51 protein-coding genes and 1 pseudogene (2 of these 52 running past the window's edge) are annotated in these 56,990 nt (G+C 61.5%); 16 read left to right on the forward strand and 36 right to left on the reverse strand.

What is annotated here, in order from left to right:
- The 4 genes and pseudogenes from GYH29_RS13455 to GYH29_RS13475 form a co-directional block, all read left to right on the forward strand.
- Nucleotides 1-627 carry the 3' portion of a tyrosine-type recombinase/integrase gene (locus tag GYH29_RS13455; RefSeq protein WP_161523961.1) on the forward strand. The gene continues 549 nt to the left of window position 1, outside the view, so 627 of the gene's 1,176 nt are visible here — the last part of the coding sequence; its start codon lies beyond the left edge, outside the window; the stop codon is at nt 625-627.
- A 245-nt stretch (nt 628-872) separates the two neighbouring features.
- Nucleotides 873-1,646, forward strand: coding sequence for a PDC sensor domain-containing protein (locus tag GYH29_RS13460; RefSeq protein WP_161523962.1), 774 nt, complete (start codon nt 873-875; stop codon nt 1,644-1,646).
- Between the two features lie 133 nt (nt 1,647-1,779).
- Nucleotides 1,780-2,573: pseudogene (locus GYH29_RS13465) on the forward strand (GGDEF domain-containing protein).
- A 78-nt stretch (nt 2,574-2,651) separates the two neighbouring features.
- Nucleotides 2,652-2,858 carry a hypothetical protein gene (locus tag GYH29_RS13475; protein ID WP_019104626.1) on the forward strand — a complete coding sequence of 69 codons (207 nt, stop codon included), beginning with the start codon at nt 2,652-2,654 and terminating at the stop codon, nt 2,856-2,858.
- A 68-nt stretch (nt 2,859-2,926) separates the two neighbouring features.
- Here GYH29_RS13475 and argS read toward each other — a convergent pair whose 3' ends face one another.
- The 12 genes from argS to GYH29_RS13535 form a co-directional block, all read right to left on the reverse strand.
- Nucleotides 2,927-4,645 carry an arginine--tRNA ligase gene (gene argS, locus GYH29_RS13480; protein ID WP_019104627.1) on the reverse strand — a complete coding sequence of 573 codons (1,719 nt, stop codon included), beginning with the start codon at nt 4,643-4,645 and terminating at the stop codon, nt 2,927-2,929.
- A 167-nt stretch (nt 4,646-4,812) separates the two neighbouring features.
- Complete coding sequence (locus GYH29_RS13485; RefSeq protein WP_161523963.1) at nt 4,813-5,847, reverse strand: MBL fold metallo-hydrolase; 1,035 nt, start codon at nt 5,845-5,847, stop codon at nt 4,813-4,815.
- Nucleotides 5,848-5,959: 112 nt separating this feature from the next.
- Complete coding sequence (locus tag GYH29_RS13490) at nt 5,960-6,799, reverse strand: ABC transporter permease subunit (protein WP_019104629.1); 840 nt, start codon at nt 6,797-6,799, stop codon at nt 5,960-5,962.
- Nucleotides 6,796-7,704 (reverse strand): ABC transporter permease subunit, encoded by a 909-nt coding sequence (locus GYH29_RS13495; RefSeq protein ID WP_081574983.1) that lies wholly within the window; start codon nt 7,702-7,704, stop codon nt 6,796-6,798. Before GYH29_RS13495 ends, GYH29_RS13490 begins: the two co-directional genes overlap by 4 nt.
- 314 nt (nt 7,705-8,018) lie before the next feature.
- Entirely contained in the window at nt 8,019-9,113 is a 1,095-nt protein-coding gene (locus GYH29_RS13500; RefSeq protein ID WP_043593021.1) for a polyamine ABC transporter substrate-binding protein, read from the reverse strand.
- Nucleotides 9,114-9,788: 675 nt separating this feature from the next.
- The gene (gene trhP, locus GYH29_RS13505) at nt 9,789-11,132 is read right to left on the reverse strand and encodes a prephenate-dependent tRNA uridine(34) hydroxylase TrhP (RefSeq protein WP_019101452.1); all 1,344 of its coding nucleotides are present in this window, start codon (nt 11,130-11,132) and stop codon (nt 9,789-9,791) included.
- Nucleotides 11,133-11,165: 33 nt separating this feature from the next.
- On the reverse strand, nt 11,166-11,585 hold the full coding sequence (locus tag GYH29_RS13510; RefSeq protein ID WP_019101451.1) for a hypothetical protein: 420 nt from the start codon (nt 11,583-11,585) through the stop codon (nt 11,166-11,168).
- A gap of 166 nt (nt 11,586-11,751) precedes the next feature.
- Complete coding sequence (locus GYH29_RS13515; protein ID WP_019101450.1) at nt 11,752-11,967, reverse strand: hypothetical protein; 216 nt, start codon at nt 11,965-11,967, stop codon at nt 11,752-11,754.
- Nucleotides 11,968-11,999: 32 nt separating this feature from the next.
- Nucleotides 12,000-12,833, reverse strand: a complete 834-nt coding sequence (locus tag GYH29_RS13520) for a ferritin-like domain-containing protein (RefSeq protein WP_039754871.1) — start codon at nt 12,831-12,833, stop codon at nt 12,000-12,002.
- Between the two features lie 234 nt (nt 12,834-13,067).
- Nucleotides 13,068-16,922 carry an ATP-binding protein gene (locus GYH29_RS13525; RefSeq protein ID WP_052052180.1) on the reverse strand — a complete coding sequence of 1,285 codons (3,855 nt, stop codon included), beginning with the start codon at nt 16,920-16,922 and terminating at the stop codon, nt 13,068-13,070.
- Nucleotides 16,923-16,932: 10 nt separating this feature from the next.
- Nucleotides 16,933-17,664, reverse strand: coding sequence for a response regulator (locus GYH29_RS13530; RefSeq protein WP_081574981.1), 732 nt, complete (start codon nt 17,662-17,664; stop codon nt 16,933-16,935).
- Entirely contained in the window at nt 17,661-18,875 is a 1,215-nt protein-coding gene (locus GYH29_RS13535) for an EAL domain-containing response regulator (RefSeq protein ID WP_019104180.1), read from the reverse strand. The genes GYH29_RS13530 and GYH29_RS13535 overlap by 4 nt, the downstream gene beginning before the upstream one ends.
- Nucleotides 18,876-19,081: 206 nt before the next feature.
- Between GYH29_RS13535 and fliW the strand changes: the two genes are divergently transcribed.
- On the forward strand, nt 19,082-19,516 hold the full coding sequence (gene fliW, locus GYH29_RS13540) for a flagellar assembly protein FliW (protein ID WP_019104181.1): 435 nt from the start codon (nt 19,082-19,084) through the stop codon (nt 19,514-19,516).
- The gene (locus GYH29_RS13545; protein WP_161523964.1) at nt 19,516-20,082 is read left to right on the forward strand and encodes a DNA-3-methyladenine glycosylase I; all 567 of its coding nucleotides are present in this window, start codon (nt 19,516-19,518) and stop codon (nt 20,080-20,082) included. Before fliW ends, GYH29_RS13545 begins: the two co-directional genes overlap by 1 nt.
- A gap of 57 nt (nt 20,083-20,139) precedes the next feature.
- Here the strand turns inward: GYH29_RS13545 and clpB are convergent, their stop codons facing one another.
- The gene (gene clpB / locus GYH29_RS13550) at nt 20,140-22,719 is read right to left on the reverse strand and encodes an ATP-dependent chaperone ClpB (RefSeq protein ID WP_161523965.1); all 2,580 of its coding nucleotides are present in this window, start codon (nt 22,717-22,719) and stop codon (nt 20,140-20,142) included.
- 243 nt (nt 22,720-22,962) lie between these two features.
- On the opposite strand from clpB, the gene GYH29_RS13555 reads away from it, so the two are divergent.
- The gene (locus GYH29_RS13555; protein ID WP_107732555.1) at nt 22,963-23,445 is read left to right on the forward strand and encodes a hypothetical protein; all 483 of its coding nucleotides are present in this window, start codon (nt 22,963-22,965) and stop codon (nt 23,443-23,445) included.
- 9 nt (nt 23,446-23,454) lie between these two features.
- Here GYH29_RS13555 and GYH29_RS13560 read toward each other — a convergent pair whose 3' ends face one another.
- Together GYH29_RS13560 and selD are read right to left on the reverse strand one after the other, a co-directional pair.
- Entirely contained in the window at nt 23,455-23,952 is a 498-nt protein-coding gene (locus GYH29_RS13560) for a LexA family protein (protein ID WP_107732556.1), read from the reverse strand.
- A 10-nt stretch (nt 23,953-23,962) separates the two neighbouring features.
- Nucleotides 23,963-25,003 (reverse strand): selenide, water dikinase SelD, encoded by a 1,041-nt coding sequence (selD, locus tag GYH29_RS13565; RefSeq protein WP_052052178.1) that lies wholly within the window; start codon nt 25,001-25,003, stop codon nt 23,963-23,965.
- Nucleotides 25,004-25,023: 20 nt separating this feature from the next.
- Between selD and mnmH the strand changes: the two genes are divergently transcribed.
- Together mnmH and mnmC are read left to right on the forward strand one after the other, a co-directional pair.
- Entirely contained in the window at nt 25,024-26,061 is a 1,038-nt protein-coding gene (mnmH, locus tag GYH29_RS13570; RefSeq protein WP_019104187.1) for a tRNA 2-selenouridine(34) synthase MnmH, read from the forward strand.
- 159 nt (nt 26,062-26,220) lie between these two features.
- A complete protein-coding gene (gene mnmC / locus GYH29_RS13575) occupies nt 26,221-28,206 on the forward strand; it encodes a bifunctional tRNA (5-methylaminomethyl-2-thiouridine)(34)-methyltransferase MnmD/FAD-dependent 5-carboxymethylaminomethyl-2-thiouridine(34) oxidoreductase MnmC (protein ID WP_019104188.1) in 1,986 nt (661 codons plus the stop codon).
- Between the two features lie 212 nt (nt 28,207-28,418).
- Here mnmC and GYH29_RS13580 read toward each other — a convergent pair whose 3' ends face one another.
- Nucleotides 28,419-28,847 carry an acyl-CoA thioesterase gene (locus tag GYH29_RS13580; protein WP_019104189.1) on the reverse strand — a complete coding sequence of 143 codons (429 nt, stop codon included), beginning with the start codon at nt 28,845-28,847 and terminating at the stop codon, nt 28,419-28,421.
- A 1,046-nt stretch (nt 28,848-29,893) separates the two neighbouring features.
- On the opposite strand from GYH29_RS13580, the gene GYH29_RS13585 reads away from it, so the two are divergent.
- Nucleotides 29,894-30,622 carry a peptidylprolyl isomerase gene (locus GYH29_RS13585; RefSeq protein WP_019104190.1) on the forward strand — a complete coding sequence of 243 codons (729 nt, stop codon included), beginning with the start codon at nt 29,894-29,896 and terminating at the stop codon, nt 30,620-30,622.
- Between the two features lie 96 nt (nt 30,623-30,718).
- Here the strand turns inward: GYH29_RS13585 and GYH29_RS13590 are convergent, their stop codons facing one another.
- On the reverse strand, nt 30,719-31,969 hold the full coding sequence (locus tag GYH29_RS13590; protein WP_161523966.1) for a chitinase: 1,251 nt from the start codon (nt 31,967-31,969) through the stop codon (nt 30,719-30,721).
- Between the two features lie 234 nt (nt 31,970-32,203).
- Between GYH29_RS13590 and GYH29_RS13595 the strand changes: the two genes are divergently transcribed.
- The gene (locus GYH29_RS13595) at nt 32,204-32,788 is read left to right on the forward strand and encodes a LysE family translocator (RefSeq protein WP_107732559.1); all 585 of its coding nucleotides are present in this window, start codon (nt 32,204-32,206) and stop codon (nt 32,786-32,788) included.
- On the opposite strand, the gene GYH29_RS13600 is transcribed toward GYH29_RS13595, so the two are convergent.
- The 5 genes from GYH29_RS13600 to GYH29_RS13620 form a co-directional block, all read right to left on the reverse strand.
- The gene (locus tag GYH29_RS13600; protein ID WP_081574971.1) at nt 32,762-33,637 is read right to left on the reverse strand and encodes an AraC family transcriptional regulator; all 876 of its coding nucleotides are present in this window, start codon (nt 33,635-33,637) and stop codon (nt 32,762-32,764) included. The genes GYH29_RS13595 and GYH29_RS13600 overlap by 27 nt on opposite strands.
- A gap of 4 nt (nt 33,638-33,641) precedes the next feature.
- The gene (locus GYH29_RS13605) at nt 33,642-34,406 is read right to left on the reverse strand and encodes a YdcF family protein (protein ID WP_019104194.1); all 765 of its coding nucleotides are present in this window, start codon (nt 34,404-34,406) and stop codon (nt 33,642-33,644) included.
- 54 nt (nt 34,407-34,460) lie between these two features.
- Nucleotides 34,461-35,543, reverse strand: a complete 1,083-nt coding sequence (locus GYH29_RS13610) for a substrate-binding domain-containing protein (RefSeq protein ID WP_039756630.1) — start codon at nt 35,541-35,543, stop codon at nt 34,461-34,463.
- Between the two features lie 25 nt (nt 35,544-35,568).
- Nucleotides 35,569-36,423 carry a hypothetical protein gene (locus tag GYH29_RS13615; protein ID WP_081574970.1) on the reverse strand — a complete coding sequence of 285 codons (855 nt, stop codon included), beginning with the start codon at nt 36,421-36,423 and terminating at the stop codon, nt 35,569-35,571.
- 209 nt (nt 36,424-36,632) lie between these two features.
- Nucleotides 36,633-37,664 (reverse strand): flagellin N-terminal helical domain-containing protein, encoded by a 1,032-nt coding sequence (locus GYH29_RS13620; RefSeq protein ID WP_081574969.1) that lies wholly within the window; start codon nt 37,662-37,664, stop codon nt 36,633-36,635.
- Nucleotides 37,665-37,838: 174 nt separating this feature from the next.
- Here GYH29_RS13620 and GYH29_RS13625 point away from each other — a divergent pair, with 174 nt between their 5' ends.
- From GYH29_RS13625 to GYH29_RS13635, 3 genes are all read left to right on the forward strand, one after another.
- Complete coding sequence (locus GYH29_RS13625; RefSeq protein WP_161523967.1) at nt 37,839-39,239, forward strand: CoA transferase; 1,401 nt, start codon at nt 37,839-37,841, stop codon at nt 39,237-39,239.
- A gap of 70 nt (nt 39,240-39,309) precedes the next feature.
- Nucleotides 39,310-40,059, forward strand: a complete 750-nt coding sequence (locus GYH29_RS13630) for an MgtC/SapB family protein (protein WP_043593006.1) — start codon at nt 39,310-39,312, stop codon at nt 40,057-40,059.
- A gap of 106 nt (nt 40,060-40,165) precedes the next feature.
- Nucleotides 40,166-41,185 (forward strand): hypothetical protein, encoded by a 1,020-nt coding sequence (locus GYH29_RS13635; RefSeq protein WP_146176133.1) that lies wholly within the window; start codon nt 40,166-40,168, stop codon nt 41,183-41,185.
- A gap of 63 nt (nt 41,186-41,248) precedes the next feature.
- Here GYH29_RS13635 and flgL read toward each other — a convergent pair whose 3' ends face one another.
- From flgL to flgB, 11 genes are all read right to left on the reverse strand, one after another.
- A complete protein-coding gene (gene flgL / locus GYH29_RS13640; RefSeq protein WP_019101936.1) occupies nt 41,249-42,172 on the reverse strand; it encodes a flagellar hook-associated protein FlgL in 924 nt (307 codons plus the stop codon).
- A gap of 10 nt (nt 42,173-42,182) precedes the next feature.
- The gene (flgK, locus tag GYH29_RS13645) at nt 42,183-43,964 is read right to left on the reverse strand and encodes a flagellar hook-associated protein FlgK (RefSeq protein ID WP_019101935.1); all 1,782 of its coding nucleotides are present in this window, start codon (nt 43,962-43,964) and stop codon (nt 42,183-42,185) included.
- Nucleotides 43,965-44,045: 81 nt separating this feature from the next.
- Nucleotides 44,046-45,032, reverse strand: coding sequence for a flagellar assembly peptidoglycan hydrolase FlgJ (flgJ, locus tag GYH29_RS13650; protein WP_019101934.1), 987 nt, complete (start codon nt 45,030-45,032; stop codon nt 44,046-44,048).
- 91 nt (nt 45,033-45,123) lie between these two features.
- A complete protein-coding gene (locus GYH29_RS13655; RefSeq protein ID WP_081574966.1) occupies nt 45,124-46,221 on the reverse strand; it encodes a flagellar basal body P-ring protein FlgI in 1,098 nt (365 codons plus the stop codon).
- Between the two features lie 59 nt (nt 46,222-46,280).
- Entirely contained in the window at nt 46,281-46,961 is a 681-nt protein-coding gene (locus tag GYH29_RS13660) for a flagellar basal body L-ring protein FlgH (protein WP_019100835.1), read from the reverse strand.
- A 59-nt stretch (nt 46,962-47,020) separates the two neighbouring features.
- Nucleotides 47,021-47,803, reverse strand: a complete 783-nt coding sequence (gene flgG, locus GYH29_RS13665; RefSeq protein WP_043593001.1) for a flagellar basal-body rod protein FlgG — start codon at nt 47,801-47,803, stop codon at nt 47,021-47,023.
- 72 nt (nt 47,804-47,875) lie between these two features.
- Nucleotides 47,876-48,619 carry a flagellar basal body rod protein FlgF gene (locus tag GYH29_RS13670; RefSeq protein WP_039754246.1) on the reverse strand — a complete coding sequence of 248 codons (744 nt, stop codon included), beginning with the start codon at nt 48,617-48,619 and terminating at the stop codon, nt 47,876-47,878.
- A 17-nt stretch (nt 48,620-48,636) separates the two neighbouring features.
- Complete coding sequence (gene flgE, locus GYH29_RS13675) at nt 48,637-49,881, reverse strand: flagellar hook protein FlgE (protein WP_043592998.1); 1,245 nt, start codon at nt 49,879-49,881, stop codon at nt 48,637-48,639.
- Between the two features lie 36 nt (nt 49,882-49,917).
- The gene (locus tag GYH29_RS13680; RefSeq protein ID WP_019102823.1) at nt 49,918-50,628 is read right to left on the reverse strand and encodes a flagellar hook assembly protein FlgD; all 711 of its coding nucleotides are present in this window, start codon (nt 50,626-50,628) and stop codon (nt 49,918-49,920) included.
- A gap of 19 nt (nt 50,629-50,647) precedes the next feature.
- Nucleotides 50,648-51,058, reverse strand: coding sequence for a flagellar basal body rod protein FlgC (gene flgC / locus GYH29_RS13685; protein ID WP_019102824.1), 411 nt, complete (start codon nt 51,056-51,058; stop codon nt 50,648-50,650).
- Entirely contained in the window at nt 51,058-51,471 is a 414-nt protein-coding gene (gene flgB / locus GYH29_RS13690; protein WP_019102825.1) for a flagellar basal body rod protein FlgB, read from the reverse strand. The genes flgC and flgB overlap by 1 nt, the downstream gene beginning before the upstream one ends.
- A 302-nt stretch (nt 51,472-51,773) precedes the next feature.
- Here flgB and GYH29_RS13695 point away from each other — a divergent pair, with 302 nt between their 5' ends.
- Complete coding sequence (locus GYH29_RS13695) at nt 51,774-52,571, forward strand: response regulator (RefSeq protein WP_019102826.1); 798 nt, start codon at nt 51,774-51,776, stop codon at nt 52,569-52,571.
- A 63-nt stretch (nt 52,572-52,634) separates the two neighbouring features.
- On the opposite strand, the gene GYH29_RS13700 is transcribed toward GYH29_RS13695, so the two are convergent.
- Both GYH29_RS13700 and GYH29_RS13705 read right to left on the reverse strand, forming a co-directional pair.
- Entirely contained in the window at nt 52,635-53,462 is an 828-nt protein-coding gene (locus GYH29_RS13700; RefSeq protein WP_043592994.1) for a hypothetical protein, read from the reverse strand.
- Nucleotides 53,463-53,538: 76 nt separating this feature from the next.
- Entirely contained in the window at nt 53,539-55,083 is a 1,545-nt protein-coding gene (locus GYH29_RS13705; RefSeq protein ID WP_052052174.1) for an EAL domain-containing protein, read from the reverse strand.
- A 505-nt stretch (nt 55,084-55,588) separates the two neighbouring features.
- On the opposite strand from GYH29_RS13705, the gene GYH29_RS13710 reads away from it, so the two are divergent.
- Nucleotides 55,589-56,908 carry a DEAD/DEAH box helicase gene (locus tag GYH29_RS13710; RefSeq protein ID WP_019102829.1) on the forward strand — a complete coding sequence of 440 codons (1,320 nt, stop codon included), beginning with the start codon at nt 55,589-55,591 and terminating at the stop codon, nt 56,906-56,908.
- Between the two features lie 71 nt (nt 56,909-56,979).
- Here GYH29_RS13710 and GYH29_RS13715 read toward each other — a convergent pair whose 3' ends face one another.
- A protein-coding gene (locus tag GYH29_RS13715) for a glycoside hydrolase family 9 protein (protein ID WP_043592992.1) crosses the window boundary here: on the reverse strand, nt 56,980-56,990 show its final stretch. It continues 1,672 nt past the right edge of the window; 11 of the gene's 1,683 nt are visible here — the last part of the coding sequence; its start codon lies beyond the right edge, outside the window — the gene reads right to left on this strand; its stop codon occupies nt 56,980-56,982.

Raw genomic sequence — 56,990 nt, forward strand, 5'->3', positions numbered from 1 at the left:
CCGAAATTAAGCGATGATATCGATCCGTTCACCTCAGAAGAACAAAACCGCATCTTGCAAGCATGCGAAGGGCAAGCCCGAAATTTCATTCAGTTTGCTTTCTGGACTGGTCTGCGCACATCTGAAATAGTTGCGCTTGATTGGTCTGATGTCGACTGGACAAGAAAGGTTATCAAGGTCAATAAGGCCATAACCCAAAAGTCCGGAGAAGCTGAGGACACAAAGACCAGGGCGGGACGAAGGGAAGTGAAGCTTCTAGCCCCTGCTCTATCGGCGCTGATAGATCAAAAGCAATTCACTTATCAACAATGGGCGGAGATTTTCCAAAACCCGAACACGGGAGAACGCTGGACCGGAGACCAGCCAATCCGCAAAACGATGTGGACTCATGTTCTGAAGCTCGCCCATGTTCGTTACCGCTACCCCTATCAAACTCGCCACACCTACGCATCCATGATGTTGTCCGCCGGCGAGCATCCGATGTGGGTTGCAAAACAGATGGGGCACGCTGACTGGGGCATGATCAGGAAGACGTATGGACGTTGGATACCCTCTGAAGTTGACGATGCTGGCAGCAGAGCAGTAGCTATGTTTTGCAAGGGCTCCAGTGAGGACGGCGAATCATAAAAATGGCGCGCGGTCTGGTTTTGGTCAGCATTACCGCTATCGCCTTTTATCTGCGCGGCTTTCCGCGGGTTCGATTCCCGCCGCCTCCACCACAACACCATTTCATGACGCGTCATGAAAACTCAGAAACCCCGATAGCCCACGGCTTTCGGGGTTTTTTGTCGTTTTGAGCCACCCTTTTCGCAAGGCGCCCCAAATACGCAGCCAATCTATAATCCAATCGTCCTCACCCCCGCAAAGCGACCATGCCCCGCATGCTCCCAAGCTTGCCCGACAGCTTCCGGCTGCGACTGACCGCGCTGTTCGGCGCGCTGTTTCTCGCCACGGCGCTGCTGGCCGCGCTATCCCTGGACCACATGCTGAGCAGCCGCATCGTGCAAAACCAGGGCGAAGCCATGCATGCGCTGGCGGACAACATCGCCAAGGCTATCGCCGCCAATCTGCAGGAACGTTATCGCGAAGTCGTGCTGCTGGCTCAGACCCCCGCCTACGTTCGCGCGCCGCTGGACAGCGACGATCTGCGCAAAAGCCTGGAACGCACCAAACGCGCTTATCGCTACTATGCATGGATAGGCATTGCCGACCCTGAAGGCAATATTGTTTCCGCCACCAGCGGCATGTTGCAGGGCCAGAGCGCGGCCAAACGCCCCTGGTTCATCCATGGGCGCCATGCCCCTTTGTCGGCGACATACACCAGGCAGTGCTACTGGCCAAGCTCATTCCCTCCGCCTCTCGCAACGGAGAGCCGCTGCGCTTTGTCGACTTCGCCTCCCCGATTTACGACTCCGAGGGCAAGCTTCGCGGCGTTCTGGCCACGCACGCGCTCTGGCCTGGGTGGAAGAAACGTTACGAGAACGGCTGCCTGCCAAAAAATCGCAACAAGTCTTCATCATCGACCAGCACAACAATATGCTGTCGCCGTTCGAAGCAATCGGGAAGGAGCGCGCGTCCGCGCCGCTGACCGCCGGGCGGGACTTCCACCTAGGAGCCTGGCCCGACGGCGAAGACTATTTGTATAGCGAGGCCTGGGTCCGTGAAGCTGGACTCAACTGGCGCGTGGTCGTCCGCCAGCCGCGACAGCAGGCGCTGGCGCCCCTGAGCCAATTGCGCATTAGCCTGATCCTGCTGGGCCTGGCCGCCACCTTGCTGCTGATGGTTGCCGTCTACCGGCTGGCAGCCCTGTTCAGCCGGCCTCTGGAACAATTGGCCGACATTGCCCAACGCATCGGCCAGGGGGACGAACACGCCGACTGGACGCTGGCCAGCGGCGCTCAGGAATTGCGCTTGTTGTCGCAAGCAATGCGGAACATGGCCACAGCCCTGCTCGCCCGCAAGCAGAAACTGACTGACATCAACGCCAAACTGGAGCAACTGGTGGAGGAGCGCACCGACTTCCTGCGCGAGGTCAACCACGAGTTGGTGCGTACGGCCACACGGCTGGCGCAGCAGGCGCGCAGCGACGCGCTTACCGGTTTGAACAACCGCATGGCCTGCAATGAGCAACTGCGGGAAGAACACCTGCGCTACGGACGCAGCGGCATGCCTTATTCAGTGCTGCTACTGGACGTAGACCACTTCAAGCGCGTCAACGACAATTTCGGCCACGACGCCGACGACCGCGTGCTGCGTCACATCGCTCAACTCCTGAAAACCACCGCCGCCTTACGGATTTCACCGCTCGCTACGGTGGAGAAGAATTCTTGCTGCTACTGCCCGATACAGACAACAGGGGCGCCGCGGTGCTGGCTGAGAAAATCCGCGCCGTCGTCGAATGCTCGCAAGCTCCGGATGTCGGCCAGGCCACGATCAGCATCGGCCTTGCCATGGCCAGCCCCGCCGATGCCCAACCCGAAGCGGTGGTGAAACGCGCCGACCAGGCGCTTTACCGCGCCAAGGCCAATGGCCGGAACCAAGTTGCGCTGGACACAAAGAGCGGAGCATCTTGAAGCCCCCCAGTCAATGTCATGACAAAGACATCGCAATCGGCGTAGACTGCCCTCCGCCCCCATTCCAAGGATGTGAACATGAAAAAGCAAACGCTATCCGCCAAATACCGTGTTGAAGTGGGACGCGGCGACACGGCCATGCCGGCCGGCATGGCCAAGGTGCTGGAAATGCTGGGCGCCTCCATCCAGCCACCGGCGAACAAAGCAATGGGCGTAGAAGAGGCCGCCCCGACTGCGGACGCAAACGGAGAAACCAAGGTCGGCAAAGCACCCGCCGCGCCTTGAACTCCCTCCCCATGAAAAATGCCGCTGGCGCGAAGCGCGGGCGGCATGCTTGAGCCGGGGAAACCGGTTTACATCGAATCCAGCACCTTGATGCCCAACAGATCCAGACCGGTTTTCAGCGTCTTGGCTGTCAGCGCCGACAACTGCAGACGGCTGGCGCGGACGTCGCCCTCGCTCTTCAGGATGGGGCAAGCCTCGTAGAAGCGCGAGAACAGCGTGGCGATGTTGTACAGATACTGGGACAAGTAGTGCGGATAGCAGCCGTCCACCACCGCCTGCAAGGTATCCTCAAACTGAGCCAACGCCGCGGCCAAGTGCTTCTCCGCCGGCTCGGTAATGACGATGCCGGCATTGGCGTCGTAGTCGCCTGCCTTGCGGAATACGCTTTGCACTCGGGTGTAAGCGTATTGCAGATAGGGCGCGGTATTGCCCTCGAAGGCCAGCATGGTGTCCCAGTTGAAGATGTAGTCGCTCATGCGGTTCTTGGACAAGTCGGCGTACTTGACCGCGCCGATGCCCACGGCCGCGGCGATCTCGCGGCGCTCGGCTTCCGGCAGATCCGGATTCTTCTCCGACACCAACGCGAACGCGCGCTCTTCGGCCTCCTGCAACAGCTCGATCAACTTGACCGTGCCGCCGGAGCGGGTCTTGAACGGCTTGCCGTCATCGCCCATCATCACGCCGAAACCGACATGTTCCAGCTTCATGCTGTCCGGCGCGAAACCGGCCTTGCGGCAGATGGAGAACATCTGGGCGAAGTGCTGACTCTGACGCGCGTCCACCACGTAGATCACGCGGTCAAGGTTCAGGGTTTTATGGCGGTAGCGCACCGCGCCCAAATCGGTGGTGGTGTACAGATAGCCACCATCCTTTTTCTGGATGATCACGCCCATGGGCTTGTCTTCCTGGGTGCGGAACTCTTCCAGGAACACGACTTGGGCGCCGTCGTCCTCGGTCAGCAGGCTGGCCGCGCGCAACTCCTCGACGATGACCGGCAGATCGTCGTTGTACGAGGATTCGCCGCGCACATGCTCGCGCTTGAGACCGACGTTGAGCTTCTGGTACACCGCTTCGCAATGCTTCAGCGATACGTCGACGAACTGCTCCCACAGCTTGAGCACTTCCTGGTCGCCGCCTTGCAGCTTGACCACGTAGTCGCGGGCGCGGTTGGCGAAATCTTCGCTTTCGTCAAAACGCACTTTGGCGTTGCGATAGAAGGTTTCCAGGTCGGACAGCTGCAGCTCGGCGTCGCCGGCGTGGCTGGTTTCCACCAGGTAGGCGGTCAGCATGCCGAACTGGGTGCCCCAGTCGCCCACGTGATTGGCGCGCACCACGTCGTGGCCGACAAATTCCATCACACGGGCCAGCGCGTCGCCGATGATGCTGGAACGCAGGTGGCCGACGTGCATTTCCTTGGCCAGGTTGGGCGAGGAGTACTCCACCATCACGCGCTGCGGCGCAACGCGACGGATGCCGAGCTTGTCGTCTTTCAGGGCGGCTTCGCTTCGTCGGGCAAGATATTCAGGGGCTAAATGAATATTGATGAAACCCGGACCGGCGATTTCCACCTTGTCGGCGATGCCGGCAAGATCCAGCGCGGCAACCACTTTCTGGGCCAGTTCGCGCGGGTTGGTCTTAAGCTGCTTGGCAGCGCCCATCACGCCGTTGGCTTGATAGTCGCCGAATTCCGGCTTGGACGCCGGCTGCACCACGGCGGGCGCGTCCGGCGCGCCGGCTGCCGCCAGGGCGGCCTGCACCCGTTGATTGATCAGTTGAAGAATAGTCATTAGAGCCCCAAGAATTGCCGCGAAAACGAAAATTAGTCTTCGCTTCTGAAAAAAACTACTTGTTGATTGTATTCCCGCTTGCCATCAGGGGCAATGCTTGCAGCCAAGCCGCATCGGTAAAATAAGCCTCAAACGACGACGTTTGGGATTTACTGCCAAGATCGGACTCAAAACCAGCGTGTTTCGCCCATGGCCGGCCGTTTAAAGACCTCCGGCGAGATATTCCATAGCGCTAGCGCGGCGGCAAGATCGTCCTGCGGGCGATCCAGCGGCTCGTCGGTAAGGATGAAACTGCCCCAATGCACTGCCCAGGCGGCTCGCGCCCCGGTGTCCAGCAAAATTCGCACAGCCTCCTCCGGATTCACGTGCTGCGGACTGAGAAACCAGCGCGGCTCGTAAGCGCCTATCGGCAACAAGGCCAGATCCACCAAGCCGATGCGTTCGCCTATCAGCCGGAACAGCTGGTCCTGATAACCGGTGTCGCCTGGATACCAGAACTGCAGCCCATCGCCGCGCACGGCGAAACCACCCCACAGCGCGCGGTTTTCGTCGCCGAACATCCAGCGCTTGCTCCAATGGTGAGCCGGCGTCAACTCGGCCTCCACGCCGTCCAGCCGGTAACACTGCCACCAGTCCAGCTCATGGATGCGCGACGCCGGCACGCCGGCGTGCCGCAGGATCACTCCCACACCCAGCGGCGCGACGAAGCGCGGGCAAGCAGCCGCTTGGCGCGCCAGCCGGCGCACGGTGTTGAAGTCGAGGTGATCGTAATGATTGTGGGTGATCAGCACCAGATCGATCGCCGGCAGTTCCTGCAAAGCCATCGGAGGAGGCGACTGCCGCTCAGGTCCAGCCCACTGAAACGGCGAGGCGCGTTGCGACCAAACTGGATCAATCAATATGTTCTTGCCGCACAACTGTATGAAGCTAGTGGCGTGAGCCACCCAAGTCAGCGAGGGCCGCTCTCTGTTACCATTCAACGCCGCCAGCTCCGGCACCCGCCGCGGGATGCGTTCCAGCCGGTGCCGCACAGCCGGCATGCGGCGGCGCTGCCATTCCCAGCGCAAGACATCGGCCAGCTTCGGCTGCTGAAAAGGGTACAGATTACGGTAACCGTCCGCTCCATGATGGGGCAGTAGCGGATCGGGCCGATACACCGGCAGCGGCCAGCGATGCCGCAGCCAGGATTTCAATCGCGACATGACGTCACCATACCGAAAAGACTCCGGCATTGTCGCCGATGAAAAGGGAAAACAAAAGACGGCCGGCTCCGTCGTCCTGCCGCTCGATAGCGCCGGCCCGCCCCGCTCTCAATTAGCCTTGAGCGAAGGCCAGCTTCATTTCACGCTCGCGCTTCCGCTCCGCCGCGCGCATATAGAAGTTGGCGGCGATGACGCCGACGGAAACAAAGAGAATGAACAAAGTGGCCAGCGCGTTCATTTCCGGATTCAAACCCAACCTCACCCGCGAAAAGATCACCATCGGCAAGGTGGTCGAGCCAGGACCAGACAGAAAGGCGGTCAGCACCAGATCGTCCAGCGACAACGTGAACGAGAGCAGCCAGCCGGAAATCAACGCCTGCGAAATCAGCGGCAACGTAATCACGAAGAACACCTTCAACGGCCGTGCGCCCAAGTCCATCGCGGCCTCTTCCAGCGAAAGATTGAGTTCCCGCACTCGCGACTGCACCACGATAGCGACATAGGACACACACAACATCACGTGACCTATCCAGATGGTGAACACCCCCCTTCCCTCCGGCCATCCAAAGGCCTGCTCCATGGCGACGAAGAGCAGCAACAGCGAAATGCCCTGGATCACTTCCGGGATCACTAGCGGCGCGTTGATCATGCCGGCAAACAACGGGAACATGCGGAAACGGCCAAAACGCGCCAGCACGAAACCGGCCCACGTGCCTATCACCACCGAGGCGGTGGCGGTCATCAGGGCGATCTTGACGCTAAGCCATGCCGCGTTGATCAGCTCTTCGTCCTCCAGCAAAGCGGCGTACCACTTGGTGGAGAAGCCGGACCACACCGTCACCAACTTGGACTCGTTGAAAGAGAACAGAATCAACAGCACGATGGGCAGATAGAGAAAGGCGTAGCCCAGGCCCAGCACCAGAAAAGACAGCGGCTTGTTCGGCTTGATCATTTCGCGGCCTCCATATTCTTGACTTGGTAGTGCTGGAACAGCGCCATCGGCACCAGCAACAGCAGCACCATCGCGCAGGTCACCGTCGCCGCCATCGGCCAATCCATATTGTTGAAGAACTCGTCCCACATCACCCGGCCTATCATCAGCGTATCGGAGCCGCCCAGCAGTTCCGGAATCACGTACTCGCCCACCGCCGGAATGAACACCAGCAAGCTGCCAGCGATGATACCGTTCTTGGACAACGGCAAAGTGACTTGAACAAAGGCCTTCCATGGCTTGGCGCCCAGATCGTAGGCGGCCTCCAGCAAGCGCAGGTCCATTTTCACTAGATGCGCGTACAAGGGCATGATCATGAACGGCAGATAAGAGAACACCATGCCGATATACACCGCCCAATTGGTGTGGTACAGCCGCAGCGGAGTGTCGACGACGCCCAGCCACAGCAGGAACTGATTGAGGAAGCCGTCGTTCTTCAGAATGCCGATCCAGGCGTAGACCCGGATCAGGTAGGAGGTCCAGAACGGCAGGATCACAAGCATCATCAGGGTATCGCGCGCGCGATCGGAGGCGCGGGCGATGTAGTAGGCCATCGGGTAGCCGATCAACAGACACAGCACCGTGGAGACGAAGGCCATCTTCACCGAACTGATGTAGGTGGCGAAGTACAAGTCATCGCTGAGCATGAACTTGTAGTGGCTGATATTCAGCGCAATGGTGAAGACATCGTCTTCCAGCTTGGTGAGCGGGGTGTAAGGCGGAATGCCCAGTTGCTGCTGCGAGAAGCTGATGCCCACCACCAGCAGGAAGGGCAATAGAAAGAATACGAACAGGAATAGAAACGGAATGCCGATGACGGTAGTTCGTCCGCTGGGCAACCATCGTTTTAATTTGAGACTTTTCATATCAGCACCACGTGGCCGGCGCGTTCCGGCTTGGCTTGCATTGCTTGTTTTACCGACGGCCCGGCCCGTCTGATGCGGGCCGTGGCTCGGCGGCTTCCTCTTGAATTCTCCTAGGAGTCCGGCCGGGCCACTGTTTGCAAGGCCAGGATGCCGGCTCCAGACCACCCACAGCCGGCTGCTGGATGGCCCGGTACATGCTCTCCATTCTGCGCCGGACGCAAGCACCCGAGGGCACCGCGCGGCGCGGTCCCGGGGTATCGAGTCGGCATGAGTTTGTCAGGCCCGGCGCGGCGGAAGCCGTCCGGGCCCGGCGGTCAATGACCGGTCTTCAACTGCGTCCACAAACGGTTTTGCAGGCGCATGATGTCGGTCGGCAAGGGCTTGAGCAGGAACAGCGTCTTCACCACCGCGTCCGGCGGGTACACCGCCGGATCATTGGCGATTTCCGGCTTCACGAATTTGCGCGCGGCGGCGTTAGCGGTGGGATAGAACACTTCATTGGTGATCGCGGCGTTGACTTCCGGCGACTGGATGTAGTTGATCCATTTGTGCGCGGCCTCGGGATGCGGCGCGTCCTTGGGCACCACCATCACGTCGAACCACAGCGGCGCGCCGGTCTTGGGTATCACATAGGCCAGCTGGTAGGGCCGCTTGGCCTCGCGGGCGCGGTGCTTGGCGATGTTGATGTCGCCGGAGAAGCCCAGCGCCAGGCAGATGTCGCCGTTGGCCAGGTCGTTGATGTAGCCCGAGGAGTTGAACTGGGTGATGTAGGGGCGGATTTTCTTCAGCGCTTCGAAAGCGGCCTGGTAGTCGGCGGGGTTCTTGCTGTTCGGATCCTTGCCCAGATGGTGCAAGGCGACGGCGAACACGTCGTTGGCCTGATCCAGCACCGACACGCCGCAGCCTTTCAGCTTGGACACGTATTTGGAATCGAACAGGATATCCCAGCTGTCCAACGGCGCGTCCTTGCCCAGCGCCGCCTTGACCTTGTTCAGGTTGTAACCCAGGCCGTCGGTACCGTAGGCCCAGGGAACGCCGTGCGCGTTGCCGGGGTCCGCGTCGACGATCTTAGCCATCAGCGCCTTGTCCAGATTGGCGAGATTGGGCAGCTTGGACTTGTCCAGCTTCATATAGATGCCGGCCTCGATCTGCTTGGCCATGAAATTGGAAGTGGGCGCCACGACATCGTAGCCGGCGCGGCCGGTCAGCATCTTGGCCTGCAAGGTGTCGTCGCTGTCGTAAACGTCGTACTTGACCTTGATGCCGCTCTGTTTTTCAAATCCGGGGATGGTGGACTTGGCGATGTAGTCCGACCAGTTGTACACATTCAGCGCCTTGTCCTTCGCCTGCGCGCCCATCGCGGGGAGCAGCAGCAGCGAACAAAACAGATTGCGAGCCAGCTTCTTCATGACAGGTTTCCTCAATGGAAGGCCGCGGCCGGCGTAGGCCCGGCCTGACCGACGACAAGTTCAGCGCCGCCCTCTGCGCCCGTTGCCGGGCCATGACGCCGCTCCCTCTCCCCTGGCGGCGAAAGCCGCTCAAGGCCAAACGCGATGTCGGCGCGCCGAAGCGCCGCTGCCGACCGCTGCGGACGACGAGCGCCGCTTTGCCAACTTACACCGCATCGCGCGCGATTCCAGCTGTCCGTTCGCTACGATTTGTAAGAACCGGTCCGCGAAATCGTGGACAGCTTGCAAAGCGTCAAGGTGCCAATATGGCCTGCGCGCCACTGGAACGACGACGCGCGAGCCGGGGAAACCTGTGCGGAAAGCCGGCTGGCTCGCCCTGGACAGGCGGTGGCCGGCATCCATCGTCTCCTCTTTTGTCTCTCATTTCTCCGCGCCAAGCGTGTGTTTAATAAAATTCACACATCTATCTGTAACGCTCTACCTTTTTAACCATGTTTTTAGAACCGTGCAACTTTTATCGATGCTGCCGCGCAAAAAAATAAACACGCCCGCCACAGACTGTGCTCACGTCGTTAACTATGTTCAACATAAGAGCCTGATGAGGCCGGCGCTCCGCCATAAAAAACGGGCGGCCGCAATGGCCGCCCGTCAGGCGCAACTCCGCGTCGGCACGGTTCAGAACAAACGCGCCAGCAAAGCCTTTTCCTTGCCCTGCATGCCCGGGATCTTGACCTGCATGCCGTTGCCGGCCGCCACGCTCACCGGCTGATCGTTGCGGGTCATCTGCGCCAGTTCGATGATCTGGTTGCCGCTGGGATGAATCACTTCGATGCGGTCACCCACCGCGAAGCGGTTTTTCACCTCGATCAGCGCCCAGCCTTCGGCATCCACGGACAGCACGTCGCCAACGTATTGGCTCTGCTTGGCCTTGGAATGGCCGGTGATGTAATTCTGATACTCCTGCGTCTGGTGGCGCTCTAGGAAGCCCGGGGTGTAGCCGCGGTTGGCGAGGCCATCCAGCTCAGCCAGCAAGCCGAGGTCGAACGGGCGGCCGGCCACGGCGTCGTCGATGGCCTTGCGGTATACCTGAGCAGCGCGCGCCACGTAGTACAAACTCTTGGTGCGGCCCTCGATCTTCAGCGAATCCACGCCGATCTTGGCCAGCTTCTCCACCTGCTCCACAGCGCGCAGGTCCTTGGAGTTCATGATGTAGGTGCCGTGCTCGTCTTCGATGATAGGCATCAATTCGCCGGGGCGGCTGCCTTCTTCGATCAGATAGGTCTTGTCCGCCAACGGATGACGCTCGGCGCCGCCGCAGGAGGCGAAGCTCTGGTTGGCCTCTTCCAGGGCCTTGTTGAAGTCGAACTTGATGGTCTGCACATCGCCGGCATCATCGCCCTGGGTATCATGCACCTTGTAGTCCCAGCGACAGGCGTTGGTACAGGTGCCCTGATTCGGGTCGCGATGGTTGAAATAGCCAGACAGCAGACAGCGGCCGGAATAGGCGATGCACAGCGCGCCGTGCACAAACACTTCCAGTTCGATGTCCGGGCATTGCTGACGGATCTCGGCGATTTCGTCCAGGCTCAGCTCGCGCGACAGAATGATGCGCGACACGCCCAGCTTCTGCCAGAACTTGACGCCCATGTAGTTGACGGTATTGGCCTGCACCGACAAATGGATGGGCACTTCCGGCCACTTCTCGCGCACCATCATGATCAGGCCTGGATCGGCCATGATCAGCGCGTCCGGCTTCATCGCGATCACCGGCTCCATATCGGCCATATAGGTCTTGATCTTGCTGTTGTGCGGCAGGATGTTGCTGGCGACGAAGAACAGTTTGCCGCGTGCGTGGGCTTCGTCTATGCCCTGCTTCAGCTCTTCCAGCTTGAAATCGTTGTTGCGGGCGCGCAGGCTGTAGCGCGGCTGGCCGGCGTAGACGGCGTCGGCGCCGAAGTCGTAGGCGGCGCGCATCTTGTCCAGCGTGCCGGCCGGCAGCAGAAGTTCCGGTGCTTTCATTGTTTATTCTGGTGAGGTTCGTTGAGCGAGGGCTCAGTGCAGCAGACAGGACATCGGCAACGGCTCGCGGTCCGGCTCGACAAAGCCTTTGCGCGCCGACTCGTCGTCCAGGCGCTCTGAAGAATAGTGTTGCAGGATCACCGCGCGGGGGTCGGCCAGCATGTCCGGGCAGTGGCTGGCGAACGCTTCCCAATCTTCCAGCAACTGCGGCTGGCTGGCCATCCGGCTGTACAGAATCACCAGGATGGCCATGGTCAGGGTGTGGTGGTACTTCATCGCCGCGCCGTTCACCATGGCGAAACGGGACAGCGCGCGCGCGCAGCGGGCGGCGGCCTCCGGCGCCGGATATTGGCGACGATAGGCCCAGGCGGCGTACAGATGCGCGCGATGGTTGAAGTCGGATGCAGGCAGCGCGTTGGTTTCCAATTGGCGCAGGAATGCCTGATGGTCCATGACTCGGTTTCTCCGAAAATTCCAAAAAGCAAAGGCTCCACCCAATGTGGAGCCCTGACCCTTATCGATACGGGGGCGATTATGCGCGGCCTGCCGGTGCCAGTCAAGTCCGCTCGTCGTCCGCAATCAACACTTTAAGCCGCTGTTTTAAAAATCCTTTTTTGGTTTAAGGTCTTTTCGCCAATGCCAGCAAAGCGCTGAACTGGCAGATAAGGGCCAGCAACATCGCCAGCGGACACAAAATGGCCAGCAACGGGCCGGGACCGCCGTCAAAGCCGCGCCACAGCGCCGAGCTGAGCGCAAAGATCAAGGTGCTGAGCAGCAGCACCGTCATGGCGAAGCGCCGCTGCTTTTGCATCTTCTTAAACAAATTCAATAGCATATTTCGTCGTTCCAGGTAAGGCCGCCGGCAGTTTAGCCGGCTGAAGCGGTGTCGTCTTCGCACAAGGCGCGCAGCGCTTCCAGCTCCCTGACTGAAAACCCCGCCCGCTCGCGGGCTGCCAGATTATAAGCCCCGCGGTAAAGCTGGACATCGTGGCGTCGCAGCAGTTCCTGAAAACACGTCTCCGGCTCTAGGCCGCGCTGTCGGCACAGCCGGCCAAACCAAGCGTTGCCGATGCGCACATGCCCCACTTCCTCGCGCAAGATGATGTCCAGCACCGCTACGCTCGCGTGATCGCCGATGCCGGCCAGCCGACGCTGTATGCCCGGCGTCACGTCCAGACCGCGGGCTTCCAACACTCTGGGCACCAGAGCCATGCGCGCCAGCGGATCGTAATCGGTCTTGCAGCTCATCGCCCACAAACCGTTGTGGGCCGGGAAATCCCCGTAGTCGTGCCCCAGTTCCCGCAGACGCCGCAGCAACAGGGAAAAGTGGCGCGCCTCTTCCGCTGCAACCTGCAGCCAATCGCTGACGAAAGCATCCGGCATCGCGCGGAACCGCCAAGCGGCATCCAGCGCCAAGTTGACAGCGTTGAATTCGATGTGGGCGATGGCGTGGAGCAAGGCAGCATGCCCCTGGCGCGTGGACAGGCTGCGCTTGGGCACCTTGGACGGATGCACCAGCTCCGGCAGCGGAGGACGCCCAGCCTCGGGCAACGGGTATGGCGGCGGCGCATCCGCGCTGCGCGGCAGCGCGTCGACGCGCCAGCCGTGCAAGGCCTCAACCGCCAGCGCCATCTTGCGCTCAACGTCGCGGCACAGCAGCGCCGCTTCCAACTGTGGGTAAAGTGATGTCGGCTCGCTCATGGCTGGACATTCTAGCCGACCTTGGCGCGCCTCTGTATTTGTTCAAAGTCTAGCGAGCAAAGGCGAAGAACGACTGACAGAGCGGAGCGGGTAAAGCAGCTGTTCTCGATCTCGCGAGCTAAAGCGAGACAAGGCGAAAGCGAGTGAAAAAGCGGAATGTACGAGTGGTTGATGAGCATTTCGACACGCTACTCATCGCGCCATATCTGATGAAGCGCAATAAACGACAGACCCTCATGCCAAATTGGTTTCATTCTGCCGGGCCATCCAGGCGTCAAACTCGGCCAGCGCCGCGTCGAAGGCCGGCATTAGAACCATCACCTGCTCCAACGACTGGGCCTTGCCCGCCTTTTCCACCGCTTCGGCGGCGGCGCCCAAAGCATTGACGCCCACCATGCGGCTAGCGCCCTTGACCCGGTGGGCGGCGAAACTGACGCGGTCGCTTGAGCCTTCGGCGATGGCGCTGCGCAGTTCGCCCACGTCCTCGGCGTTGCCCTGCTGGAAGTCTCGCAGGATTTCCAGTTCCACTTGCAGGTCGCCGTTGCTGTACACCTGCAGAACGGAGCGGTCCACCGGCCCGTCCTCCGGCCCCGCCGCGGCAGGCGGCGGAGGCCCGGCTTCCGGAGCGCCCTCCGTCGTCGTCCATTTTTGCAAGGCGGCGGACAGCTCCGCGATCGACAGCGGCTTGGTCAGGAAATCATCCATGCCCGCGTCACGGGTCTTGTCCAACTCCTCCTTGGCGGCGTTGGCGGTGCAGGCGACGATGGGAATATGGCCCCGAGCCGCTTCCTCTTGCTCTTGCGCGCGCACCAGCCGCGCCAGTTGATAACCATCGATGCCAGGCATGTGGCAATCGGTCAGAATCATCGAGTAGCGGCCGGTTTGCCATTTGGCGAAAGCCTGCTCGCCGTCCTCGGCCCATTCTGCCGAATAGCCCAGTTTTTCCAGTTGCTTGAGCGTGAGTTTGCGATTGGTCGGGTTGTCCTCGGCAAACAGAATGGGCAGCACGCGCTGCTCCGGCGAAGGCGCCGCGGTTTCGATCTCCTCCTCGCGCGGCGTCTCCGCTGGCACGTGAACCTGGGGCAGGCTGACCGGCGCCACCACCTGTTCCGACCACTCCGCCTCCAGCAACAGACGCGCGCAACTGCCCTTGCCTAATTCGCTTTCCAGCTCCACATGGCCGCCCATCAAACCGGCCAGCCGCCGGCAGATGGCAAGCCCCAGACCGGTGCCGCCAAAACGCCGGGTGGTGTCGGAATCCGCCTGGGTGAAAGGCTGGAACAACCTGGATAAACTGTCCTCGGTCATACCAATGCCACTATCTTCCACCTCAAAACTGAGCGATTGATAATTGGCCATGGTGCTGAGCACCTTGACGCGAATGATCACCCCGCCCTGAGTGGTGAATTTGATCGCGTTGCTGATGAAGTTTTGAAGAATCTGCCGTACGCGCAAGGGGTCCAGCACCAGCGTCGGCGCCAGTTGTTCATCCACTTCCAGCTGAAAATCCAAGCCTTTCTTGTAGGCGTTTTCCTGGTACAGGCTGCGGATACTCTCCAAAAACGGCCGCATCGCCGTGGGCGCGGTAACGATCTCCAGTTTGTCGGCCTCGATCTTGGAAAAATCCAAAATATCGTCGATCAAACGCAATAGCGTATGCGCGGAGTCGTGTATCGTGGCCACCGCGTCCCGCTGCTCGCCGTCCAGCCGGGTCATGTTCAACAGCTCCAACATGCCCAACACCCCATTCATCGGGGTACGAATCTCATGACTCATGGTGGCCAGGAAGGCGCTCTTGGCGCGGTTGGCGGCATTGGCCTGGTCACGCGCCATGCGAAGCTCGAACTCGGCCATCTTGCGTTCGGTAATGTCCAGGCATGCCAGGATCATCACACCCTCTACCGTTTCCGTCGCCACCATCTGGCCTTCGAACAAGACCCAAATCGGGAGGCCGGCGCCGGTAAAGCACTCCAGTTCACAGTGAACACGCGTGCCTTGCCGCATTTGCTGCAAATGCTCAGTCAGCTCAATCCAGGCTTGATCCGAAGCCATCAACTCCATCAAGTGCATGCCAACCAGGCCATAGACTCCAACATCGAAAATCATTTCCGCCGTCTGATTGGAGCGGGAAATCTGCAATTGCTCGTTCAGGCGCAACAAACCCACGGGGGACGAAGCAAACACCGCCTCCTCTTCCTGAAGTACGGTGCGCAACTGCGCTTCCGACACCTTGCGCCGCGCCTCCTCGTCGTAAAAACCCAGGATATTGGCGTAAGCGCCGATCAGAGGCTGCATGCCTACACCCAACCGGTACACGTCCGGCTGTTGCATGCATACCGCGGCGGCGACATCGCCTCCCAGCATCACCGGCAGGGAAATCCAAGTGGAGCGCTCGCTGAGCAATTGGAACAATTGACTGAGCGGAGCGGCCGCATACGCCACTTCCGACAACGGCGGCAACTCCGGCGGCCATTGGCCAGCCTGCAAGCACAAGGACTGCCCGCCCTCATCCAGCGGTGACCAAGCCACCAGCAGACATTCGCGAGCGCCAGTATGGTGGCAGAACACGCGATGCAGTTCTTCAAACACCTTGTCGCGCGGCTCTCGCGCCAACAACATGCCCTCCACCACAGAAATCGCGGACAACAACTCGACGCTGCGCTCCAGCGAGGTTTCCGCCTGCCGTCTTTGTTGTTCGTTGCGTACCGTGAGCATGCGCCAGCCATGGTCCCGGCTATTGCTGAACTGGCTAAGGGAAATCGCCACATAGAAACGCTCGCCGTTAGCGGACAAGCCCTCCCCGGACAACGCCACCGTTTCTTGATCATTCAAAGCCTGGGTCAGGTGCGCCGCGCCGCCCGGCACCTCCAGCAAGCTGTAGACCGACATGCCGTGCAGCGCCGCCTGAGGATAAACGAACATTTTGCCGGCCCCGGCGTTGGCGATCTCGATCCGCCCGTTGCGATTGACAATCAGCACCGCATCGCCGGAAGCATCCAGCATATGCTTCAAGGCGGACAGCGGCCGCAGCACGCGGCGCACCATGTAGTACAGCAACACCAGCATCAGGCCCAACGCCAACACGCCGAACAGTCCATCGCGCACCATGCGGAACAAATTGACTCGCCGGCTCTCGTCAATGCGATCGGCCGTCATCCGTTCCACCATGTCGAAGATGCGCTGCAGCTCCCCGTCCAGCTCCGCCAAACTGGCGTGAAAATCCGTGGCCTGATCGAAGGGCTGGGCGCCGTCGATCTGCTCGAGCTGCAGCTTAACCACCAATTGCAGCTTCAGCGTCAGGGTAGCCAAATTGGTGAACTCGGCTTTCAACGCATCGTCGTGCACCCCCAGGATCACTGGGCGCAGCTGCTCCACCATCAACATCGCGGAGCTTAGCCGGAAGGCCAGGTCGTCCTCGATGTCGCGGTTCATTCTATGCCCCAACTGCTCCCGCATGATGAGCGCCACCACGTTGCCGCGCAATTGGCCGCCCAACTGCCACAAGCTCTGCTTGATCATCATCAGGCTGTTGAGGGTGGGGTCGCCCTGGCTAGCCAGTTGCGCCATGTCCGCGGCCAGAATGCCGCCGGCCTCGTTGCGCATCCGCGCCGTGGCCAAGTACAGCAAATTGCTCAAAGACTCATTCTGAAAGTCCGGCCGACTCAATGTCGCGGAAGATTCCTCACGCAGCACTTTGAAATCGTGGGCCAGATTGCTCAACCGTGTCTGGCTGGAAGCGTCCATCCCGGTCATCACGGGAATGGAGGCCAACGCCACGTCGAACTTGGCGTCAGTATTGCGGGCGAGCCCGCTTAGCTCCTCGCGTTGTTGCAGCGTCGGCGGAGATTTCGCTGTCAACAGCAGGCGCAGCTTGCTGCTTTCCAGGTTTTCCGAGCTAACCGCCTGATACAAGGCCGAAATATCGCGATTGAGCTCGGCCACGTGCCGGGCCGTGCGATAAGAGTCCCAGGACTCGTTCAACAACCGCAGAATGGCCATTGCCTGCAACACGCCGAGCAACAGCACGATCAGGATGACCGCTCGGCGGATGGATTTGATATGGTCCTGACGCGACCTGGCAAACTTCATTGACGGCCACTCAATGTTCGCGAGACGATTCGGCTTCGGCCTCGGAAATCTCCTCGACGAAAAGCCTCAATACGCCGTAGCGATCGCTGAAATCACGCAATACCGTGATCTGGTTGGCGGAGATGGCCGCACCGCGCGGCAGCAACAAATGGCCGTTTTTACTGAACAGGTCCTGAGCCAGCACCGCTCCGGCCTTGACCGTCAGCAAGCTCACCGCAGTGCCCGACGGTGCCTCTGGCAGAGCGGGAGCGTCGAACAGCCGGCCAAAGACCTTGCGATCATATTCGGTGCCGGTGGCAACGCCGTAGTAGCTGAACGGATCGATTTCCGGCCGCTTGCGCTGCATCGCCGCCACAATCGCCTTCTCGACATCGGCCGGTTTCGGCGGCTTGACCACAAAGCCGTCGGCGTGGAGCTGACTGGCCAGCACCACATTGCTGCGATCCGCATGGCCGGACAAAAACACGAACGGCAGGTTGGAAGGATTCATGGTATGCCCGCAGCGCAATTCCTTGAGCAGGTCCATGCCGTTCATCGGCGCCATCTGCACATCGCACAGCACCAGGTCCACCATGCGGATGTCCAACAACCGCATCGACGCGGTGCCGTCCGCGGTTTGAAAAATGGCGTCCGAACGCATGCCCATGGTCTGCAAAGCTTGGCTGATCAAGGAACGCACCAGGGTTTGATCGTCCACGACCAATATCCGCATCCGCGAAAAATCCACTGTCGCAACGCTCATCCCGCGCCTCCTTCCGCCGCCGCGGTTTCTTGGCTCCGCCGCAAATAGTCGCTTAACTCGTTTTCACGTACCGGCAAGGCCATACAAGCGCCCTGCACGCGAGGACATCCCATCTCCTGAGCCAGCGCGACGTCCTCTTCCTCATCGACACCGCTTACGGTAATTGCTCCCGGCGGCAAACCGTAAATACGCAAAAAACGCAGCGCCTGCGGATCCGCTCCCAGCATGGTTCTTATCCATCGCAGGGATTCGATGGGGATGTTCACATGGTCGAATGGCAGCTTGAGCATATTGCTCTGGGTCAGCGAGCCGGTGCCAAAGTGATCGGCAATCAGCCGGAACCCCAGATACTTGATCTTGGCGACATTCTCGAAAGACTGAGCCGGCGATTGCTGTCCTAGGCCCTCGGCCAACTCGAAGCCCAACAACCGCGGCGGCACGCCTCGCTGCTGCAACAGAGAATGACAGTGATCAAACAGGTTTTCACTCTCCAGGCAGGCTTTGTCGATGCGCGCATTGAAACCGCACTCTTCACCCAATCCTTGTTGACGCAAGCCGGCCAGCAGGTTGGCGATGCGGGCCACCAACTCCTCCAACACCAGCGCGGAAATTCCCTTGCGGCGCGCCAGCACATTGAACAGCCCCCCGCTCCACTCCACCCGCCCTTGCGGCCGGATCAGCGCCGTCACGTCAAAGCCTGCAAGCCGGTGGCCGGGCAAGCTCAAGATCGGCTCAAGCTCAAGCTTGAACTCGCCGGAACACACGTCGGCGAAAAAGCTCTCTACTTCCAGTTGCTGCACCTGGTAGGCGCGCTCCAGATCGTTGAAAATGCTGTTGAGCGCGGTGAGAAAGGATTCCGCCGAATACGGCTTGGACAGAAAACGGGTGCTGCCTATGCCCAGGCTGCAAGCCATCTCGCTGATAGTGTTCAGAGTCTTGCCGTCATAGCCGGAGATGATCAGCAACGCCGCCTGGTAACCGAGCAAAGCCACGTGTTTGATGAAGTCGATGCCGTTCATGCCCGGCATGCCGATATCAGTGACAATCAGATCGTAGCTGTTCTCGCCGATGCTGCGCAGCGCCTCAGCCGGATCGCTGAACTCATCGATGGCCACTTCGTAACGGCTAAAGAAGCTGGCCTGACGAGAAATCAATTTCCGCAACACCAGCTGGTCTTCAAGAATCAGAAACCGCTTTGCTGGCAAGCCCATGGGATCTCCCCCTTGGCATCGCGCGCGGGCACTCTGCCGGCCGGCCGCAACCCAATTTAAATACGACATTCGAGTAATATTGATATAGGTCGTTAAACCCGCGGCCACAACCACAGCTTGCAATCTTCTCCCGCGCGAAGTTCCGCTTGTGCAATTGCCGCCGCCGCCATGCATAATGAGAACATTGTCACGCTAGGAGGCACGCCATGCTGTTCCAGTCCAGCCAGCTCGGCCAAGTCGATATCGACGAGAGCACCGTCATCACTTTCCCGCGCGGCATCCCCGCGCTGGAAAACTGCACCCGCTTCAAGCTGTTTCACAACGCCACTCAGGCGCAACCTCAAGTGTTCTGGCTGCAATCGCTGGACGACCCCGGCGTCATCTTCAGCATCACCACGCCGGAAGCGCTGGACATCCGCTACGAGATCGAACTGGAGGACACCGAGGTGTCCGAACTGAAGTTGCAACAGCCGCAGGATGTGGCCATCCTGCTCATGCTGAGCAATCAGGCCGACGAACAGCATCCTGCCTTGTCCACGATGAAGGCGAATATCCGCAATCCGCTGGTGATCAATCTGCAAAGCCGCACCGGCCTGCAAAAAGTGGGGCTGCAGTGCGACATCTTGCTGCATAACCGCTGATGCCGGCTCAGACCCGCTGTGCCTGGTGCGGCGATGACCCGCTCTACGTCGCCTACCACGACGAGGAATGGGGACGGCCGGAACGCGACGACCGCAAGCTGTTCGAGATGCTGGTCCTGGAAGGCGCGCAGGCCGGCCTGTCCTGGATCACCATCCTGCGCAAGCGCGATGGCTACCGCCGCGCCTTCCACGGCTTCGACCCGGCCAAGGTGGCGGCGATGGACGACGGCGACGTCGAGCGGCTGATGCAGGACGCCAGCATCGTGCGCAACCGGCTGAAGATCCAGAGCGCCATCCGCAACGCCAAAGTGTTCCTGCAGATGCAGCAACAACACGGCAGTTTCGCCGACTGGCTGTGGGCGCATGTGGACGGCCGGCCGATCTTGCGCCGCCGCGACGATGAGCGGGTGCCCGCCAGCACCGAGCTGTCCGACAGAGTCAGCAAGGCCTTGAAGAAGGCCGGCATGAATTTCGTCGGCAGCACGGTGATCTACGCCTATCTGCAAGCCTGCGGCGTGGTCAACGACCATATGTCCGCCTGCTTTCTCCGCCCCGACCGAGGCTGAACCCGCCGCGCAAAAAAAAGCCCGGATTCCCGGGCTTTTTTACGAGCGGACCCAAGTTCAGGCAAAACTCAGATGGCCGTCCTGCGCCTCCACCATAATGGTGGATTTCGGCGGGTACTCGCCGGCCAGAATCGCTTTGGCCAGCGGATTCTCCAACTCGGACTGGATCGCCCGCTTCAAAGGCCGCGCGCCGTAGACCGGATCGAAGCCGGCTTCGGACAACAGCGTCAACGCCTCCTCGCTGATCTGCAAATCCAGATCCAGCTTGGCCAGACGGCCTTCCAGGCTCTTAAGCTGGATGCGGGCAATGGACTTGATGTGCTGCTCACCCAGGCCGTGGAACACCACCACCTCGTCGATGCGGTTGATGAACTCGGGCCGGAACTGGGTTTTCACCTCCGCCATCACCGCCAGCTTGATTACCTGATAATCATCGGTGTCCATTGCCTGTATCTGCTGGCTGCCGATATTGGACGTCATCACCACCACCGTGTTCTTGAAATCCACGGTACGGCCCTGGCCGTCGGTCAAGCGGCCGTCGTCCAGCACTTGCAGCAGAATGTTGAACACGTCAGGGTGCGCTTTCTCCACCTCGTCCAGCAGGATCACGCTATACGGCTTGCGGCGCACCTGCTCGGTCAGATAGCCGCCCTCCTCGTAGCCGACATAACCCGGCGGCGCGCCGATCAGCCGCGCCACCGAATGCTTCTCCATGTACTCGGACATGTCGATGCGGATCAGGTGGTCTTCGCTGTCGAACATGAACCCGGCCAATGCCTTGCACAGCTCGGTCTTGCCCACGCCGGTCGGCCCCAGGAACAGGAAGGAGCCGTAAGGCTTGTTGGGGTCGGCCAGACCGGAACGGGAGCGGCGGATGGCGTCGGCCACCGCGCTGACCGCTTCGTCCTGTCCCACCACGCGCTGATGCAGCACGTCCTCCATGCGCAGCAGCTTGTCACGCTCGCCTTCCAGCATCTTGGACACGGGAATGCCGGTGGCGCGGCTGACCACTTCCGCGATCTCCTCCGCCCCCACCTGGGTGCGCAGCAAGCGATTGGGCTTGGCCTGCTCGCCGACGCCGGCGGCCTCCGCGTCCTTCAGCCGCGCTTCCAGCTGCGGCAGCTTGCCGTACTGCAGCTCCGCCAGCCTCTGCCAATCGCCCTTGCGCTTCAGATCCTCCATCTCCACCTTCAGTCGCTCGATTTCCTCCTTGATGCTCTGCGAACCCTGCTGCGCGGCCTTTTCCGCCTTCCAGATTTCGTCCAGATCCGCATAAGCGCGCGACAACTCGGCGATCTCGTCCTCAATCAACTTCAGCCGCTTTTGCGAGGCTTCGTCGCTTTCCTTGTTCACCGCCTCCCGCTCGATCTTCAATTGAATCAGCCGGCGGTCCAGCCGGTCCATTTCCTCCGGCTTTGAATCCAGTTCCATCTTGATGCGGCTGGCGGCCTCGTCGATCAGGTCGATGGCCTTGTCAGGCAGGAAACGATCGGTGATATAGCGCTGCGACAGCTCCGCAGCGGCGACAATGGCCGGGTCGGTGATGTCCACGCCGTGATGGATCTCATATTTTTCCTGCAAGCCGCGGAGAATGGCGATGGTATCCTCCACCGACGGCTCGCCGACCAGCACTTTCTGGAAGCGGCGCTCCAGCGCCGCATCCTTTTCAATGTAACGACGATACTCGTCCAGCGTGGTGGCACCGATGCAGTGCAGTTCGCCGCGCGCCAGCGCCGGCTTCAGCATATTGCCCGCGTCCATCGCGCCGTCGGCCTTGCCCGCGCCCACCAGAGTGTGGATCTCGTCGATGAAGATCAGGGTCTGGCCATCGTCCTTGGACAGATCATTCAATACCGCTTTCAGCCGCTCCTCAAACTCGCCACGGAACTTGGCGCCGGCGATCAGCGCGGCCAGATCCAGCACCAGCAGGCGCTTGTTTTTCAGGCTTTCCGGCACTTCGCCGTTAACGATGCGCTGAGCCAGACCTTCGACGATGGCGGTCTTGCCGACGCCGGGTTCCCCGATCAACACCGGGTTGTTCTTGGTGCGCCGCTGCAAAACCTGGATCGCGCGGCGGATTTCGTCGTCACGGCCGATCACCGGGTCCAGCTTGCCCTGACGCGCGCGTTCGGTCAGATCCTGAGTGTACTTTTTCAAGGCTTCGCGCTGGCTCTCCGCATCCTGGCTGGAGACGTTTTCGCCGCCGCGCACCGCATCAATCGCAGCCTGAATCGCCGCTGGCTGGCCGCCATGCTCTTTCAACAGCCGAGCGGCCTCGCCCTTGTCCTGGCTCAACGCGGACAGGAACAGCTCGCTGGCGATGAACTCGTCGCCCAGCTTCATCGCGGCCTTATCGCTCAGGTTCAACAGATTGGCCAAATCGCGCGACACGGTGATCTCGCCGCCGTTGCCCTGCACCCGCGGCAAACGCTGTAAAGATTGGTTTAGCGCGCCCTTCAGGCCGGGCACATTGACCCCGGCGCGCGCCAGCAGGCCGGCAATGCCGCCGTCGGCGTCGTCAAGCATGGCCAGCAGCAAATGCTGCGGCTCGATATAAGCATGGTCTTGAGACAGGGCCAGGCTCTGGGCATCCCCCAGCGCCTGCTGGAACTTGGTGGTCAGCTTGTCGAATCGCATGGAGTGGCTCCTTCGGAACATTGATATGCACTATTTGGGCATGGCCAGTTGCTTTTCAAGCCTCTCTATTGTCGATCTTGAACTCAATTTCACACTTGATGCCACTTCCACATGGCATTGCCGAAAAACTTAATCTATGCATTAAATCAAGAGTGGCATTGGACCAGGCCCTGACAAAGGGCCCCAAGTCTTGAGCCGCCCGCCTGATGAAATCGCTTACCGAATCTTAAAAGGGGCATCACCATGAAACAACTCCTGAGCGCCGGCCTCCTATGCGCAGCCTGTTCCCTGGCCCACGCCGACAACGACATCTCCTTGCTGGTGTTCGGCGCATCCATACACAGTCAATGCAGCGGAAAACATTGCGACTTCAACGGTGAAAACCCCGGCTTGGGGCTGGAATGGGCGCCGCTGGGCAACGACGCGGATGGACGCTGGATAAGCCGCATCGGCTCTTATCGCGACTCCTTCCGCGAAACGGCCTGGTTCGTCGCCGGCGGCTGGCGCAAGGAATGGCAGTTGGGCTCCAGCCCGCTCTACGCCGGCACCACCCTGTTGCTCGGTTATCTGGACGGCTCCGGCGTCAAGCAGGTGGTCGCCTATCCCATGCTGAGCATCGGCACACGCAAGCTGGCGCTGGAAGTGGGTTACGCGCCCAAGATGGACTATACGCCGCACAAAACGCGAGTCGCCGTCACCACCTTCAATCTACGCTGGACCTTTTAAAGGCAAGCGCTAGCGCAGCGAGCGCACCACCGCGCTAACCACGCCCCAGATCTCGACGCCGGTCTCCACCGGCAAATCCACGCAGCCTGCTTGCGCGGCGCGCAAGCAGGCATGAGCTGGGCTCAGATGCAGCCGACGCACCAGAAACTCGTCGCCCACCACCGCCACAACCACATCGTTGTGGCGCGGCGGCGGCAGGCGATCAACGATCAACAGGTCACCGTCGAAAATGCCGGCCCCGGCCATGGCGTCGCCGGCAACGCGCACAAAGAAACTGGTGTCCGGATGCTGGATCAGAAAGTCGTTGAGATTGAGCGAACGCTCAAGATAGTCGTCGGCCGGCGACGGAAAGCCCGCCGCTACACTGCCGTCGAACCACGAAACATGAGTGTCGCCGGCGGCGGGGCCGCGCGCGGCGCTTACCCGGTCCGGCGCAAGCCGGGCCAGTTCCGACAAAGGCCGGTCGCGGGCAACCAACGACGGTCTCTTCGACTTTTCGTCGTTCATCTCGCGCCGCTCAGCGGACGATGACGCGAGCCTCGCCCGCTGCCAGCCTGCCGATCTTGGCGGCATAGCCAAAGCCGGCGCGTTGGAAACGCGCTAAAACCTCGTCCGCCTGCTCCGGCGCTACCGCGGCCAGCAAGCCGCCGCTGGTCTGCGGATCGGCCAGCAGGCGCAGTTGCCACTCCGGCAGATCCGCGCCAAAGTCAACGTGCTCGCCGAAACTGGCCAGGTTGCGCTCAATCGCCCCAGGACCGCAGCCTTGCTCCGCAAAAACGCGGGCCTCCTCGATCACCGGCACGTCGGTCATATCGATGTGCGCCGCCAACTTCGCGCCCTTGCATACTTCCAAGGCGTGGCCGAGCAGGCCGAAGCCGGTCACGTCGGTCAGCGCATGCACCCCGTCCATGGCCGCCAACTCCGCTCCCACGGTGTTCAACTTAGTGGTGGAGGCGATCAAGGCCTGGTAGCCCTTGTCGTCCAACTCCCCTTTTTTCATCGCCTGCGCCAGCACGCCAACGCCCAGGCCCTTGCCCAGAATCAGCACGTCGCCATCTTGCGCCTCGCTGTTGCGCTTGAGCTGGTCAGGATGCACCACGCCCAAAGCGACCAGCCCGTAAATAGGCTCGGGGGAATCGATGGAATGACCGCCTGCGAGCGGAATGCCGGCGGCATGACATACCGATTCGCCGCCCGAAAGGATGTCGCGGATGGTCTCCACCGGCAACACCTTCACCGGCATGCCGACAATGGCCAGCGCCATGATGGGAGTCGCTCCCATCGCGTAAATATCTGAAAGCGCGTTAGTGGCGGCGATGCGGCCAAAGTCATAAGCATCGTCTACGATGGGCATGAAGAAATCGGTGGTCGCCACGATCGCCTGCGAGGCGTTCAATTGATACACCGCGGCGTCGTCGCTGGTTTCCGCCCCCACCAAGAGATTGGGAAAGGCCATTTTTTCCTTGGCCGTCGACAAAATGGACTCCAGCACCGCCGGGGCAATTTTGCAGCCGCAGCCGCCGCCGTGAGACAATTGCGTCAATTTGATTTCAGCCATTTGCGGACTCCGCCATATTTATGCTTTTCAAGGTCGCGAACGTATCACAGCTTGGACAGTTTGACGAGATCATCGACGTCCGCTCCCCGGCAGAATTTGCCGAGGATCATATTCCCGGCGCCATTAACTGCCCGGTTCTGGACAACGATGAGCGGATTCGCGTCGGCACGCTGTACAAACAAGTTTCTCCATTCGAAGCGCGCAAAGTCGGCGCGGCGCTGGCCGCCAAGAATATCGCCCGACACATCGAAGAACGCTTCGCCGATCGCCCCAAATCCTGGCGCCCGCTGATTTGCTGCTGGCGCGGCGGCCAGCGCTCCGGCTCCATGACGCTGATCTTCGCACAGATAGGCTGGCCAGCGCATCAGTTGGAGGGCGGCTACAAAGCCTACCGTCGCCAAGCGCTGCAATGGCTGGATGAGCTGCCGTGCCAGCTCAAGCTGCGCGTGATCTGCGGCCCCACCGGCTCCGGTAAAAGCCGCTTGCTGCATGCTTTGGCGCGCGCCGGCCATCAAGTGTTGGACCTGGAACAGCTGGCCAATCACCGCGGCTCGGTGCTCGGCCGCCTGCCGGACTTGCCGCAGCCGCCGCAAAAGTGGTTCGACACCTTGCTGCTGCAACAGATTCGCGGCCTGGACCCCATGCGACCCGTCTTCATCGAGTCGGAAAGCAAAAAAGTGGGCTTCGTCACCCTGCCCGACGCGCTGTACCGTCAAATGCACCAAGGCGACTGCCTGCTGATCGACGTGCCCTTGGCCGAACGCGTGCGCTTTCTGCTTGAGGATTACGCCTTCTATCTGCAAGACCCCGAGGCCTTGATCCGCCAGTTGGGATTTTTGAAGGGCTTGCACTCAGGAGAGCAAATGGACGCCTGGAACCAGATGATCCGCGCCGGCCGCTTTGACGCGCTGGTAGCGGACTTGCTGGCCAAGCATTACGATCCGCTCTACTACCGTTCGCTGGGTAAGCATTACCCTCAGTTAGCCGAAGCCGCGCCTCTACGGCTGGACAGCCTGGCACCGGAACGGCTGGATCTGGCCGCCTCTCGCATCGCCTGAGGCACAACGCTCCACGAAGCGCAGCAGGCTTTGAACAGGCTCTGAGAGCCGGCTCAGCCGCTGTCTCGAGGAGCAGCGCTGATCGCAGCGCGAAACTACGGTATCATCAGAACATCCTAATTCATCAGCGGCGCCGCGCCGCGCCCCGACTCCGCGCGCATGACCCCACACGCTCAACTTGACTGGCAAGACGGTCAACCGGTTTCCCTCGCATTCGGCGATGTCTATTTCTCCCGCGCCTCCGGCCTGGACGAAACCCGCCATGTTTTCCTGCGGCACAACCGCTTGGTCGAACGTTTCGCCGAACTGCCCTCCGGCGGCCACTTCACCATTGCGGAAACCGGCTTCGGCACCGGACTGAATTTCTTGTGCGCGTGGGAATGTTTCCTGCAATACGCGCCGGTCGACACACGCCTGCACTTCATCAGCGCGGAGAAATTTCCACTGACCCCGCGCGATCTGACCCAGGCGCTGGCGCTCTGGCCCCAGCTCGCCGGCCTGGCCCAACAATTGCTGGCCCAATACCAGGCCCTGCCCCCTGGCTGGCACCGCCTGCTGCTGAATCAGGGACGCGTCACGCTGACCTTGCTGATCGGCGACGTTCTGGAAGTGCTGCCGGAGGTGGACGCTCGCGTCGACGCCTGGTTCCTTGATGGCTTCGCTCCGTCCAAAAACCCGGACATGTGGCAAGCGGAGCTGTTCCAGGCCATGGCGCGGCTCTCGGCGCCCGGCGCCACCTTCGCCACATTCACCAGCGCAGGTTTTGTGCGCCGCGGTTTGAGCGAAGCCGGCTTCGCCGTCAGCAAAACCGCCGGTTTCGGCCATAAGCGGGAAATGAGCCACGGTCATTTGCAAACCCTGCCCGCCGGAGAGTGGTCGCCGCCGTGGTTCGCGCGCCCGGCGCGGCGTCATGGCGAACGCAGCGCCATTGTCATCGGCGGCGGCATCGCCGGGGCCGCCAGCGCCTACAGCCTGGCTTGCCGCGGCTGGCAAGTCACCGTGGTGGAACGCCTGCCCGAACTGGCCCGCGGCGCCTCCGGCAACCCGCAAGGCGTGCTGTACACCAAGCTGTCTCCACACTTCACCCCGCTGACCCGCCTGATCCTGTCCGGCTACGGCTACAGTCTCCGCACGCTGAAAACCCAGTTGCCGGAAGACGACGCGAACTGGCGCGGATGCGGCGTATTGCAATTGGCCTATGACGCGGCCGAGGCGGAACGCCAGCAAGGCCTGGCCTCAGCCGGTTTTGGCGCCGATTTCCTGCGCCCGGTCGACGCCAGCGAGGCCAGCGAGCTGGCCGGCGTCGAACTGCAGCACGGCGGCCTGTTCTTTCCGGAGGGCGGCTGGGTCAACCCGCCCGCTCTGGTCCGCAAACTGGTGGATCATCCCAATATCCAGGTTCGCACCAGCCGCACCATCGTGGAGCTGGATTACAACCCATTGGACAAAAGCTGGGTCGCCATCGGCGATGAAGGCTCCGTGGCCATCGGCTCCGTGGTCATTCTGGCCGGTGCGGCGGAAACCGGCTCCTTCGACGCCACCCAGCACCTGCCCTTGAAAAAGATTCGCGGCCAAGTCACTGTGGCGCGCGCAACCGAACACAGCGAAGCGCTGCGCACCGTACTGTGCGGCGAGGGCTATATTTCCCCGGCCCGATTTGGCGAGCACTGCCTGGGCGCCACCTTCAAATTCAATACCGAAGATCTCGGCGTCAATCTGTTCGAGCATCAGGAAAATCTGCAAATGCTGGCGGGGCTAGCGCCCAGCCTGTACCAGGCTTTGGGCGGAGAAGGCCTGCTGGACAAAGCCCTGGCCGGGCGCGCCGCGCTGCGCTGCACCAGCCCGGACTACCTGCCCATCGTCGGCCCCGTCGCCCACGCGCAAAGCCTGATCGACGCCTATCTGCCGCTGAGCAAGGACGCCTCGCTGAAACTCAGCGCATCAGCGCCCTGGATAGACGGTCTCTACGTCAATACCGCCCATGGTTCGCGCGGCATGATCACCGCGCCGCTGTCCGGCGAAATCCTCGCCGCCCTGCTGGAGGACGAACCCGCCCCGGTGGCCCGCAGTCTGATGCAGGCCACCCACCCCAGCCGATTCCTGATCCGCGACCTGATGCGCAACAAAGTCTCCCAGCAGGGCTGACGCGGGTCACCAGGCAAAAGCCCCCGACGCATCAGAGTGCCGGGGGCCAAGAATAGCGGCGGGAGTCTCAGAGCTTGTTCAAAGTCTGCTGCGCTTCGTAGAGCGTTGCACGGGGAGTACAAGCTCAAAATGCTCATGTATCCCTCGTACACTCCGCTTTTTCGCTCGTTTTCGCCTTGTCTCACCTTGCTCGCGAGACTTTGAACAGGGTCTCAGACGGCGGATTTGGCCGCCGTCTCCACCGCTTCGCGGATGTCGTCGGGAATGGAGACCGACTTGCCCGCCTGGTAGTCCACCCACACCAAGGTTACCTCGCCGCTGGCGTACACTACGCCGGGATCGTCACGCCGATAAAAATGATGGCGCAGCTTCAAACTGCTACGTCCCAGCTTTTCCAATTCAATGGTAATGTCGAGCGTCGCCGGATAAGTGATCTCTTTGCGAAACACGCAGGAAGTCCCCGCCAGCACCGGCCCGCAGCCGGAAGGATCGATCCCGTGCCCTAGGCTCTCCAGCCAATCCAGGCGGATCTGTTCCAGATAACGGAAATAATAGGTATTGTTCAGATGCCCGACGGCATCCATATCGCCCCAGCGCATCACGATGCTGCGAGTGTCGATTACCGGGTAATGCTTGTCCACGCTGTTCCCCTTGAAAGACGGGCCGGCGCGGCGTCCATCAAGCGCCGTTCACGGCCGGCGCGCCATGATTGTTTGCACTGCGTCATGATAACGGCCAATCCCTTCCGGGTCACATAGCGTCACATAAAACACAACAAATCCAAATATCCGCCTTCGAAACAAAACGGCATACTGGTTTCCGTCAGCAGCCAGGGCTCGCGAGAGTCCTGATCTGGCATGATCAACGCGCGGGTTCTGTTGGAAATTACCTACCCCTTCTGGCCAGCGCGTTGGTCTCCTGAGCGAAGGTGCAAATTGGGGCCCCATCCGGGGCTCTTTTTTTATGCGCCGCGGCCCTGCGTCAATACAAACGCGCAAATTCATTGCGCAAATGTTAAGCCTACCCCGATTTCATCACAGCCCGTCACACAAGCCCCCAATAATCACTCTATTTGACCCGTTCCGGCAGGCGCATACTGGCTCCATCGAATTCGCTCTCCCCCGAGGGCGGTTTGATACGATCGAAGCGCTGTTCGCTGTGGATACACGCCCTCCGGCAGCTGCGTAGATCACCTGAGCGAAGGTGCAATTCAGAGCCCCCTTACCGGGGCTCTTTTTTTACCTTCCAGCCATGGCTGAGCGAACCGCCGCTCCTATACTTTCGTGATAAAATTCCGGAAGCGAAGCAAAAAAAGAGGCCGCACAAAGGCGGCCCAAACGGGGATCTCAATTCACAAAGTGTCCAAATACAAACTTGGCGCGTCAAAACTAAAGCACAGACGGACGACGTCTACACAACGCAAACTCAATCAAAGGCCCTACAAGCGGCTTGAAGTAATCAGTAAAACCCGCCTGCCGAATCTTCATGCCAGCCTTGAAGCTGCATGGCTTGTATACTAGCGGCTACGCCGCCGGGCAAATATAAGATTATTCTTAAAATTTTCGTGTTTTATTCCAAAGCCCTGAAGGCGGCCCGCAGCCTTTCTTGACAAGCGCGGCGAACGCTTTTCTAATCGCAAATTTTCCGCCTTTGGGCGCCCCCTCGTTCACTATCACAGGAAACCTCCATGACCATTCGAGTCAACGGCATCGAAATCACCGAAGACATGGTGCAAGCGGAACAAGCCCACTACGCTGACGCGCCGAACCCGCACGATGCCGCCGTTCAGGAGCTGATCCTGCGCGAACTGCTGCTGCAGAAAGCCAAGTCCATCGGCATCGACACCACCGACCAAGGCACCGCCATCGGCGCCTTGCTGGAACAGGAGCTGCAGGTTGACGCTGTCGACGAAGCGGCATGCCTGGCGTTCTACAATCAATACCCCGAGCGTTTCAGCAGCGGCGAATCCGCCGTGGCCAGCCACATTCTGTTCCCGCTGGGCGAAGGCCTGGCCGGCAGCCTGGCCAAGGCCAAGGCGGAAGGCGTACTGGAGGAAATCAAAGCCAACCCGGCCCGTTTCTCCGACCTGGCTCGCGAACACTCCACTTGCCCGTCCGGCCAACAAGGCGGCAGCCTGGGCCAGTTCGGCCGCGGCCAGATGGTGCCGGAATTCGAACAGGCGGTATTCAGCACCGACGCCGGCCAGATCGCGCCGGACCTGGTGCAGACCCAGTTCGGCTACCACATCATCCAGGTACAGGAACGCCACGAAGGCGGCAAAGTGAGCTTTGAGGAAATCAAGGACCGCTTGCAGCAATATCTGAACGACATGGCCGGCAACAAGGCAATGCAGGCCTATCTGGGCCAATTGGTAGCCGCCGCCCAAATCGAAGGCTATGCGATGCCCGCGCTGTAACAACCCTCTCGATCCAAGACTTTGAACAGGCTCTCAAGCCCGGCCCAAGTCCATCAAAAATCGAGGCGCTGTCGCGCCTCGGTTTTTTTCTGCGCCTCAGTTACGACCACGCAGAGACGCCGCCACCGGCCGCGAGAATGGGAAGCCATCCTTGCGATCCCAATTGATCGACCAGCTCATCACCCCACGGAACGTCGGGTAGGCCTGATTTGGTTTGACTACGCCGCAGTTCTTCAAGGCCATCAGGCAATCCAGTGATTTGACGACGGTATCCGCGCTGACAAAACCAGAGTTGGCGGAACTACGTCCGGAAGGCACGCCAAAAGCCACTTGATCGGGCCTCAAGCCCTTGAAACTACCCGAAGCGCCGTAAGCCAGGGGAAAGCCTTCAATCAACATCTTACTGCCTCCCACCAGCATGTCCACGCTACCTTCCGCCAAGGCGGCGGTGGAATACGGCGTGTTCAGCCCGCCGTTGTTGTAGTACTGGACATGAATCACGCTCAAATCGTCGCGCAAGGCGTCAATGATGGGCAGATAAGCACCCCAGATGCTGCCGTAGGCTACGTAGCCGCCTTGAACATAGGGATGTTCCGGCGCCATAGACAGGTAGAAACCCGCACCCACCTTGGTTTTCAACTGTTTCACGGCGCTGATCAAGTTGCCGATGATGGGCGCGCCCTGCGACACCCCGCTTTCCAGATCCAGATCGATGCCATCGAAACCGTATTTGACGATGATGGCGTGGAGGCTATTGACGAAATTCTGCGCCTGCGCCGAAGTGTTCAGCGTGACCGAGCCATTTTGTCCGCCCAGCGACAGCATCACCTTCTTGCCTTTGGCCTGCTTGGCGCGAACATCCTGGATGAACTGCGCCTCGGACCCGGCCTTGGGATCCAGCGTGAAGCTGAGATTGCCGTTGCCGGCATCGTCGGCAAAGGCGACGACGATCACATCCCAATCGTCGCTAACCTGGCTGAGCGGATAAGTGTCGCCGCTGGGATTGGCGAAATTGTGCCAATACCCGACCAGCGCATGCTTGGCGAACGGCGCGGACGGGCCCGGGGATGGAGATGGCCCTGGGGACGGAGTCGGCTCCGGCGCCGCGCCGCAGCTTCCCCCGGCCTGCCACAGCGCGGGCGTGGACGGCGGATTCCAATTGGCTCCCACATAGGCGGTATGCGCCGCGCGCGCTGTGTAATTGGCCGCCGCATAGGCCGCCACATCGCCCGCCTGGTAAGTTGAGCCCTCTCTCCAATCCGGACACGCGGCGGCCAAGACCGGCCCTGCGCCCAACACCATTGCGCATACCGGCGCCAACAGCACGGCTTTCCCCTTCGAGTACATGCGGCATCCTCCTTTGCGATACGACAACACGCGCTGCCGGCGGGATGCCGGACTGGGCGCAAGCTGGTATTTGATTGGTATTACATCAAACACGTAATGTCAAAGGCATTTTTAAAACCGCTCCGGCAACCGGGTCAATTTTCTACAATACGCCCCTCCCCGGCCCAGCTACTTTGTCCGGGACAGCCAAAGGCGGATATCCGGCCGCCGCGCTGCCCACCGTCAGGAGATATCATGAATCAGACTCTCGCCATGGCCAGCTTCGCGCTGGCCGCCTCCATCACGCCGGGCCCGGTCAACCTCGTCGCGCTCAGTTGCGGCGCCCGCTACGGCGCGCGCGCAGGCATGCGCCATGTCGGCGGCGCCACCGCCGGCTTCACCCTGCTTCTATTGCTGACCGGCCTGGGCCTGGAGCAGACCTTGCGGCAATGGCCGGCGCTCACCCAGGCTTTGCAATGGGCCGGCGTGATCTTCTTGCTCTATATGGCGTATCAATTGGCTCGCAGCGACGGCTCGCTGGATATGGACAAGAACGGCGCCCGGCCAAGCTGGTGGCGCGGCGCGGCGATTCAATGGCTGAACCCCAAGGCCTGGATCGCGGCGCTGGCGGGCTGCGCGGCCTTCACCTCCGGCCAAGACGCGACGGCCTTATGGCGCTTCGCCGGGCTCTACTTTCTGATTTGCTACGCCTCAGTCGGAGCTTGGGTGGTGACCGGAGCCTGGCTAGGGCAAAAGCTGGAGTCGCCCAAGCGGCTTCGGCTCTTTAACCTGACAATGGCTTTATTGCTGGGGCTAAGCGCGCTGGGCTTGCTGAACTGAGCCGGCGCGGTACTGCCCCGGCGTGGCGGCAACGTACTGTTTGAAGATTTTCTGCAGATGGGCCTGGTCGGAAAAACCGGCGGCCTGCGCCACTTGCGCCAAGGGCAGCCCGCCGCGCACCAGCCGACGCGCCATCTGCACCCGCTGATTCAGTAAAAAGTCGTGAGGCGTGACCCCGTAACGCCGTTTGAACGCGCGAATCAGATAAGAGGCCGACAAATCGGCCGCGGCGCAGATATCCTCCAGGCGCAAAGCCTGGTCGCAATGCGCTGCAATATACTCCGCCGCGCGCGCCAAACGCTGGCTCGACTCCGCCGCCGGCTCTACGGCCAAGCCCAAGACTCGGTGCGCGCCGCCGAAAAAGGCCGTAGCCGCCGTGTCCTTCTCCAGAGGCTCCCGTTCCTCCGCGCATAGCAAGTCGAACAAAGCGTTGAAACCGGCGAACAAACGCGGATCCTGGCTCTCCGTGTCGCCAAAAGGACGAAAGCCGCCGCCCTGATCCAGGCCAAGAGTTTGCTGCAGACTCCCGAGCCAGGCTACATCCACATACAACATGCGATAGGACCAGGCCTGTGCCGCCACGGGATTGCAGGCATGGGTGTCGCCCGGGTTCATCAACACGAGGGAGCCTTGCTCGCTACGGCGCACTTTGCCGTTGAAGTAGTCGCAGGCGCCCGCGGTGATGACGCCAATGGAAAACGTCTCGTGCGCGTGTCTGGCGTAACAGACGCGGCGGCCGTCAGCCACCGAGCGAGCCTCGAACTGCGGCAAAGCCGCATCTCGCCAGAAGCGATGATCCACCTTATGTCTCCCGGCCGGGAATAGGGACGCGGCGAATGGTTCCGGCATCGCTCTACTCTCCTTTCATCCGGTAAAACAAGATGCCCAGCCACTCCCGCAGCGCGGCGCGACATTCCTGCATCGACCGTCCGCTGGGCAGAAACCAGGCCACGCCGCCTCCATCGTAACGGATGAAGGCGGTTGGGGCGGCCGTCACGTCCAGAGCCTGGCGCTGGAAAAACGGCAAGGCCCGGCGCAAATGCCAGCCCTGGCTGACCAACGCAATCCGCTTGATCCCGGCTGCATGCAACAGGCCGGCGGAATATCGAGCGTTTTCCAGCGTGGTGTTGGAGCGCGCCTCCACCCAACGCGGGGCAATGCCGTACTCCTCGCGCAGAACCCTAGCCATCACCTCGGCCTCGGCTTCCCCGCCCATCGGCGCGCCGCCGGTCAGCAGGATCGGCTTGCCGCTTTGACGCGCCAACCGCGCGGCGTAACGCAGCCGCGCCAACGAATCCGCGCCGGGCTCCATCCCGCCGTACTCGGGCGCCGGCTTCTTGCCGCCGGACAACACCACAATAGCTTCCACCCGGTTCAGTTGCTCGGCGCTGATCACCGGATAACGCTCCAGGCCGCGGTTCAGCCACATCGCGGTTATCGGCGTGCTCAAGGCGTACAGGCCGGCCATGCCCAAAATCAGCAGGCAGGCTCCCAAGCGCCGCCAGCGGCGACGCAGCCACAGTCCTAGCGACATCATCAGCAACATGTTCAGCGGCGGCAATAACAAGGAGCCCAAGACCAAGTGGACCAATACTTGCGTGGAAATCGAGGAAACCATGGGAAATAACAATGCATTGACTTGGCGCCAGTTAAACATGCGATGCCCGGCAAATCAATGCCGCGGAAACCAGATGGCCGCATAGGCGCGGCGGTAACCGTTGTCCGGGTCGTAGCCAATGCTCAGATAACTATCGCGTATCGTCCGTTTGACCAGCAAATGCGGCTGGGTGATGTAAAGACTGGGCGGCTGCCCGGCAAAGGCCCGGTTCAGCTCGTCGGCCATCTGCCAACCATGCAGATGCAAGGGTTCGGCAATGGTCGCCTCCTGCATCAAGCCCGCTCGAATCCGTCTCATCGCACTCAGCGAGCCGTCCCCCAACGAGATATTCACGACAGAGGCGTTAAGCTTCCCCAGCGGATGGCCGATGGAATCGTAATACAAGTCGTTGATGCCTATGCTGTGGGTCCAGGCCTTGCCGTGGCGCTGATACAGCTCCGCCACTTTATCCGGCAGCAGCTGCTGGACCTGGGCCAGCGAAATGTCCTCCACCGCCAAAACCTTGCAGCGCTGGCACGCTTGCAGTTGCCTCACCGCTTGCCTGGTTTTGGCGGTGGCGATGGCGAAACGGCTATCGGTGAACAACACCACCCCGACCGGGCCGCGGCTGCTGGCCACGATGTAGTCGGCGGCGGCTTGCGCCGCGGCCAAGGGGCTGGTTGAGATATTGGTGAACAACACACCGGGCAAGGGGCCGGGCTTCTCGCCGGCATGCCAGCCAAGCACAATCACGCCTTGCGCATGCAAGCGTTGGATCTGCGGCAAAAACTCCTGAGCGTCGAAGCCCCCCAATGCCACGGCGGCCGGCCGTTCCCGTTGCGCGCTTTCCAGAAACTGGAGCAGCGAACTCCGCTGCCCCTGACCATCCAACAGCGTCAAGCGCCAGCCCAATAAACGTCCGGCCTCGGCCAGACCCCGGTACACCCCAACCACGCCGCCGTTGCGCAGATCCGAGGCCAAAAACCAGACGCTGCGGCCAGGCTCTACCGCCGGGCCGCTGACCGGACCATCCCACTCGATCCACTCCCGCGCCGGATTTTCCCTCGCTTGTGGAGCGTCAACGCCGGCATCCGTAGAGCCGCCGACGGCGAAGTCCACGCTAAGCAGACACAGAAGCAGCATGAGAAGGCGCAACATGGACCCACTATAGACCACAGCCGGGTCAAAACGGCACGCCATTCCCCGCCAGCAATTGACCCGCCACTTCCGCCGCCACGGCAAACAGCAGCGGCGACAGACGCTGCGCCTGCAAACCCGTCGCGCCATGCCGGCTGATCGCCGACCCGCTCCATGGCATGCTCTCGCCGATCAGGCAGGCGGTTAGCTTGCCGCCCCCTCGCTCAGCCGCGGCTTCAATCTCCGGCAGACGCCGACGCAAGGCGCGACACACCTCCCCCTCCGCCACAAAGGCTAACGCCACCCCGGCCGCCACGCGCCGGATGCGCAGGCAGAATGCGCCGATTCCCGGCACCGTCAGCCATAGCAGCAGGTCCAATTCGTCCAGCTCCGGCTCGGACTCGCGCTCCAGCGCATCCTCCACGCTCAGCGTCAGCGCCGGTCCGCCCCATAGCCAGAACGGCAGCGTCAGCGGCAGGGGCGGCTCGCCGGCGGCATTGCGCACTCCGGCCAAGGCCAGCTCCGGCAATTGTTGCAGCAAGGCTCCGGGCAAATGGCTGCCACCTGCCTGCTGGAATTGCGCCGCCGCCTGCGTCAGCCGTCCCAGCAAAGCCTGCCTCCAGGCCTGGGCCAGCTCGGCAGCGGCCGGCTGCGGCCTCTCCAGCCTGGGCATGGCGGCCTGCTCCAACTGCCAGGCGCGCGCCGGCGTTTCGCCTTCAGGCGCCGCGCCCTGACGCTCCAACTGCAGCGACAGCTTCAGCTGCGGCTGGGTGGCCAGCACCAGCACTTTCAACACCGCGCCGGGCGTCAACTCCGCCGCGCCTTGCGGCCAGGACGGCAAAGCCAGCTGGATGCCGTCGCCGCTCAACAGCGGCCGGCCGTCAGCCGCTCGGCTTAGCACCGCCTGCCACTGCCGGCCCGGCGCAAGCTCCGCGCCCGGCTGCGCGCCGTTCGAAATCGGCGCGCTCGGCGTGACCGGAGCCGCCGCCGTGATCGCTCGGATTGAAATAGCCTTGCTCCTTCAAAAAAACCGCTCACATGACGCAAAAAAGCCAGCCGCATACGCAGCTGGCTTTGGATACGCGCCGGATAATCGACGCGGAGTCGCGATTACTGCAGCAGGGACATGGCCAGGCTGCTCATGCTGCCGCTTTGCTTCAGCATGGAAGTGCCGGCTTGCATCAGCATTTGCTTGGAGGTCATGCTGGCGCTTTCGTTGGCGTAGTCGGTATCCATGATACGACCCTTGGCGGCCAGGGTGTTGTTGTTCACGTTGGCCAGGTTGTTGTTCACGTGGTCCAGACGGTTGGCGTTGGCACCCAGGGAGGAACGAACCGAACCCACCGAATCCAGAGCGGCCTGGATGGTATTGATGGTGTCGGTCTTGCCGATTTCATCGCCCTTGGCGGCTTTGTCCAGAGCGGCTTGGCCGTCTTGCTGAGCCTTCAGCGCAGTTTCGTAAGCCGTTTTCTTGGTCGCGTCAGTCGGAGCCGCGTCGTAAGCGGCTTTGGCGGTGTCAGTCGCAGTCACCAGAGCCGGCATCGCATCGGTAGCGGTCTTGACGGCGGCGGCGTAGGCGGTGCCGGCGGCGTCATCCTTGAAGAAGGTCTTGGAAACGCTGCCCAGCGCGTTGTTAAGCGCGGTCATGCCATCCTTCATGTTCACCGTCATGGATTCGTCGGCCGACGCGCCGATCTGGAACTTCATCTCATCGGTCAGCTTGCCGCCTTGCAGCAGTTTCTCGCCGCCGAAGGAGGTGTTCTTCATGATGTTGGTCAGTTCCTTGCCCAGTTCGGCGAATTCGGACTGCATCGCGCTCTTGTCGGCCTTGGTGGAGGTGGCGTTGGCGCCTTCGGTGGACAGGTCCTTCATGCGCTGCAAGATGTTGGACACTTCGTTCAGCGCGCCTTCGGCGGTTTGCAGCATGGAGATGCCGTTCTGCGCGTTCTTCATCGCCACTTGCATGCCGCGGCTTTGCGCGTCCAGACGGGTAGCGATCTGCAGGCCCGCGGCGTCGTCCATCGCGGAGTTGATGCGGAAGCCGGTGCCCAGGCGGGTCATCGAGGTGGACAGCGCGGTTTGAGTGCCGGTCAGGTTGGACTTGGTATTCAGTGCGGCGATATTGGTGTGCAGGCTCAGCATAGCTTTGTGCTCCAGAAGTCAGGTTGGTTGGTCCGGCATCGCTGCCGTCACCCTCACAAGGCGGCCGTCGCGCGGCAAACTTAAATCCGCAGTCAGTGTGAAAAATCACATTGCTTGACGCTCTCGCGCCAACTGTTGAAAGCTCAAAGTCATAGCCACTGCCCGACACGCCCCATGCCCGCACTGACCGGCCAGCAGGCCCTGGCCCAGCTTTGGGCCGCCGCCGCCCTTGATCCCTCCGCGCTGGAGCGCGCGCTGCTGCCCGCCGGCGCGCCGCCTCTGCCATCCTCCTTTGCCGTCGGCGCCTTGGCCCAGGCCAGCATTGGCGCCAGCGCGCTGATGGCGGCGGAGTTCTGGCGTCTGCGCGGCGGCGCGGCTCAAACCGTCACAGTCGACCTGGCTCACGCCGCCGCCGAATTCCGCAGCGAACGCTATCTGCGCGTCGATGGCGCGCCGGCTCCTGAACTATGGGACGCCATTGCCGGCCCCTATCGTTGCGGCGATGGCCGCTGGGTGCGCATCCATACGAATTTCCCTCATCATCGCGATGGTATCCTGCGCTTGCTGGACTGCTGTCATGACAAGGACAGCGTGGCCGCCGCCTTGCAAGGCTGGCGGGCTTTCGAGTTTGAACAGGCGGTAGCCGAACGCGGCTTGGTAGCCACGGCGATGCGCAGCTTTGACGAATGGGACCAGCATCCGCAGGGCCAGGCCGTCGCCGCCCTGCCCTTGCTCGACATAAGGCGGATAGGCGATGCGCCGCCGCTGGCCCGCCCCTTTGCGCCCCGCCCCTTGCAAGGCATGCGCGTTCTGGATCTGACCCGCATCATCGCCGGCCCGGTGGGCGGCCGCACCCTGGCCGCGCACGGCACCGACGTGTTGCGCATCACTTCGCCGCGGCTGCCGTCCATCCCGCCGCTGGACATCGATACCGGCCGCGGCAAGCGCAACGCTGAGCTTGATCTGCGCCAGGCCGCCGACGGCGAACGACTGCGGCGCCTGCTGGCCGAGGCCGATGTCTTTGTTCAGGGCTACCGGCCCGGCGCTCTCGACGCGCTCGGCTTCGACCCGGAACAAGCCGCGCGCCTGCGGCCCGGCATCGTCTACGCCTCGCTGTCCGCCTACGGCCATGCCGGTCCCTGGGCCGAACGACGCGGCTTCGACTCGCTGGTACAGACCGCCAGCGGCTTCAATCATGCGGAAGCCGCGGCATTCGGCGGCGAGCAGCCGCGCGCCTTGCCGGCCCAGGCGCTGGACCACGCCGCCGGCTACCTGCTCGCCTTCGGCATCGTCGCCGCGCTCGCCCGTCAGATGCGGGAAGGCGGCAGCTGGCAGGTGCAGGTTTCGCTGGCGCGGACCGGGCTCTGGTTACGCCAGCTCGGCGCCGACCAAGCCGCTTGCGCGGCGGCGGACCCCGGCCTGGAGCAAGTTGCGCCCTGGCTGGACGACTACGCGTCGGGCTTTGGAAACTTGCGCGCCGTCCGCCACGCGGCCCGGCTTTCCCTGACGCCGGCGCACTGGGCGCTGTCCTCGATGCCGCTGGGCAGCCACGCCGCCGAATGGCTGCCGCGCTGAGCCGACAGTGGCGCGCGCCGGCGCAACTTGCTATCGTCGGCACTCCTGCCCAAGCGCCCACGGAGCATGCATGGATATCTCCTTCGCCGAACTGATCAGTCAGTACTGGTCCACCCCCAAGTGGGAAATCAATTTGCTAATCACGCTGAACCTGCTGGGCGGCCTGCTGCTGGGCTGTCTGGTGGGCTACGAGCGCTGGTTCAACGGCCGCGCCGCCGGCATGCGCACTTACGGCCTGGTGTCGATGGCCTCGGCCGCGGCCATCAGCATCGTCGGTTATTCCGGCTACTGGTACGGCGGCCTTTATCCCGACATGACCCACGGCGACATGACCCGGGTGGCCCAAGGCGTATTAACCGGCGTCGGTTTCCTTGGCGCCGGCATGATCATGAAGGAGGGCCTGACCATCAGCGGCCTGACCTCGGCCGCCTCAATCTGGATGTCCTCGGTGATAGGCATCCTAGTCGGCGTCGGCTTCTACGCCGCCGCCATTGCCATCACCCTGCTGTGCGTGCTGTGCATGCTATCCATCAATCAAATGGAGAACCGGCTGCCGCGCCGCTTCAGCCTGTTCATCGTCATCCGCTTCAAGCCGGAATACCAGTGGACGGTGCAAACGCTGAGCGCAGGCCTGCTTCGCTTCGGCGTGCGTCTGCACGAGGACAGCATCGCGCTGAACGCCGGTCCGGACGCCACCGAATGGAGCTTTCTGGTCTCAGCGCAAAACCGGCGCGACCTGATCAATGTCGTCGACCTGTCGCGTGAGATCATGCAGATCGACCACATCGAAACCCTCAGTATTCAGCCTGCGCGTAATTGAGGCTCCGGCCTGGCCGGCCGCCGCCGGCTAGGTGTTTCCACGCCATCAAGTTTCCCTCCGGATTGACGATATCTGTTCACCTACACTTCCTGTTCCGGAGCCTGCAATGCGAGTCGCGTCCATGGCGCTGTCGATGAGCAGCCAATACAGTTTCAGTCAAAGCCTCACCGTTCAACAACAAAGCCGCGCCTGGGTACAACTCCCTCCCGCCTCCGCCCCTGCGAAACCCTCCTCCGACGTCAGCCTGAGTCCTGATGGCATCAACGCTAGCGCCAAGAACAAGGAATTCTCCGATGGCATGACGCCGATGCTGGGGCTGATCAAGGACATTCTGGAAAAAGTGCTGGGCGTCAAATTCAAAGTGGTTGACGGCACTTTGCAAAGAGACGACGGCAAAGACCAGCCAGCGGCCGACTCGCGCCCCGCGCGTTCCGGTCAGTCCTCGGCGCCGCAGCAACTGCTCGTCGGCGGCGAGCTCAAGCAAACCGTCGACTACCAAGAAAGCGAAAGCCTGGCGTTTTCGGCCAAGGGTTCGATCAAGACCCAGGACGGTCGCGAGTTCAACTTCGCGCTGGACGTACAAATGAGCCGCAGCTTCGAGTACCACAGCAGCAACACTCTTCAGTTTGGCAACGGCAACGCCACCGACCCCTTAATGTTGAGCCTGGGCAACGATGCCGGCAGCTTCAGCGGCGCCAGTGTCAGCTTCGACCTGCAAAGCAACGGCAAGCAAACCCAGTTGCCCTTCATCAACAACGGCGGCTGGCTGACTCTGGATCGCAATGGCGACGGCAAGGTCAACGATGGCAGCGAGTTGTTCGGCACTCAATCGGGTAACGGCTTTTCCGATCTGGCCAAATTGGACGGCAATGGCGACAGGGTGCTTGATGACGGCGACGCTGCGTTCGCTCAATTAAAGCTCTGGTCCGGCCGAGACGGCGACAAGGATCAATTGATGGGCTTGAAGGAGTTGGGCATCGGCGCCATTTTGCTGCCCAGCGTGGACAGCCCGTTCAGCATCAAGAACGCAGACAATCAGTCCCAAGCCGACATCCGCCGTTCCGGCGTCTACCTGACTGAAGACGGCCGCGCCGGCCGTGTCAGCCAGGTGGATGTCTACGGTTGAATCCGCCAGCAGCAAATAGCAAAGGCCGCTTGCGCGGCCTTTGTCATATCCGGCGGACGCCGGTCAGGAGATATAGTTGAACAGCGAGAGCTGAGTCACCTTGTTGTAGGTCAGCTGGCTGTATTTCAACGAAGTCTGCGCCAGGGTGAAATCAGAGATCGCCTGCGGCATGTCCAGATCCTGCAAATCGCCAATGCTGCTGGCGTACTGCAATTTCAGGCTCCCCCCCACATTCTGCATATTATCGTTCTGCTGGCCGCGGGCGCCGATGGATGCTAAAGCCAGCGACATCTGCTGCTGGGCCGAGTCGATGGCGTTGATCGCGCTATTCAACTGAGCCCCGAAGTTGGCGGGCTTTGGATTCTGGCCCAACAGAGTGTTCAGCTGGATCAGGCCATCGAAGGCCGCGGTGGCGCTGCCCCCGGGCGTGCCGAACACCGTGCTGCCCGGATCGGAAATCGTCATCTGCTGCGAAGCGCTGATCTGCACGCTGCGCTGGCCGGTATCGCCCAGATACGAAGCCGGCGGCACCGCGGACAGGCTGACCGCGAAAGGCAGCGTATCGGTCTTGTTGCCGCTGAACAGATAATTGCCGCGGCCGTCGGTGGAGTTGGCGTAGGTCGTCAACTCGGTGATGCCCTCCTGCAACTGCTTCTGAATCGCCTGCAGCTCGGTTGGGCTCAACGCGCCGCTGCCGGCGGAAATCGCAAGGCTCTTCATGCTGGCCATCAGGTCCGACGAACTTTTGATCGCGGTCTCGGACAGCGACAGCCAGGAGCTGACCGCTTGGGTATTGCTGATGTACTGACTGTTCTGGCCTTGGGACTGGCTGATCAGCAGAATGCGCGCCGCGGCCACCGGATCGTCGGCCGGCGTCACCACCCGCTGCTGATTGTCGATCTGCATGGTGAGCTTGTAAATGCTGGCCTGTAAGCTCTGCATATTGTTCAGGCCGGACTGATAAATGTTATTGGAACTGATACGCATCGATCTCTCCTTAGCCCATCAGGTTCAGGATGCTGGAGAAGGTGGTTTGCGCCACCTGTATCACCTTGCTACACGCCTGATAGGACTGTTGATACTTGATCAGATTGGCCGCCTCCTGATCCAGGCTCACCCCGGTGACGTTGGACAGGCTTTCCGTGGTTTGCTTCAACGTATTCAGCATGGCCGCGGACTGCAATTGCGCAGTATTGGTCTGATTGCCCACCGAGGCCACCAGTGTCGAATAATAAGAACCGTAGGACTGATTCCCCATCAGCTTCAAGTTTTGCTGCGCCAGCAACTCGCGCAAATTGGTGTTGTCGCCCGGCGGCGGCTTGGTGCCGGCCGGGGCCGGCCCCACGGTGAAAGTCTGGCCGTTGATAGGCGCGCCGGACAGCTGAAAGCTGACGCCCACGTCCACCGGCGGCACCGCCGTTGTCTGCAACTTGAAGCTGTTGCTGGCCCCGCCACCCACCGGAACCACATTGTAAGGACCGCCGCCATTGGGGCCGGCGATGGTGGCGGTCATCGTCGCCGGGCTGCCGGAGGCGGTAATGGTCATCCCAGTCATGCCGATAGACGGGTGCGTACCGGTGCCGGGAAAGACCGGCGGCACGCTGTTGATGCTGCCTGCGTAACCGCCCGGCAGCGTGGCCCACACGCCGCTCATAGTGACGCCGTTGCCGCCGGCGCCGCCGGTGGACACCATATTGGAGGCTGTAGCCAGTTTATTGGGGTCGCCCATCAATACTTGCAGATTGCTCGCCGCATTCTGCGGGTTGGAGGCGTAGCTGCTCAGATCGTTGAAAATGGGCTGGCCGGCTGCGCCAGTGTTGTCCACGCCCAGCTGATTCTGATAATTAATTGAGGCGGAAAAATTGATCGCCATCGTTCCCAACTGCTGCCGGGCCTGCAGCAGGGGGCCATCGCGAAAGTTCAGCAAACCACCCAGTTGGCCGCCGGAGACTAGATTGTTCGGAATCGCCGTCACCGTGCCATTGGGGTTGTTGAACACCAATTGCAAGGTGGTGGGATCGCTGGGCAAAGGCTGCGTGGCCAGCGTGTTGGTCTGACCGCCGGTCACCAGGGTCTGACCGTTGCCGATATACACCGAGTAAGTCCCGTCCGCCTGCGGCACAGCCTTGGCGCTGACCAACTTGTTCAGCTCCAGCATGGCCTGATCGCGCTGGTCCATCAGCGTGTTGGGCTGCGCGCTCAACTGATTGCCGCCGGTCAATGCGGCGATTTCGGTATTGAGGCTGGCGATCTGCGTGGCCAGCGCGTTGATGCTGTCCACCGTGGTCTTGATCTGACCGTTGGCGCCGGACTGCAGCTGTTGCAACTGTCCGTCGATGGTGGCGAACTTGGTGCTCAAGGCCTGAGCCATGTTCAACACTGTCTGTCGGCTGGGAATGGCGTCCGGCTGCTGCGACAGCGTCTGCATCGCGCCAAAGAAATCCTGCAAGGCGGGGAGAATGGACACGTCGGTCGACGCCATCAGATTGTTGATCTGATTCAACTGCTTGACCTGGGTGCTGTAATAACTGCTGTTGGTCTGCGCGGTCTGCACCTGGCCAGACAGGAATTTGTCATAGGTGCGCAGCACATTGGTAACATCCACGCCCTGCCCCAGAAAGCCGAAGCCCGCATATTGCGGCGTGCGGCCGGCCTGGGTGATGTATTGAACGTTGTACCCCGGCGTGGAGACGTTGGCGATATTATTGCCGGTTACCGACAAAGCCGTTTGAGCCGCATTCAGTCCGCTCACGCCGATCGAGAAAATATTGGAGCCCATGATTTACCTCTGTTTGCTTTATCGGCCCGGCCCGCCAAAACTTGACCCTGAAACGCAAGTTCCGCTGCCGCAGCCTTGTCCTCAACTACGCGTGGTTTGCTGCGCCAATGTCGCCGCCACATCCACCAGCTTGCGCGCGTAGCGTGGATCGGTGGCGTAGCCGCCGGATTGCAGCGCATGCGCGAAACCATACATGTTCTGCCCTTGGTTCAACGCGCTCTTGTAGCGCGGCGAATCCTTCAACAAACGGGCATAGTCGCTGAAAGCCTCGGCGTAAGAACCATAGGCGCGGAATTTTTCCACTCGCTTTTGCGCGACCCCGCCTTCGTATTCGGTGGTCATCACGCTGACCGTGCGTCCCTGCCAATCCCCGCTGGCCTTGATGCCGAACAGGTTATGACTGTTGCTGCCGTCCGGGTGGCGGATCGCCCGCTTGCCCCAGCCGCTTTCCAGCGCGGCATGCGCGACCACGGCTTCGGGCGCCACGCCCAACTGGGCTGCGGCCGTGCGGGCGTGCGGCAACATCTCGGCGGCGAAGTCGCGGCTGCCGCCCCTGCCGGCCGTTTCGGCCTTGGCATGAGCCGCCGGGGCCGTCAAAGTCAGCCCCGCGCTGGCGGTCTGCTGCGCCTCCTGGTAGGCCAGCAAGGCCTTGGAGCCGCCGGTGGGGCGCGCAGCCAGTTGCGGGCCGGAAGCGGCGTAAATCGTGTGCGCGCTCTTATCATCCGGATCGAAATTCGACTGTTTGGCGATCTGGCGATACAACATGTCGCCCAAACCCAAACCGCCGTTGGAACTCAAAGCCTGAGTCAACTGCTGATCGTACAGGCCCTGGTAGGTGTTCAAATCGTTGGATTCGCCTTCCGGGTCGAACTTGGTCTCGCGCATATTCTTGAGCAAGGTGTTCATCAATAAGGCCTCGAACTGCGACGCAACCTGCCGCGCCGCGCCCTTGGGGTCTTTGATCGCCTGTGCCCGCAGCTCATTCAGCTGGCTCGGATCCACAGCCAACTGCCGGTTTAGCAAATCGTTGGCGCTCATGGCGCCGGCATTGATGGACTGAATCGTCATTTCTCGCTCCTGGATCTCATCTAAAAGCAAGATTCGGGCCAGAAAAAAGACGGCCGCTTGGCCGTCTTTTCCTTTGCCGCCCTCGCAAGGCTCAGATGATCTGCAAGTCCGCTTTCAACGCGCCGGCGGACTTCATCGCCTGCAAAATGGAAATCAGATCCTGAGCATTCGCGCCCAGCGCGTTCAGCGCCGCCACCACCCGCGACAGATTGGCGCCGTTGGGCACGTTGATCAGCTTGCTCCCTGGGGTGTTGATGCTGATGTCCGTCTGATTGGTCACCGTGGTCTTGCCGCCGGACAACGGGTTGGGCTGACTCACTTGCGGCGTGTTGCTGACGGTCACGGTCAGATTGCCGTGCGACACCGCGCACGGCGCCAAGGTCACTGCCTGGTTCATCACGATGGAGCCGGTGCGGGCGTTGATAATGACGGTGGGGGAAACATCTGCCGGGTCGACGGCAATATTTTCCATCTTGGCCAGAAACTGCACACGCTGATCCGGGTCGAACGGCGCGCGCACTTCGATCAGCCGGCCGTCCACCGCGCGCGCGGTGCCCTGGCCGAACGATTTGTTGATTGCCTGCACCACACGGTTGGCAGTGGTGAAATCGGACTCGCGCAGCTCCAGATTGATGAACTCGCCGGACCCCAGCGCAGTGGGCACTTCGCGCTCCACTGTGGCGCCGGCTGGAATGCGGCCCACGCTAAGCTGATTGATCTGGGCGGAGCTGCCGCCCGCCGAGGCGCCGGCGCCGCCGACGACCACATTGCCCTGCGCCATCGCGTAGATCTGACCATCCGCGCCTTTTAGCGGCGACAACAGCAAGGTGCCGCCGCGCAGGCTTTTGGCATCGCCAATCGACGAAGCCGTCACGTCTATGGCCTGCCCCTGCCGCGCAAACGGCGGCAAGGTCGCAGTCAGCGTGACTGCGGCGATATTCTTGGGATCGAGCTTGGTGCCAGGAGGCACTTGTACGCCCAACTGGTTCAACATATTGGACATCGCCTGGCCGGTGAACGGCGAAGAGGTGACTTTGTCGCCGCTGCCGTCCAGACCCACCACCAGGCCATAACCTATCAGTTGGTTGGGACGCACCCCGCCGACATTGGTCAGATCCTTCAAACGTTGCGCCGCCAAGGCAGGGAACAGCGCCAGCGCCAACAACATCCCTAACATCAATCGCTTCATTTTCCGCCCGCTTTCAGCCCGCCGCGCCCGCCAAGCGGCCGCGGCGGGCCGGTCATCCGTTAAATCGGCAATATACTCATGAAAAACTTGGTGAGCCAGCCCGGCTCATTGTACAGCCGGTGCGTGCCCTTGGTCTGCTGTTCGATGCGGGCGTCCGCCACCTTGAGCGAAGACACGCTGCGATCCGCGCTGATATCGCGCGGATTGACCACGCCGGACAGGCGGATCGACTCGGTATCGCTGTTCACGCGCACGACTTTCTCGCCGCTGATCGACAGATTACCGTTGGGCAACACCTCCAACACCGTGACAGTGATGGAGCTGACAAAGGAGGTGGCCACCTTGTTGTCGCCCTTGCCGGTATTGTTGGCCGAGCCCGTGCCGCCAAAATTGGCGCCGGCCAAGCCACCGGCGGCGCCGCTGGGCAGGAAGGGAATCTTGATGCCGGCGTTGATGCTGCTATTCAGACCCGAAGTGCGGGTATTGGTTGTCTGCTCCGACGCCGACGTGGACGAGTTTTCCTGGATGTTCACCGTCAAGGTGTCGCCGACATAAGCAGGCATCCGGTCCTGAAACAACGGCCGGTAACTGGCTACCTGGAAAATCGACCCATTGGTGGGCATGCTGACCGGCTGCGGTTGCGGACGCGCGCTGGTGGGTTGCTGCACAAGCGGCGGCTCCTGGGTCACGCAAGCGCTTAGTAGTGCGGCCAGCATCGCCGCTATCGCCATCGCCTTCATCAAACACCTCGTCAATTCAAATCTCAATCGGCCGCCTTCCACCGGCGGCCCGCTTCCGCTTACAGCTGGCTCAGTTTCTGCAGCATCTGGTCCGCAGTGGTGATCGCCCGCGAGTTCATTTCAAACGCGCGCTGCGCAGTGATCATATTGACCAGTTCCTCGGTGACGTTGACGTTGGACGCCTCCACGAAACCGGAGCGCACCGCGCCTCGGGTATCGGTCTGCGGATCCCCATCCTGCGGATCGCCGGAGGATGCGGACTGCAAATACAGGTTGTTGCCCACGCTCTCCAGGCCCTGCGGGTTGATGAAGGTGGTGAGCTGGATGGTGCCCGCGGTTTGCGCCGCCGGGTTGTTGGGCAAGAAGTACTGCACCACGCCGGCGGTGGACACCGTAATCTGGTTGGCGGTGCCGGGAATGTTGATATTGGGGTTCAGCGGATAGCCGTCCGGATTCACCACGTCGCCGTTGGAGTTGCGCTTGAACTCGCCGTTGCGGGTATAGGCGGTGGTGCCATCCGGCAGTTGGATGCGGAAGAAGCCCTCGCCGGCGATCGCCATGTCCAGCGGCTGCCCGGTCTGAGTCATATTCCCCTGGGAGTGGATGCGGGCGGTGGCCACCGCCGCCGAGCCGGTCCCCACCTGCAGACCGGTGGGCGTGGTGTTGCCGTTGGCCAGCTGCGCGCCGGGCTGACGCAAGGTCTGGTAATACAAGTCCTCGAAAATGCCGCGGCTGCGCTTGAAACCCACGGTGTTGACGTTGGCCAGGTTATTGGACACCACGTCCAGTTGAAACTGGCTGGAATCCATGCCGGTCTTGGCGATGTACAGTGCGCGCATCATGGCTTGTTTACCTCGTCTCCAGAACCGCGCAGCCTCTACCGGGCCGCCGCGGCGAAATCTTGTCTTATTGGTTTAACCGTTGGTGGACAACAACTGAGCCGCCTGCTGATCGCCTTGCTGCGCGGTCTGCATCAATCGGACGTTGAGGTCGTACTGGCGGGCGTGGGAGATCATCTGCACCAGGCTTTCCACCGAATTGACGTTACTGGCCTCCAGCATTTCCGGCACCAGCTTGACATTGGCGTCGGCTGCCGCGTTGCCGCCGCCATTGATGCGAAACAGACCGTCCTCGCCCTTGTACACGTCCTTAGGGCCGGGGTTGACCATCTTGATCTGCCCGACCAGCTGCGGCGTGCGCACCACGCCGGACAGCGGAATCGCCATGACCGAGCCATCTTCGCCCAATTGAATGCGGGAACCTGTAGGGACAACAATGGGGCCGCCGTCGCCCATGATGGGCAGGCCGGAGCGGGTGCGCATCATGCCGGTGGCGTCGAGCACATAGCCGCCATCGCGCGTATAGGCTTCGGCGCCGTCCGGCGCCTGTACCGCGAAGAAGCCCTTGGAACCGATGGCGAAGTCGCTAGCGTTACCTGTGTGCATCAGACTACCCTGGCTCAGATCGTGGCCCACGGTATTGTCCACCACATAGGTCCGGGTCGGCGCGCCCTCTCCCACCACCGGCAAGGCGCGGAACGCCACCACATCGGCCTTGAAGCCGTTGGTGTGCACATTGGCCAGATTGTTGGCGGTAGTGGCTTGCTGCCACATCACGTGCTTGGCGCCGTTCATCGCCAAGTAAAGCATTCTATCCATCGCGCGCGCTCAGCTCATCAGATGTTCAGCAAGGTCTGCACCAGGGTGTCCTGGGTTTTGATGGTCTGCGCATTGGCCTGGTAATAGCGCTGCGCGGTAATCATATTGACCAGCTCCGCGGTCAGATCGACGTTGGAATCCTCCACCGCTCCGGCCTGAATAGTGCCGGTATTGCCGGTGCCTGGCGCGTTGTAGGAGGCAATCCCTGAATCGTAGGTCTGCGCCCACAAATTATTGCCCTTGGACTGCAAGCCTTGCGGATTGATGAAGTTGGCGAGAGCAACCTGACCTATGGTCTTGGTCTGGCCGTTGGTGAACGTCGCCTGGATGATGCCGGAGGACGAAATATTGATGCCCTTCAAGTTGCCCGGCGCGGAACCGTCAATGGTCGGCGGAGTGGTCACGCCGAAATTCTGACCCACCTGAGTGGAACCGGTAAAGCTGAAGGCCACAGTCTGCGGCACCGCCGAGCCGTTGAGCGGGCTGGGGGTGAAATTGATATTGAACGGTCCGGGCGTGGTCAGTACACCAGAGGTATTGAAGGTCAGCGAAAAATTGTTGCTGTTGGGCGGCGTGTTATTGGCCGGGTTGCCATCCACATAGGCGGTCGCGGTCCAGGTTCGGCCGGCGGCGGTGGGCGTGCCGGCGACATAGTACATGGTCACCTGATGCGGGTTGCCCAACGAATCGTAAACCGTATTGGTGTTCGACCAGTTGTAGGAGGCTGAATTAGTCGGGTCCAGCGGCGCAACAGTCGGCACGGTACTGCGAGAATCCAGGTTGATGCCGAGGGTGGCCTTGGTGGTGGCCTGCGGCGACACCAAGTTGGAGTTCAGCTGTATTTTGCTGACCGGCCCCTGGGAGATATTACCGGCGGCGTCCGCCTGCCAGCCCTGCAGGAAGTTGCCGTTATTGACCACATAACCCTGATTGTTGATCTGGAATTGGCCATTGCGGGTATAGGACAAGGTGCCGTCCGGCTGGGCCACGGTGAAAAAGCCGCCGTTGTTGATCGCCAAGTCAAGGCTGCGGCCGGTGGTGGTCACGTTGCCGTTGCTCATGTTCTGCGTCACCGCGGCTACCTTGACGCCAATGCCCGGCGTAGTGGTGGCGATGCCGTACAAGGTATTGCCGTACATGTCGGCAAACTCCGTGCGCGAACTCTTGAAGCCCACGGTGTTGGCGTTGGCCACGTTGTTGCCGATGGTATCCAGTTGGGTGGAGGCGGCGTTCAAGCCACTTAAACCTTGTTGAAAGCCCATGATGTCAGTCCTTGAAGTCGAATGAGGTCAGCGGGATCAGGCGGTCATTTGCGCCACGTCGCCCAACTGGGCGCGACTGCCGTCCGGCAGCACCAGCTCGGGAATGCCCTGATCCCAGGCCACTGCGGTTACTGTCTGCGTGTTGTAGGCCACGGCCTTGGTGCTGCCGTTGGCGCTGGCTTGCGTCACGTCGGCGCTGAAGCTGTATTTGCCGGCCGGCACCACTTCGCCCTTGTCGTTCTTGCCGTCCCAGCTGAAGGTGTTGACGCCGGCCACCGGCTTGTCGATGGTCATGGTGCGGACCACATTGCCGTTGGCGTCCTTGACGCTGACTTTCACCGTCTGCGCCGGGCCGTTCAGCAACACGCCGGCCGGGGTGGTGCCGCCATCCGGCGGTTTGGGCAGGCTGCTGCCGGCCACCAGCACTTTTTTGCCTATCATGCTGGACGCCATCAGAGACTGTGACGCCGCCTGCGCGCCGATCAGCGCCTGCATAGACTGGTTCAGCTGCTGAATGCCGCCCACCTGGCTGATCTGCGCCATCTGGGACGTCATCTGGCTGTTGTCCATCGGGTTCATCGGGTCTTGGGAACGCATCTGAGCCACGAACAGTTTCAGAAAAGTGCTCTGAATGTCGTTGGCGCTGGAGCCGACCACGCCGGAATTGCTCTTGCTGCCGTTGACGCTGCTGTTCGGGTTGGTCTGAGTCTGACTATTCAGTACGTCATAAGGGTTTGCGCTAGCCATTGCCGTTACTCCTCTCGCCTCACTGGCCCAGCTGCAGCACTTTCTGCTGCAGCGTCTTGGCCGTATTCATGATTTCGACATTGTTCTGATAAGCGCGGGAGGCGGCGATCATGTCGGCCATCTCCTCCACCGGGTTCACATTGGGCATCGTCACGTAGCCGCGCTGATCGGCCAGCGGATTACCCGGATCGTACTTGAGCCGCGGCGGGGTCTGGTCTTCTACCACCGCGGTCACGCGCACGCCGGCCACCTGCGGCTGCGCCGCCGTCACCGGAATCGCGGTGAACACCGCGTGACGCCCTTTGTAGGGCTCGCCGGTGGAGCTGGTCGAGCTTTCCGCGTTGGCGATATTGCTGGCCACCAGGCTGAGGCGCATCGATTGCGCCGACATCGCCGAACCGGAAATGGAAAACACATTGGACAAAGACATCAGCTATTGCCTCCCTGGCCCTGGATCGCCGAACTCAGGCCGCTGATCCGCTTGTTCAGAAAAGTCAGCGTCGACTGGAAGCGGACCGCGTTGTCGGCGAAAGCCGCCCGCTCCACATCCATGTCCACGGTGTTGCCGTCCACGCTGGGCTGCACTGCCGCGCGGTATTGCAGCGCGGCACCGTTGCCCGCGCCGCCGGCCCCGGCAAGGTGGCGGGCATCGGTCAGATTCATCGCCAAACGACCCTGCGCATCCGTTTGCGCCTGCAAGGCCTTGCCGAAGTCGAAATCCACCGCTTTGTAGTTAGGGGTTTCGTCATTGGCGATATTGCTGGCCAGCACCTCGGTGCGATAGGCCCGCAAATTCAGCGCTCGCTGCTGAAAGTCGAAATGTTTGGCGATTTTGTCTAGCATGTCAGCCTCCTTGAGACGACGTTAAAGCAGGAAGCGTGCCAAGCCACCGCGTCTCGACAGCCCTTTGATTTTCCTGAGCAATACGCCACACCCTCGGCCACAGCGGCCCAAACGGCAACAATGGGCGGCAAGATTTGCCGCCCCCGGCCCAAGCGACAGATTTTGCTTGCCGCACCGCGCAATTCGTGCCAAACCAACATAAGAACCATTGAAGACGCGCCCGGGATCGTCGACACTTACGCATTGGCCAACGGTTGCGGACGGCTTTGACAAAATTAGAGAATACAGGCGGGGGAAGAGGCATGCTGGAAGTACAACATTTAATCATCTCGCTGGCTGAGCCTTCGCATGTGCAGGCGCAGATCATCAGCAAGGCGTTGGGGGAGATGGGCATCTCCAAAGTGGAGGTCCACCCCAACGGCGAAGCGCTGCTCAGCCGTGCGCGCGAGTCGCGCCCCGACTTAGTGATCAGCGCCTATTACCTGCCGGACATGACAGGTCAGCAGTTACTGCAACAGATGCGCGAAAGCGCCGACCTCAGCGGCATGCCTTTCATTCTGGTTTCCAGCGAAACCAATCCGGAACGGCTGGAACCCATCCGCCAGGCGGGCAGCCTGGGCATCCTGCCCAAGCCCTTCACCAATGGCCAACTGGACGAGGTGCTGGCCAACGCGCTGGACTTCATCAACACCGAGAGCCTGGCCATGGAGGTGGACACGGATCTGGCCAATGTCCAGGTGTTGATCGTAGACGACAGCCACACCTCGCGCCGCCATGTGCGCGCCGTGCTGGAGCGACTGGGCTTCGAACACTTCACCGAAGCCGCCAGCGGGACCGACGCGCTGCCGCTACTGGAGAGCGAAAGCTTTCAACTGATCATCGTCGACTACCACATGCCCGGCATGGATGGCTGCGAACTAGCTCGCCACATCCGTCAAAACAGCATCCAGGGGCGCACCCCCATCCTGATGATCACCAGTGAGACCGACCACGACCGGCTGGCCGAAGTGGAAGCGGCCGGCGTCTCGGCCTGCTGCGACAAGCCTTTCTCCACCAATAAGCTGAGAGACACCATCCGCGAACTGCTGCAGGAATACTGAGAACCAGCTCAAAGCCCTTGCACGCGAGACTTTTAACAGGCCCTAAACAGTCAATCGTCTTTTTTACTTAGGCGCCACCCACACCAGCCGCGAATTCGCCTTGGCCTCGCCAAACGCCTGTCGCCGCCAGTAACCCTGAGTCGCATAAGTCTGCGCGGCGTCCAGCTCGGGAATGCGGCAGAAGCTCACCTCGCTGAAGCCGGCCTTCAGCAATTGACTGCGGCCGCGCTGCCGAGTTTTGGCGCAAGTCGGCGCGCCGGCCTGCTCCACCCATGACTCCGGCGCACCCGACTGCCAGGACAGCTCTCTCTCCAGCTTGGGCTGAGTCATCATGGCAAGGCCATTGAGCACCGCGGCCAACAAGGCTTGCCAACGCTCCGCCACCTCCGTTATCTGCGGCGCCAGTTCGCCCGGATAGGTGACCAGCAAAGCTTCCACCGCGTCGGACTCATGCAGCCATTGCGCGGCGTCGCGCGAAAACCCTTCCTCCACCAAGGTCAGCAGCAAGGCCTTGCGCTCCGGCTGATGCGAGACGAAAGCCCCGCCGCCTCCGGGCACATGCAGAAAGAAGGCGTCGGCCGGCAAATTCAACGTATCCGGCAATTGCGAGGGCAGCCGAGTGTGGGCCAAGGCCCGCACCAAGCCGTCGTCCAGATGGGAAATCACGCGGCCATGACGAGCGAAACAGCCCCAGGACTCCGCCAAAGCCAGTTCGGCGACAATGGTCTGCTGCTTTACTGTGAACACCTGGGCGGCGCGTTCCAACTCGCGCTTGATCACTTCCTTCATTTCCTTGCGCGCCGCCGACGGTTGCAAGGCCTGAACATACAACTGGCTGACGCGCTTGGCCCAAGGACGGGAGGCCGCATAACGCTGCACGGCATACATCATTCCCTACCCCTTTCCTGAAACAAAAAAGGGCGCATTGTAACAAAACGCCCCCGCGCGCCCAAGCCGGGATCCGGACTCACCCGTCGCCCCCCCTCTTGCCAGCCGGACGGACTCGGCTTTCCGCAATACCTGAATACAGCCACTGCCGGAAATGATTCAAGGTCATCGGCTTGCCAAAATAAAAGCCCTGCAAATACTCGAAGCCCTTCACATTCAGATAGCTTTGCTGACCCTGGGTCTCCACCCCTTTCACGATGACCTGCACCCCCATTTCGTTGGAAGATAAAAGCAGGCCATCCAGAATATTCCCTTTCAGGCTGTCCTGACCCAAGGCCGACACGTAACCTTTCTCAACCTTCAGATAATCGAAGCCCCAGCGGCTCAGATAGGCCTTATCGGCATAGCCGGCGCCGAAGTCGTCCAAGGCCAGCCTCACGCCCATCTGCCGTAAGCCGTTGATCACCTTTTGCGCGCCGGAAGCCTCTTGCAACGGAGCCCTCTCCGACACCTCCAACACCAGCTGAGCCTGCTTTTCACGCAATAGATTAACCAGCGGCCGGCAATCTTCCAGCAATTCGGGCAAAGCCAGGTGATCGGTAGAGATATTGACTCCAACCATAAAGCCCGGAGGCAATACGATCTGCTTCAACTCCTCGGCCACCCTCCGCAGCATATAGCGTGTCAGCGGCACAATCATGCCGGCTTCAATCGCGGTCTGAATGAAGAGTTCGGAGCGCACATTGCCCTGGACCGGGTGCCGCCAGCGCGCCAGCACCTCTACTCCGACACATTCGCCACTAGCCGCGGTGACGATGGGCTGGTAATGGGCGAAAAACTCTTTTTGCCGAATCCCCTCGGATATCTCCCACCCCGTCGCCTTGCGCCCACCGGAACCGCGACGCGCCCCCCAAGCGACGCCGCCGCCCAAGGCTGCGGCCGCCAACAGGGCCAACCATTGGGTTTGCAATGCCAACAAGGGCGCGGCCGCCCACTGCGGCGCCGCCAGCACACCTATGCGCGCCGGCGCGGACGGCACCCATACCACCTCTCCGCCCGTATCCGCCCCCTGATCCCTCACCTCGCCGTTGGCGGCCAGCGCCCGCCCCCCGGCCAGCAAGCGCACTTTCAAACCATCACGCTCGGCCAACGCCAATTGAGCCACCAAGGGCCCTGCGTCCAACTCAATCACCCCTGCGGCATGCCCCAACCGCAACCCCGGCAACAGCTGGCCATTGCCAGCCGGCAACAAGCTCGCCCCATTCTCAAACCCTGCCACCCCCTCCGAAACGCCGCGCCGGGAGGCACACTGCGCGCCGCCGGCGCCGTGCGCCAAGGCGAAGCGCGCCAGCGACGTGCGCTGAACCAATTCAGCCAAAGCCTGGGTTTGAGCGCGGCAATCCGGCTCCGACGGCGGCAGCCCGTCCAATCGCGTCAGCGCGGCGAACGCGGGCGACAACTGCCAGGTCAGCTGCCCGACAACCAACTCGGCCCTCTCCCTGGCCGCCGACTGCATCCGCCACGTCGTCAACGCCAGCGCCAAGACCATCGTCAGCGCCAAGGCCAAACCGACGCAAACGACATAGGCCGCGCCAGAGGAGCAGGACATCAGCCAGGCATGCATCCGGTCCGTGCTTGCGAATCTGTTCTTTCCACTCATTGCCAGCCCTCAACGAAGGTTTCACGCATGGCCCGTCATCGTTGAAGTGTAGTTAGAACCTCGCAAATCTCCACAAGCCAACGCCGCGCTTCCGGAGCCGAATCCTCACCCGCCATCGCGAGCAAGCGGCAGTTTTTTTGGAAAATCGTCGCGGCAAGCAGCAAACAATCAAATACTTAGCCGGCATGTTTTTAAAAAACAGTTGTAAAGCCGCCCGATTTACCGTATAGTCCGGCCTCTTGTGTTTCCACCGGGCATTCCAAACCACGCCTCAGCCCGAGTGAGATTGCTTCATCGTCCCTGACCATTTCCAGGCTTCGTCCACGCTTATAATGTCGCATCAGACTGGACCGCTGTTCGCCGCTTGTCAGGTTAGTGCCGATGATTTACGGCTTAAAGGCGCCGTATAACCGACCGCCACCAACCTGGCTATTAAGTGACGCCGGCAGTAACCGGCCGAAAGGACATCATGCATTTTTCCGATCTGGGCATCGCCCCGACCATCCTGCGCGCTCTGGAAGCCGCCGGCTATTCTTCCCCTACCGAAGTACAGGCTCAAGCCGTGCCCGCCGCCATCGCTGGCCGCGACCTGCTGGTATCCGCCCAAACCGGTAGCGGCAAGACCGCAGCCTTCCTGCTGCCGGCGCTGACCAAGCTGTCCGAGCGCTCCACTGGCAAAGGCCAAGGCCCGCGCGTACTGGTATTGTGCCCGACCCGCGAACTGGCTCAGCAAGTGGAAAAGAACGCGCTGGAATACGGCAAGGACCTGCGCTGGATGAAAACCGTCTGTCTGGTGGGCGGCTCCTCCTTCGGCTACCAAACCCGCGCGCTGTCGCGTCCGGTAGACCTGATCGTGGCCACTCCCGGCCGTCTGATGGACCACATGCGCTCCGGCCGCATCGACTTCTCGCGCCTGGAAATGCTGGTGCTGGATGAAGCCGACCGCATGCTGGACATGGGCTTCATCGAAGATATCGAAACCATCGTCAAAGCCACTCCGGACACCCGTCAGACCGTGCTGTTCTCCGCCACGCTGGACGGCACCGTCGGCCGCATGGCCGAGAAGATGACCCGCGACCCGCAGCGCATCGAAATCGCCCGCACCGAAACCTCGGGCGGCACCATCGAAGAGCACCTGCTGTACGCCGACGATTTGAACCACAAGCATCGTCTGCTGGATCATATTCTGAAAGAGTCCGGCTTCGACCAGTGCGTGATTTTCTCCGCCACCAAAGCCTACTCCGAAGAACTGGCCGACAAACTGTCCGACCAGGGCTATTCCGCCGCCTGCCTGCACGGCGACATGCCGCAAAGCTGGCGTAACCGCACGCTGAACGATCTGCGTCGCGGCCGTATCAAGATCCTGGTGGCCACCGACGTGGCAGCCCGCGGCATCGACGTGCCCACCATCACCCACGTGGTGAACTTCGACCTGCCGAAACAAGCTGAAGACTACGTGCACCGCATCGGCCGCACTGGCCGCGCCGGCCGCGACGGCACCGCCATCACCCTGGCGGAGTCCAAGGAGTTCCACAAGGTTCGCCGCATCGAGCAATACCTGAAGCGTCAGATCACCGAAGGCGTGATCGAAGGCATGGAACCGACCCGTCGCCCGCCGAAAGGCCCGCGTCGCAACGCCAACGGCAAAGGCGGCTACGGTGATCGCCGTCCGGGCAGCGGCGGCGGTCGCGGCGGCTACGGCAATCGTCGCGAAGGCGGCTACCAAGGCCAACGCCGCGAAGGCGGTTATCAGGGCAACCGCGGCCCGCGCAGCACCCAACAGCAGTAAATCTCAGACGCCCCCGGCAGCGGGGGCCGCTGAAACAGAACGCCATCGGCTCGCCGATGGCGTTTCGCATTTCAAGTGCGGT

Origin of the sequence: Chromobacterium haemolyticum (assembly GCF_009936155.1) — a bacterium.
Taxonomy (GTDB): domain Bacteria; phylum Pseudomonadota; class Gammaproteobacteria; order Burkholderiales; family Chromobacteriaceae; genus Chromobacterium; species Chromobacterium haemolyticum.

Bases quoted from the DNA above. Each gene is read 5' to 3' on its own strand.
- flgJ (WP_019101934.1), bottom strand. From the start codon at position 45,032: ATGACGATTCAGTCCATCAATGCCGGCGCCATGAGCGCCAACGATTTG.
- fliW (WP_019104181.1), top strand. From the start codon at position 19,082: ATGCTGTTCCAGTCCAGCCAGCTCGGCCAAGTCGATATCGACGAGAGC.
- GYH29_RS13530 (WP_081574981.1), bottom strand. From the start codon at position 17,664: ATGAGCGTTGCGACAGTGGATTTTTCGCGGATGCGGATATTGGTCGTG.
- GYH29_RS13490 (WP_019104629.1), bottom strand. From the start codon at position 6,799: ATGATCAAGCCGAACAAGCCGCTGTCTTTTCTGGTGCTGGGCCTGGGC.
- GYH29_RS13520 (WP_039754871.1), bottom strand. From the start codon at position 12,833: ATGAGCGAGCCGACATCACTTTACCCACAGTTGGAAGCGGCGCTGCTG.
- GYH29_RS13605 (WP_019104194.1), bottom strand. From the start codon at position 34,406: ATGGTTTCCTCGATTTCCACGCAAGTATTGGTCCACTTGGTCTTGGGC.
- selD (WP_052052178.1), bottom strand. From the start codon at position 25,003: ATGGCTGAAATCAAATTGACGCAATTGTCTCACGGCGGCGGCTGCGGC.
- flgK (WP_019101935.1), bottom strand. From the start codon at position 43,964: ATGGGCTCCAATATTTTCTCGATCGGCGTGAGCGGACTGAATGCGGCT.
- GYH29_RS13695 (WP_019102826.1), top strand. From the start codon at position 51,774: ATGCTGGAAGTACAACATTTAATCATCTCGCTGGCTGAGCCTTCGCAT.
- GYH29_RS13560 (WP_107732556.1), bottom strand. From the start codon at position 23,952: ATGAACGACGAAAAGTCGAAGAGACCGTCGTTGGTTGCCCGCGACCGG.
- flgG (WP_043593001.1), bottom strand. From the start codon at position 47,803: ATGATGCGCGCACTGTACATCGCCAAGACCGGCATGGATTCCAGCCAG.
- GYH29_RS13515 (WP_019101450.1), bottom strand. From the start codon at position 11,967: ATGCTATTGAATTTGTTTAAGAAGATGCAAAAGCAGCGGCGCTTCGCC.
- flgB (WP_019102825.1), bottom strand. From the start codon at position 51,471: ATGCTAGACAAAATCGCCAAACATTTCGACTTTCAGCAGCGAGCGCTG.
- GYH29_RS13680 (WP_019102823.1), bottom strand. From the start codon at position 50,628: ATGGCTAGCGCAAACCCTTATGACGTACTGAATAGTCAGACTCAGACC.
- GYH29_RS13700 (WP_043592994.1), bottom strand. From the start codon at position 53,462: ATGATGTATGCCGTGCAGCGTTATGCGGCCTCCCGTCCTTGGGCCAAG.
- GYH29_RS13590 (WP_161523966.1), bottom strand. From the start codon at position 31,969: ATGTACTCGAAGGGGAAAGCCGTGCTGTTGGCGCCGGTATGCGCAATG.
- GYH29_RS13545 (WP_161523964.1), top strand. From the start codon at position 19,516: ATGCCGGCTCAGACCCGCTGTGCCTGGTGCGGCGATGACCCGCTCTAC.
- flgE (WP_043592998.1), bottom strand. From the start codon at position 49,881: ATGGGCTTTCAACAAGGTTTAAGTGGCTTGAACGCCGCCTCCACCCAA.
- flgC (WP_019102824.1), bottom strand. From the start codon at position 51,058: ATGTCTTTGTCCAATGTGTTTTCCATTTCCGGTTCGGCGATGTCGGCG.
- GYH29_RS13660 (WP_019100835.1), bottom strand. From the start codon at position 46,961: ATGAAGGCGATGGCGATAGCGGCGATGCTGGCCGCACTACTAAGCGCT.
- mnmC (WP_019104188.1), top strand. From the start codon at position 26,221: ATGACCCCACACGCTCAACTTGACTGGCAAGACGGTCAACCGGTTTCC.
- GYH29_RS13485 (WP_161523963.1), bottom strand. From the start codon at position 5,847: ATGTCGCGATTGAAATCCTGGCTGCGGCATCGCTGGCCGCTGCCGGTG.
- GYH29_RS13475 (WP_019104626.1), top strand. From the start codon at position 2,652: ATGAAAAAGCAAACGCTATCCGCCAAATACCGTGTTGAAGTGGGACGC.
- trhP (WP_019101452.1), bottom strand. From the start codon at position 11,132: ATGAAAGCACCGGAACTTCTGCTGCCGGCCGGCACGCTGGACAAGATG.
- GYH29_RS13670 (WP_039754246.1), bottom strand. From the start codon at position 48,619: ATGGATAGAATGCTTTACTTGGCGATGAACGGCGCCAAGCACGTGATG.
- GYH29_RS13655 (WP_081574966.1), bottom strand. From the start codon at position 46,221: ATGAAGCGATTGATGTTAGGGATGTTGTTGGCGCTGGCGCTGTTCCCT.
- GYH29_RS13555 (WP_107732555.1), top strand. From the start codon at position 22,963: ATGAAACAACTCCTGAGCGCCGGCCTCCTATGCGCAGCCTGTTCCCTG.
- argS (WP_019104627.1), bottom strand. From the start codon at position 4,645: ATGACTATTCTTCAACTGATCAATCAACGGGTGCAGGCCGCCCTGGCG.
- GYH29_RS13710 (WP_019102829.1), top strand. From the start codon at position 55,589: ATGCATTTTTCCGATCTGGGCATCGCCCCGACCATCCTGCGCGCTCTG.
- mnmH (WP_019104187.1), top strand. From the start codon at position 25,024: ATGCTTTTCAAGGTCGCGAACGTATCACAGCTTGGACAGTTTGACGAG.
- GYH29_RS13635 (WP_146176133.1), top strand. From the start codon at position 40,166: ATGCGAGTCGCGTCCATGGCGCTGTCGATGAGCAGCCAATACAGTTTC.
- GYH29_RS13610 (WP_039756630.1), bottom strand. From the start codon at position 35,543: ATGTTGCGCCTTCTCATGCTGCTTCTGTGTCTGCTTAGCGTGGACTTC.
- GYH29_RS13705 (WP_052052174.1), bottom strand. From the start codon at position 55,083: ATGCATGCCTGGCTGATGTCCTGCTCCTCTGGCGCGGCCTATGTCGTT.
- GYH29_RS13495 (WP_081574983.1), bottom strand. From the start codon at position 7,704: ATGAAAAGTCTCAAATTAAAACGATGGTTGCCCAGCGGACGAACTACC.
- GYH29_RS13510 (WP_019101451.1), bottom strand. From the start codon at position 11,585: ATGGACCATCAGGCATTCCTGCGCCAATTGGAAACCAACGCGCTGCCT.
- flgL (WP_019101936.1), bottom strand. From the start codon at position 42,172: ATGCGTATCAGTTCCAATAACATTTATCAGTCCGGCCTGAACAATATG.
- GYH29_RS13525 (WP_052052180.1), bottom strand. From the start codon at position 16,922: ATGAAGTTTGCCAGGTCGCGTCAGGACCATATCAAATCCATCCGCCGA.
- GYH29_RS13595 (WP_107732559.1), top strand. From the start codon at position 32,204: ATGAATCAGACTCTCGCCATGGCCAGCTTCGCGCTGGCCGCCTCCATC.
- clpB (WP_161523965.1), bottom strand. From the start codon at position 22,719: ATGCGATTCGACAAGCTGACCACCAAGTTCCAGCAGGCGCTGGGGGAT.
- GYH29_RS13630 (WP_043593006.1), top strand. From the start codon at position 39,310: ATGGATATCTCCTTCGCCGAACTGATCAGTCAGTACTGGTCCACCCCC.
- GYH29_RS13535 (WP_019104180.1), bottom strand. From the start codon at position 18,875: ATGGGCTTGCCAGCAAAGCGGTTTCTGATTCTTGAAGACCAGCTGGTG.
- GYH29_RS13625 (WP_161523967.1), top strand. From the start codon at position 37,839: ATGCCCGCACTGACCGGCCAGCAGGCCCTGGCCCAGCTTTGGGCCGCC.
- GYH29_RS13620 (WP_081574969.1), bottom strand. From the start codon at position 37,664: ATGCTGAGCCTGCACACCAATATCGCCGCACTGAATACCAAGTCCAAC.
- GYH29_RS13600 (WP_081574971.1), bottom strand. From the start codon at position 33,637: ATGCCGGAACCATTCGCCGCGTCCCTATTCCCGGCCGGGAGACATAAG.
- GYH29_RS13585 (WP_019104190.1), top strand. From the start codon at position 29,894: ATGACCATTCGAGTCAACGGCATCGAAATCACCGAAGACATGGTGCAA.
- GYH29_RS13500 (WP_043593021.1), bottom strand. From the start codon at position 9,113: ATGAAGAAGCTGGCTCGCAATCTGTTTTGTTCGCTGCTGCTGCTCCCC.
- GYH29_RS13460 (WP_161523962.1), top strand. From the start codon at position 873: ATGCCCCGCATGCTCCCAAGCTTGCCCGACAGCTTCCGGCTGCGACTG.